The following is a 41,360-nucleotide window of genomic DNA, read 5'->3' as shown; positions in this document are numbered from 1 at the left end:
AGTGAGGGGAGCCCGAGCGCGGCCCTTGGCCGTGTCCGAGAGCCCTCCGCGCTGCGCAGCCAGAAGACAGCTGACCCCGAGCACTGCATGAGCAGCACTCGGGGTCAGTCCGTCTGAATCTCAGGCCGGCGGAAGTTGCTTGATCACGTGCACGGGATTGAAGGTGCCGTCGGTCATGACGAATCCGGAGTCCAGATAACCTGTGTCCCCCATGCCGTCCTCGCTGTTCAAGCGGAGCGCTGTACCGCCGGAGTGGGGGACAAAGTAACCCAAGTAGGGTGTGCGGACAGGGAGATCCGTCAAGGCCGTCACCGCGTCGTAGCGGGTCAGGACGCCGGTGTTGACCGTCTTGCCGTTACCTCGGGAGTACAGTACGCCGGACTCGGGGTCGGCTGCGGGCTTGACGGGGTAGATACCGGGAATGGCTGCGCCCGGCGCACCCGTTACTGCGGCTTTAGTCGGGACGTTGTCCACCGTTGCCTCGATACGGCGGATCGGGCTCGTGTCGAGGTGTGCTGTGATGCCGCTCTGAGGGCTGTCAGGACGCACGGTGGTCGATAGATATGCGACTGGATCGTTCGCCGCCTGAATGGCAGGAAGCGTATTGACGTAGGCGCCCTTCACCGTGGTGACTGTCGTGTAACTACCGTCCTGGAACATGTTGGTGATGAGCTTGTGGTTGCCGTCGAGGAAGTACAGGTGGTCATACAGCCATGCTTCTTGGCTGTCGGGGCTGATCGGCCTACCGTCCGCGCCGGTCAGTTTTACCTTGAGTGGCTCCTGTGCGAGGCCGTTTGCCGTCACAGGTTGCTGCGTCGCTGGCGTGACTTTCAGCCCGTAGCTGAGGAGGAGGTCGTCCGGGGGTAGCTTCGTCGTCGAAAAGTCAACCTCCCTCTCGGCTCGATATGCTCCCGATATGCGAAGCTTGGTGACCTCCGGCTTTCCTGCCTCATTCTGGAAGTAGAAGGATGCGGCGCCGTAAGTGATGCGCTTCGCCGTGCGGTCCACCTTCGGCGCTGAGATCGGCAGCACATCACCCTTCTTGCGCCAGACGCTTCCGGTGCTTCCCTTCTCGAGGCCTTCGACAACGTAGGGGCTAACTGGCATGTCCGTGGGCAATCCGCCGTCGAATACGCGGCTTGTCTCTGGGATGTCTACACGGTAAACGGGCTGCTCCAACGCCTGGCCAGTCAGGCGTGTCACCTTGGCTGACAGTACGGCCGGGCGGAAGGAGCACGTGACGGGACCGAAGGAAGAGGGCGACTCGAAGATGACCTGCCCGCGACTATTGGTCGTCAGCCAGTTCCCACCGGTCCCGGATAGTTGATCCCATGTATATGTCTTGCCGTTGACCATCAACTTCGCCGGGCGTGTATCGGCACCGTTGTAGCTGCGGCACGCGTCCATCTTGTAGTCGGTATCGGGTGAGAGGGAGTTCATGGCTTGCTGGTATGTGCCGGAATTATTCCTGACCTGCGGTTGAAAGATCCAGGAACGTCCCTTGTCGGCAGTCAGAGCGGCGCCTGATGTGACACTCCCTGCAACATCCAGCGCGAGGCCTGTCTTCGAAACGATCTTGTATGTGCTCGGCCCCGTGACGTTTGCTCCCATGTAGTCGAACCTCCACAGCTGGTTCGGCTGGTTTTTTTCATTGGGATCACATTGATACTGGAGGACCGGAGCGCCGGGCTGAGGGTTCATGCCAGTGATATCGAGGCACAGGTCGTTCCCAATATTGCGGATCTGATAATATCCGCCGCCCGCGCCAGTGTCCACCACTTTCCATTGCTGAGCGTCAGTTCCGTTGCGCGAGTACAGCTGGAGTGGCTTTCCTGACTCTTTGGATGACTGAGGGACGTCGATCCTCAGGTCTCCGCCGGCCGAGATGTCGTACGTACTGCCGGCGACTGGGTCCGCGTGTGTCGTCGCGCGTCCAAGTTCAGTGTTGTCGCCTGGACGGCCACTGGCGTTGTCGTAAATTGTTAGCACGTACTTCTTCGCGAAATTTGCTGACGAAGGAGGCAGTGCCTCAAACGTCATCCGCAACTGCCCTCCGTCCTTGCTTTCCAGAGTGCCGGACTGTGATTTTGCTTTCGCCGCTCCATCGGTCACTCCTTTTTCTCGGAATGTTCCAATCGCGGCGCCTGCTGCACCCCTCGATGATTTTGCGGAGACGTTGAAGAAATTGTCAAAGTCGTACTTCTCGGCGATGAGCGGGACTCTCACCTTCTCGTACCTGCCGGTGAGTGCTGCTGAATACTCCTCTCGAGAGTTCGTATCAAGTGCTACCTTTTTTCCAGGCAATGCCGGGGTTCCGAAATGCTCATCGCCCTTCACCCAGCCCCTGTCCGCGGAGTTCTGCGCGGCGAACTGGACGTCGACACTGGCTCCTGCCTTATTGACGACCTCGAATTGCACATACTTCGTGCATTGAAACAGCTTGTTGGAATCGCAGTTTATCGCGTTGTCTGTGGCTGCGGTGGCCGTAGCGGTACTCAGGGGAACGCTGCATACCGCGGCGAGAACGGCGAGGGAGACTGCTCTTGCTGTGCGTTTCGTGATCTTTGCCATGAGTAGTCCAAAATGCGAGGGCCTCAGAAGCCCGTGAGGATGTTGTCTTCGATCTTTGCGCCATGCCTACTCACTACGTTGAGGCTGAGTCGTTGCTGATTTTTGCTCGCGCAACCAATGTCCTTGATGGAATCATCGTCGGCCACAAGCTTGTCGGTATCGACGTTGATGGTGATGGCGGTGGGAGCGCACTGTTGCATGTCATTTCGTGGCAGCTCGGTCGCCGCGGTGATGGCGCGGTAGCGGGTGAGGGCGACACTGAATGGGCGGTCGGAGGCGGAAGTGAACGTCGCCTTCAGGCGGTAGACCGGTGCGACTTGCCCAGCCCCATGGGTCGCCGGATCCGCTGCGTCGAACGTTGCACCGCTCCTCTCGATTTTGAGGCCTGCTTTGAGTGTGTTCGCAAAAGCGTATTCTTTAGTGGTCGGCCTGACGGTCAGATGGTCGGGATCGCTGGATTCCGTCACGTCGAATCCCAGTCGTGGACGGATTTCGACTTCACCGGCTGATCGGTCATTCGTCGAAAGATAGGCCTGCATCGGGCTGTCGGCTGTCCTGGCCTGTGCCGTGTTCCTGGGCATGAGAACGCCGCTGTTCATGGTCGAACCGCGTTCGGGAGTCACGGACCACGAGCCATGAGGGTCATACATGCCGGTGATCAGCCGGTCGTACTCATCCAGGTAGTAGATGCTGTCGTAGACCTCGCCGAGCTTTGGCTCGCTGGGGTCAATGAGGTGGTTGTCCTTTGCGTAAGCCGTGATGTCCAGCTGTTCCTGAACGGCGCCATTGGCTTCCAGGCTTACTGTCCCATTCTTTCCATTGACCGGATTGCTGGTCACGCGCACGTGGACGTCGTCAACGTCGTTGGTTGTGACCGTCGGGGCCGGGACATTCCCCAGGTCGATCACCTGCGAGGCCCATCCCAGGCCCGTGTAACCACCGCTCACGCGGAGATGGGTGATGTTCTGACCGGACTTGTTCTGGAAGTAGAAGGTGGCGCCGCCGTAGGTGACCTTGCGGCCTTCCATGTCGATCACGGGAGCGGATGCTGGAAGCACCGTACCGACCTTCGTCCACTTGCCCGATGCGTCGTGCCCCTCGACCAGATAGGGCGGCATACGTACGGCGTCGGGGACGGCCTGATCGACTCCGGGAGTGGAGCCGTCCAGAGCGTCGTAGAGGCGGGTCCTTGGCTGGACGCTGAGCTTGTAGATCGGGGTGGTGTCGCCGCTGGTGCCGGATTGGGGTCGAGGAGTGATCTGGCGTGCTTTTACCAGGTCCTCCTCCTTGGGAGAAGCTACGCCCACATCACACACGCCTTGGTCAGGCCCTTGTCCATTGCTCCGCAGGGCGACGATCTGGCCCTTGTCGTCACTGGTGCGCCAGAAGCCGACCGGGTTGGCACCCACCTCTTCGGGCCTGGGCTTGCGGCCGTTGAAACGGACATCCTTGTATCGGGGGTCATAGCAGACGAGGCGGTAGTCGGTGTTGGGGAGCAGGCCGCTGAGTGTCGATCGCTTGGTGGTCGGATCCGTGATGGCGGCGCTGCCGTCCGCGTTGTCGAGCCGGTCCTGCCAGCCGCCGTTGCCGGTGCCGAAGTCGAAGTCGCGGTCCCACCGGCCGGGGTGGCCGTCGATCGTGGCGCCGTCCACGTGCGCGGCCGGCTCAGTCACGAAGATCCGCATGCGGCCGGCATTGAAGTCCGGGAAGTTCTGATCTGCTCCGGATGCCTCCGCCGAGATGCGCAGGCTCGTGCCCTTCTGGTCAGTGAGCTCGATGGGATTTGCGGGTTTTCCCGACTTCGATTCGTCCTTGGGCGCGTGCCGGTAGAACTTGGCCACGGTGCGATCCTGCGGATCGTCTCCTCGGGACACCTCAACCCAGTACCCCGAGTCGTGGAAGTCCGGCGGCGTCTGGAGCTTGAACGGTCGGCTCACGCTTCCGGCAGCGATATCCGTCTCGTGCCCGGTGGGGATCTCCTTGCCGCTCGTCTCGAACATGGCCGCACCGCCCATCTTCTCCACCCCGCTGTAGAAGAAGCGGACCTTGATGTTCGATTCGGCGGAGTTCACGACGTCCACCCGGAAATGCTGTGGGGCCTCGGCGAAGGCCGGGGTGGGGAGGAAGCCGAGAACTCCTGTGACGGCCAGCGTGCCGGTCAGTCCCGTCATGACTGCCCTTCGACGCTTCATTTGATCTCCTAACCAAGCCGCTCGACATGACCAGGCCGACGTTACGGACGAGAACCCTTGCGTCAGGCTAAAAGGGGCCTATGGGTGCATAGTCGTTCGAGCGGAACCGGCACGGGCGGCTTCGGGCCGTGACACACGTGAGCCCGGCCACCCCTGGGCCGGGCTCACCTGACATGTCAAGACCGTCGCGCGCGGCACGCGCGTCGGTGGGCAGTCCTCAGCGGTTCAGCGCTCGTAATACCCGCCCGCCAGACGTTCCTCATGCTGCAGCAACCCCCGGAACTCCGCCATCAGCCCCGGCACCGCCAACAGGTCCTCCGGCCACGTGTCCCGGTTCTCCCGGTCCAGGCCCAGCCGCTCCCAGACCTCCGGGTTCTCGGTGAAGTGCGGCTCGTTGTCGTGCCACTCGATCAGGCCGTCGCGGTTGTCCTCCCACGGGTCTATCTGCGACCTGAGTTCGGCCAGACGGCCGTGCAGTACGTCGTCCTCCGGCGGCGGCATGTCATCGGGGAGGAGCGCGGTCCACTGGCATTCGCCGGTGTCCACCACGATCGTCGAGACGAAGAGGCGCTGCTTGTCGCCCTCGCCGAGCGCCACCTCGCCGTCGAAGTACCAGTACTGTCCCTGGTCGACCTTGCTGAAGCGCAGGGTGTCCCAGAGCGGGTGGGCATCCTGGGGTGCACCCCAGTACCGGTGGGGGTCGCGGGCCGCGGTCAGGACCCGGTCGGCCAGGTCGTGGCCGTCGTCGGCGTAGAAGCAGCCCTGCTCGTCCAGCGTTCCGCGGTGGCCGTCGATCGTGACGCGGAAGCTGCGATCGGATTCCACGTATCCGTGGTACTGGCACTCCTGGAAGGGGAGCCCGGTGCCCTTCAGCAGGTCCCAGGCGTTGCCGACCGCGGTCTGGGCCTGGAGGATCCGCTGTCCTTCCATCGTCTGGACGTACTCCCGCGGCACCTCCTCGTACAGGTCGAAGGCCATGCCCGCTTCCTTGATGACGGGGCCGGCCGCTGTGGAGAGGAGTTCGGCGCCCTCGGCGATGTCCTCGGCGAAGGTCAGGGCTCCGGCCGCCGCTCCCACGTTGCCGGCGGCCGCGTTGGCGGGCGTGGCACCGTACGTGTTGATTGAGGCGGCGGTGGCGACATCCTCTTCCTCCTTCGTCCGGCGTACACCCATGCCGACGTGCTTGACGACCGTGTCCCGGTCGTGGACGGCGTCGCTCAGTTCCTTGTGGCGCAGGATGAAGTCGGTGAGTTTGGTGACCGCGGTTCCCAGCAGCGCGGTTCCGGTGCCCACGATGGCGCCTACGGGTCCGCCGGCCATCGTGCCGATGATGGGCGGCAGGAGCGAGATCTTGCTCCAGCCGACCTTCGCGATCAGCAGTCCGTTGGCGACCTCGGGGAATTCGCCCCGGAAGTTCTGCCGCATGTTCTCCTTGGCGTGTTCCTTCGCCCAGTTGACGACGATGTGGGCGGCGTCGTAGAGCAGGTCCATCTGCTCGGCCAGCGCATGCTGGAACGTGCTCCATTCCTTGCTCAGATTCTCCATGCCGCCGCCCGCCTCGGCCGTGTCGAGGCATTCGCGGTAGGAGTCCTTGGCGCTTCTGAAGGTGGTGAGCAGGTGGTTGTAGGCCTTGCTCTTGGTGGTCAACTGGTCGTGGGGGAGGAGGTCGTTGAGTTCCGCCCACTTCAGCAGCGCCTCCTCGGTGTTGTGCTCGAAGAGGGTCGCCTGGCCCAGGAAGTCGCGGTGCGCGGAGAGGAGTTCGGCACGGCCGCCCAGATTGTGCTCAAGGATCCGCTGGCCCGCCGATGGTTCCCGCTCCGCGAACTCGACGGCGTTCGTCATCACCAGGGCGAACGCCCGATAGACGTTCTCAAGCCCGTGCACCTTGAACGCATACTGCTCGAGTTCCTGGTCGAACTCGACGTGCGGGAACTTCTGCTTCAGCGCGTGGAAGCTCTGCCGGAGGGTCTGCAGCAGACGGGGCTTGTCGTGGAGATGCCCACCGGAGAACAGGTGGTTGATCGAGCTCGCCAGGGCTTCGGGGAGCTTGGCGTGGGCGCGCTCATAGGCGCGTACGAACCTGTAGTCCTCCAGCTTCTCGACGAGGTCCAGCTCTTCCAGGTACGCCTCGAAAAGGGCCGGCCAGATCGTTCCGTGCGACTCCAGGTAGCGGCAGCTCTTCGGTACGTGCCGGCCGCGCAGCCGGCTGATGTCGAGGTCCACTCGACGGATGAAGGGGAAATCCGCTTCGGTGATCACTGGGTACTCCGTTCATGGCTTCGGTGGGGCCGCAGCTCCTGCGAGGCGGCGTGCGGGCGACTCGGTTGTCAGGCGCCCTGCTGCGCCAGCTCCAGGCGGAACCGTCGGGCGGGGGACGCGATCTCCGGTGCGTCGTCCGGTACGGCCCCGGCGGTGAGCACGAGCTCCACCGAGGCGCGGGGCGGGCAACCGAGCCGGTCCCACACCTCGTAGGGGCGTACGGGCGAGTCCGCGGGTGCGAGGGCCAGCCGCACCGGCCCGCCTCCGGCCGCCATGGAACCCTGCAGGCAGGTGGTGGGGATCGCGTCCAGGCCGGACAGGGCCGAGATGACCGTCCCCAGCACCCGGTGTTCGACTCCGCTGTCCTGCGGCACCGAGGCCCACAGCAGGTAACGCAGCCGGTAGCGCCGGACGGGGACGCGGCGTGCGATCACCGTGCCGCCGGAGTCGCGGACGTCCTGTGCCTGGGTGGACAAGCCGTCGTCCGACCGGCAGATGTCGAAGAGAAACGCACCCACCGTCGTGTGCGGTGTCTGTCCCCCGCTCTCGCGGGGCCGAGGCGGGGCGAACGAAACGGAAGCTCCGGCACCGACGGCCGACTTGATGAGCGCGTTCAGGGAGGCATTCGCGTCGGGAATCACCGGGTCAGTCTCGATGAGTGCACGGACGGGAGCATTGCCCCTCCGGGCGCTGGGTCGGGCAATTCCCGTCGCCTGTCCGAACGAAGTGCCTCGGCTGCCCGATCGGGTGGGCGAGGCCGCCCCTACGGGGCCCCGAATGGACCTGGCCGCACCCCGTGGCCGAGGGAAGTATCGACGCCGTCAACGCTTTTCCGTCCGGAGGATTCATGCCCACATACCTGTCACCTGGCGTCTATGTGGAGGAAGTTTCGTCAGGGTCGAAACCGATCGAGGGAGTGGGCACGGCCGTTGGCGCGTTCGTCGGCTTCACCGAGCGAGGTCCGCTCAACGAGCCGGTGCTCGTGACGAACTGGACGCAGTTCGCCCAGACTTTCGGCGAGTCCTGCCCTGGGGGATATCTTCCTCAGGCCGTGCACGGCTTTTTCCTCAATGGCGGCGGCAGCGCCTATGTGGTGCGTATCCCCCACCTGGAAGAAGAGGAACCCGACTCCTCCGGCAGTGGCGCACGGCCGCGGTTCGCACGTGCCCTTCTCCCGGCCGGGACGACCGGCGGCCGTCCGGCCCTTTCGGTACGGGCTCGGATGCCGGGGGCACAGGGTGACGTCCTCGGAGTCGAGGTCGTCGACGCCACCGAGCGGGGCGACGGGCTCGTCAAGCTGCTCGTCAAGCAGCACGGCAAGGTCGCCGAGACGTTCGACAACGTCTCCCTGCACAAGGGGCCGACCCATGTGGTGACCGTCGTGAACGAGGGCTCGAAGCTCGTCCGTGTCGAGCAGCTGCCCGAGGCCGCCGCGACCGAGGCGTCCGCGACCGAGGCGTCCGCGGTCGACCGCCATGCCGCCCCGGCCGCGAAGCTGACCGGTGGCACCGCAGCCGCTGACCGTCCCGCCCGGCTCACCGCCCAGGACTTCATCGGGGAGGCGCTGGAGCGCACGGGCATCGCGGGACTGGAGGCCGTGGACGACGTGACGATGCTCGCGGTCCCGGACCTGATGAGCGCGTACGAACGCGGCTGGGTGGACCGGGACGGCGTCAAGGCGGTCCAGGCAGCGGTGATCGCGCACTGCGAACTGATGGCGGACCGCGTGGCGATCCTCGACACGCCTCCGGGGCTGAACGCCCTGCAGGTGAAGAACTGGCGGTCGGACGAGACCGGCTACGACTCCAAGTACGCCACGATGTACTGGCCCTGGCTGAAGGTGACGGACACCGACTCCGGCGAGCCGGTCCTGGTTCCTCCGTCGGGCCACGTGGCCGGAGTATGGGCACGCAGTGACGAAAGCCGCGGCGTGCACAAAGCGCCGGCCAACGAGCCGCTGCGCGGGGTCATCGCCCCCGAGCTGTCCCTCACCAAGGGCGAACACGACCAGCTCAACCCCATCGGGCTCAACTGCATCCGGGCATTCCCCGGTTCCGGCATCAGGATCTGGGGAGCACGCACGCTCAGCAGCGACGCCGCATGGCGCTATCTCAACGTCCGGCGCCTGTTCAACTACGTCGAGGAATCCATCCTGCAGGGCACCAACTGGGTGGTGTTCGAACCGAACGACGCCAAGCTGTGGGACTCCGTGAAGCGGACGATCACCATGTTCCTCCGCGGCGTCTGGCGTGACGGCGCCCTCTTCGGCCGCACCCCCGAGGAGGCGTTCTTCGTCAAGTGCGACGAGGAGAACAACCCGCCGGAGAGCCGGGACCAGGGAATCCTCACGGTCGAGGTGGGAATCGCGGCCGTCAAGCCCGCCGAGTTCGTGGTGTTCCGCATCTCCCAGTTCTCCGACGGCACGGCTCTGGACGAGTGACCGCAAGGCGCAGCCCCCCACAACGCAAACCCAGGAAGGACACCCCTGCATGAGCATGGGACTGGGGCCTCAGCAGGCTCATGACGCGCTCACCGCGGCGCGCTTCTCCATCACCATCGACGGATACGAGATCGCCTCGTTCTCGGAACTCTCCGGCATCACCACGGAAGTGGAGCCGGTCGACTACCTCTCCTCCTCCGACAAGGAGATCATCTTCAAGAAGCTCCCCGGCAAGGCCAAGCCCCCCACCGTCGTGCTCAAGCGGGGCAAGGGCTCGGGCATGGAACTCTGGGGCTGGCACCAGACCGTGCTCGCGGGCAACATCGCCGCCGCCCGGAAGAGCTGCTCCCTCGTCATGTACAACTTCGACGGCCAACCCGTCGCCCGCTACTACCTCTCCAACGCCTGGCCCTCGAAGCTCGAAGTCGGTGCCCTCAAGGCAGGCAACAGCGAAGTGCTGATGGAGACCGTCACCCTCGTGTGCGAGCACATCCAGCGGGTGACCCCGTGACGAACACCCGCACCACGACGGCCCGGCGAGGGCTGTGCACCGAGTTCCCCTTCGTCCTCCCGCGCGGTTACGTCGACGAGTCCGGCGAGGTGCATCGGGAAGGCGTGATGCGGCTCGCCACCGCACGGGACGAGATCGCCCCCCAGTCGGACCCGCGCGTACGGGCCAACCCCGCCTACCTGACCGTGCTGCTGCTGGAGCGCACCGTGGTCTCCCTCGGCTCGCTCCACGAGGTCGGCGGTTACGTCATCGAGAACCTCTTCGCCTCCGACCTGGCGTTCCTGCAGGACCTGTACCGGCGCATCAACCAGGAGGGCCACAGCGAGGCAGCCGTGACCTGCCCGGAGTGCGCCCACGACTTCACGGTGGACGTGTCCGGTGATGCCCCGGGGGAATCCTGACGTACGCCGCCGACCGCCTCTGGGAAGAGGCCGCGTACGTGGCGTACTACCTGCACTGGTCCCTCGACTCGATTCTGGATCTTGAACATCCCGTCCGTCGGCGCGTGGTCGACGAAGTCGGGCGCATTCACCGTCGCATCGCCGAGGGGGAATAGACGCGCAACCAAGCATGAGGAGCAGCACTGATGATCTGGCCGTTCCGCCGCAGGCGCCGCCCAGCACCGGGCGGACCACCGAACACCGGCTCGGGGGTGTCCGGCGCACCCCACCGCCGCCCCGCGTGGGCGGAGGCGGCCCCTCTGCGCCCTGTCGTCGGTGGCCGGCCGACCATCACGGGTGGTGTCCGGTCGATTGATACCGCGCTGCTTCGTGTCGGCACACTGCAGGGCACCCGCGCCGCACGGATGCGCGTAGCGCAGCCGCCTCACGTGGTCACGGGAGGGAACGTGACGCCGTACGGGACGGGGGGCGCGGCGGAGGACGTCGTACGAGTGCCGGGCCCGCGCCATCGGCCGAGCACGCCGCGGGCTTCACTGGCGTACGCCGACGTACCGCTCCAGGCGGCGTCACCGCTCCCGCACCGTCCAGAGCCCCGGCGAGGACGTGTCGTACGGCGGACGGCCGCCGCGGAGCGCCGGACGCTGATCCGCGCCTCGGACGAGTACCTGGGGCAGCCCCGTCCGCCCGCCGAACCCGCGGGTCCTCCGCTGTGGATGAGCGGGACGGTGCCCGGCGCGCCGACGATGCAGGAGCCAACGGTGGTTGCGCCTCCGCCGTTCCCGCCGGGCGACGCCGTGGGCTTTCGGCCGCCCGCAGCCACGCCTCAGCACCGGACGGCGCGCAGAAGCCTGGGGGAGAGCAGGAGGCTGGGCCTCGGAGCGCCCTTCAGCCAGCAGGCGCAGGCACGGGACGAAACGCGCGACGAACCGCACCCTGGTCGAGAAACCTTCGCACACCCTGCGCGTACTCCTGCGGAGCCGCACGACCGGCAGAACGACGTGCCCGGGACCGTCCGCGAGGCCCGCACGGTCCCGATTCCCGGCCCCGCTGCTCCGTACCACCCTCCCCGCGTCGCACGCCCCCGCCCCGCCGACGACGAGGAGGGCGAACCCCCTGCTCCGGAGGGTACGCCGGGCCCGGCTCCCGCACAGGCCGTCCGCAGGGCACCCGTCGTGACCGCACGGCCCATCTGCAGCCCGGAACCCGCACCGGAAGGCGGCCCGGAACACGGTGATCCGCTCCCTCGGGACATCACCTCGGGCCTGACACACGCTCTCGGCATCGACATGTCGACCGTGAGGCTGCGCCGCTGCCACGCGGTCGATCGTGAGGCGGCACGCCTGTCCGCGCGGGCCTTTGCCCGTGACGGTCAGGTCTGGCTGCCCAGCGACGCGGGACCGGCCGATTCCCCCGAGGCGCGGGGGCTGATCGCCCACGAACTGACCCACGTGGCCCAGCAACTCGTGTACGGCGCGTCCCTCCCGCCGGAGGACTCGCCTCGCGGTCGCGCCCTGGAGGTGGAAGCGGTGCTGGCCGAGCGCTGGTACCGCGGCGATCCGGGCACCCCGCCGCCCGGTCGCGAGCCGGATCGCACGCCGCCGCCGGAGCAGCCCGCTCCCGCACCGGGCGTGCCGGGGCCGTCCCCCGACACGGGCGTCGGCCCCGCCGTTCCCGTCGCCTCGTGGACGCCCCAGGGCGGCATGGTGACCGGAGGCACGCAGCGGGCGACCGACGCGCGGGACCGCGTCCTCGCGGAGTACCTGGAGGAGCAGAACCTCCGTGCCCGGCTCGACGGAGCGCGTGAACTGACCGAGGACACCCTCGGCGACGCGGACTTCGAGGTCATCGCACTCCGACTGGCGCGTGCGGAAGGGCGGGACACCGGGATTCCGGGCTTGCCGGGCTCCGGCGAGCCACAGGAGCCCGAGGAGCCGCTCGGCTGGTCGTGGCTGGCCGGTCAGGCCCTCGTACGGCAGGCGGGAACAGAGGCCGAGCGCTTCGGCGTCGACCTTTCGAAGGGGCAGCGGGAAGGCTTGCGGCGGCTGTTCGGCGCCGGACCCGCGCCCCAGCCGTCCGCCACCTCCCCGGCCACCGCCGACCACGTTCCGGCCGCCCCCATGACGCCGCCCACGCCACCGTCGCAGCCGCCCGGCGGCGCCTGGCAACCGGATCAGTCGCCCCCGGGGCCGCCGGGCTGGTCATGGCTCGGGGGCCAGGCCGCGCAGGCACTGAGGGAAACCGTCCTGCCGGTCTTCGGTGTGGACCCGACCGTGCGGCAGTCGAGCGGCCCCTCCCCGTCAGCCCCGCCTCCGCCTCCGGAGCCCGGCCCGCCGGACATCGCTGTGGAGGAACTGGACGACATCACCGTCGAAGCCCTGACGGCGCGGGCCTACGACAGGCTCCGCTCGCGGCTCCGGCACGAGCTGCTGATCGACCGCGAGCGGTCCGGACGGCTCTGCGACATCTGCTGAACGCCCTGCGCCATGCGCCAGCACGCTTTGCGACACCCGCCGAAACACGGAGACACCCATGTCCTTCACGGACAACACCACCCTCGCCCTCGCCAACCGCTTCCAGGTCGTCATCGACGAGGGCACCTACAACCTCGGAAGCTGGGCCCAGGTCGACGGCCTCGACGTGCAGTGGAAGCTCTGCGAATACCGTGCGGGCGATGCGGGCAACGACCGCTGGTACTTCCCCGGGTACACCGAGTACTCGACGCTGAAGCTGACCCGCGCGGCGTGCGAGGACTCCAGCATCGTGCAGGGATGGCTGGCGAGCACCTCGTTCCAGAGCAAACCCCACAGCGGTTCCATCACGCTGCTCGGCCCCTCGAACCAGCCGCTGATCACCTGGGAGATGCGCCGGATCGTCCCCATGAAGTGGTCCATCTCCGGCTTCGAGGCATCCACCAGCAAGGTGGCGCTGGAGAAGCTGGAACTCGCGCATCTGGGCTTCCTCGACGACGGAAGCAAGGCATGAGCCGCGGGGACGCGAGGCGCGACCGGCGGCCGGAGCTGCCGAGCGGGTGTGGCCGTGCGGGATGACGACATGCTCGGGATGGCCATGCGCTTCCACGTCGTCGTCGACGGCGTGGACCTCGGTGGCTGGGCGAGCTGCAAGGGGCTCGGCGTCACCTTCGTGAACGAGGACGTCGAACCGGGTGGCGTCTACGAGTACGCGGTCATCCTCCCCGGCCGCCTCCAGTACAGCACGATCACCCTGGAACGGGCGATGAGCGCGGGTGACTCGGCCCGCCTCCAGGCGTGGCTGCGCCAGGTCGTCACCGCCTGGTACCGCGACGAGAACGCCGACGACTACCCCGGAGTGACGGCCCAGATCGTCCTCCTGGACGCGCGCAACGACCGCCGGTTCCCGGTGGCGTCCTGGTCGTTGCGCAACGTCTATCCGAAGAGCTGGAAAGGACCTGACCTCGATGCCTCAAGTGGCAACGTCGCCGTCGAAACCCTGGAACTGGCCCACCAGGGGTTCCTGTGAGGTCTGACATGATGCCGGCGATCCTGGCATGTACCGCGCCGCCCGCGGTGGGTGCCGTCGTCTTCCGCCTGCCCCCCGACAAGATCTCCGTGGCGCGCACCGTGCTGACGAGGAGTCACGGCAGCGCGTCGCGCTCGGGGGGCACCCCGGCGGGAAGCACCGGTCCCGTGTTCAAGAAGGCGGACCCGGCACGGATCACACTGAGCGATGTCATCTTCACCGGGCGCGAGACGAAGCCCTTCTGCGACCAACTCCTGAACTGGATGAGCCCGGGCGGCGGGATCGCCGGTCAGGTCGCGGCCGGTGCGGCCGCGGTGGCCTTCCACGCGTCGATCGCCAACTCGGTCAACCGGATGCCGGTGCTGACGTTCCAGTGGGGCGTGCCGGACATGGGCTTCTGCTACCAGGCGGTGCTCACGAGCGCGACGATCACGTACACGCGGTTCGACCATCTCGCCATTCCCGTACGGGCGAAGGTGACCATCAACCTCCAGGAGCTGCCCAGCCTGCTGGGCACCCTGCCGACCAATCCCACCTCGGGCGGACCGCCCGGACGTGCCGGGCACACGGTGTGCGCGGGTGAGGACCTGCCGACCGTCGCCCGGGCCGCGTACGGGTCGCCGCACGCGTGGCGCCGCCTGGCGGACGCCAATGGGATCGACGACCCGTTGCGGCTGCGGCCGGGCGCGGTGCTCTACCTGCCCGGTCGCGACGAGCTCACGGAGAACCGCACATGAGCACTCCGACCGGGGAGACTCCGACGGTGCGAGCGACGGTCCGGGCGGGGCGGCAGCGCCCGATCGGCCTCGCGGCAGAGGTGGAGAACCGGATGATCAAGGTGGTCGTCGACACCCATCTCCATCTGCCCGACATGTTCGAGATCACCTTCCTGGACGACGAGGGGACCGTCGCCGATGCCGCGGGCCTGCACATCGGATCCGTCGTGGAGATCCACGGCGGCGCACCGACGAGCAGCGCCGCGCGCAGGCTGATCGTCGGCGACGTCACGGCCGTGGAAGCGGTGTGCGACACCATGACCACGTACACCGTCGTACGCGGCTACGACCGGAGCCACCGGCTGCAACGCGGGCCCCGCACCAGGACGTTCGTCAACATGAAGGACTCCGACATCGCCCGCCGCATCGCACTGGAGGCGGGCCTGGTCCTGGGCGACATCGACGAGTCCCGCATCACGCACGCCCATCTGTCGCAGATGGCCACCACGGACTGGGAGTTCCTCCAGCAGCGTGCGCGGGCGGCGGGATTCGAAGCCGGAACGGCCGACGGGAAGTTCTTCTTCCGCCGACGGGTCGGCGCCACCTCCCCGTCCGTGCCGCCGGGCACCGCCCACCACGGGCAAGGAGGGCCGGTGGAACTGCGGTTCCGCGAGAACCTGCTCACCTTCCTGCCCCGCATCTCCGCGGCGGCGCTGTCGCCGAAGGTGGAAGTGCGCTCGTGGAACCCCGACACCACGTCCGTGGTCGTGGCCCGGGCCACGACCGTCAACGCCGCGGTGCGCACCGGCTCCTCCGATCCCGTGGAGCTGGCCCGCTCCCTCACCGGCGCGGCCGGAGTGCCGGGCGCGTCCGCACTCGCCCGGCAGGTACGCCCCGGGACCGGCCAGGAGCCGGATCCCGAGGCGCATGTCCTGTGCGGGCACCCGTCGGGCGGCGGGCCGACGGCGGCCCTCACCGCCGAAGCCCTCGCGGAGAGCGCCGCGGAGACACTGGGCAGCACATCCGCCGAGGCCGAGGGGCACGCCGTCGGCGACCCGCGGATCACGGCCGGTGCGGTGGTCCGGATCGACGGTGTGCCGCGCCGGTTCACGGGTGACTGGACGGTCACCCAAGCCCGGCACACGTTCGCCGAGGACGAGGGCGGGTACCACACCCGTTTCTACGTGAGCGGCGGCCAGGAGCGCACCCTGCCGGGACTGGCCCCCGCCCGCCCCTCGCAGCCGGGGCCGTCACCCTTCAACGGCCTCGTGTGCGGTGTCGTCACCAACATCAACGACCCGCAGGGCGTCGGCCGGGTGAAGGTCACCCTGCCCTGGCTGTCGCCCGGCTACGAGTCCGACTGGGCCCGCGTCGCCCAGTTCGGTGCCGGACGCCGCAGCGGGGCGCTCTTCCTCCCGGAAGTCGGCGACGAGGTCCTGATCGGGTTCGAAATGGGCGACTCGGCCCGTCCGTTCGTGATCGGCGGGCTCATCAACGGCAGGACGGAGTACGGACTCGGGGGCCCGGCGGTCAAGAGCGCGGGGGCGACGGGAACGCTCGTACGCCGCGGCTTCGTCAGCAGCTCCGGCAACCGGCTCGTCTTCGCGGACGACGTACCGGCCTCCGGCGGACGCGCGTCCGAGTCGCGGCTCGTCCTCGGCACCGGGACCGACAGCCTCTCGCTGTCCATCGACCAGATCGCCGGAACGATCACCCTGACCTGCGATCCCCGCCAGCCCCAGAGCCGGGCCAGGAGCGGAACGGTCACCGTCTCCTGCGGCGACCGCGGCACGGTCAACGTGCGCAGCGGTCCCGGCGGGACGGTCAACGTCGACGGCGGATCCCGGCTGAACCTCACAGCGGACACGGCGATCACCATCGAAAGCGGCGGCGACGTCGCGATCAAGGGCCGCACCGTCCGGGTCAGCGGCAACCCCATCAAGCTCAACTGAAGGACAGGACGTGCACAACGCGGCCACAGACGACTTCATCGGCGCAGGCTGGGCCTTCCCCACCGGCACCGGACCCACGGGCGGCATCGCGCTGGTCAGCCGCGAGCAGGAACTGGAGCAGGCCATCCGGCTCATCCTGGCCACCCAGCCCGGCGAACGGCCGATGAGGCCCGAATTCGGCTGTCCCCTCAGGGACTTCGTCTTCCGCGAGATCGGTCCCCGCACGATCGCCGAGCTCTCCCACGTGGTCCGCAACGCCCTCATACGCTGGGAGCCACGCATCGACGTGCACGCGGTGACCGTCACACCGGACACGGAAGAAGGCTCACTCCTCCACATCGACATCCAGTACACGGTGAAGACGACGAACGACCACCGCAACCTGGTGTTCCCCTTCTACGCCATCCCGGACGAGGGAGGCGACTACTGATGGCACTGCCGGCGCCCGACCTCGACGACCGCCGCTTCCAGGACCTCGTCGACGACGCGAAACGCCTGGTCATGCAGCGATGCCCGGAATGGACCGACCACAACGTGTCCGACCCGGGCGTCACCCTGATCGAGACGTTCGCCTTCATGACGGACCAGCTCCTGTACCGGCTGAACCGCGTCCCCGACCGGTTGTACGTGAAGTTCCTCGACCTCGTCGGGATGAAGCGGTTCCCGCCGACCGCGGCGCGGGTCCCGCTCACCTTCTGGCTCTCCGCGCCCGCGACCGCCCCTCTCCTCGTGCCGGCGGGCACGAGCGCCGCCACACTGCGCACGGACGCCGACCGGGCGGTGGTCTTCTCGACGGTCGAGGACCTGCACGTGGTCCCCTGCGGGCTGGAGCACGTCATGACGCTGTCGGGGGCGGAGGACGAAAGGGTGCCGCGCGACGAACCCCTGCGCCTCGGAATCCCCTTCCCGGCCTTCTCCGACACCGCTCCCCGGCCGGGCGACGCCATGCTGGTGGGCCTGGACGACGCCGCGCCCCGATGCCTCGTCGCCCTGGAGCTGGACTGCCACATCCACGGGATCGGAGTCGACCCGGACCGCCCGCCGCTGCTGTGGGAAGCGTGGACCGGCGACGGCTGGACCCGATGCGAGGTCCGACGGGACGAGACCGGTGGCCTCAACCGTCCCGGGGCGATCGTCGTCCAGCTCCCCGCCGACCATCAGACCAGCATCATCGACGGCTGCCGCGCCGGATGGCTGCGCGCCCGCGTCGTCGAGCCGCAGGCCGGACTTCCGCGCTACAGCTCATCGCCGATCGTCGAAGGACTGGACGTGGCGGTCATCGGTGCCACGACCGAGGCGGTGCACGCCGAGATCGTCGAGAACGATGTGCTCGGAACGTCCGAGGGCGTCGCCCACCAGCGCTTCCGGGCCACCCGTACGCCGGTCCTGACCGGCACGGTGGAATGCGTCCTGGAAGTCGGGAGCGACGGCGACTGGGAACGCTGGACGAGGGTCGACTCCTTCGCCGACAGCGGTCCGGACGACCGCCACTACGTCGTCGACGGGGCCGACGGCACCGTCCAGTTCGGACCTGCCGTCAGACTCCCGGACGGAACGATGCGCCACTACGGCGCCGTGCCCGCCCGGAACGCCACGATCCGGCTCAAGCGCTACGCGAGCGGCGGCGGAAGCCGCGGCAACGTCGGCGTCGGGGCGATCCGCACACTGCGGTCGTCGATTCCCTTCGTCGCGCAGGTCGAGAACACACAGCCCGCCAAAGGCGGCGTCGACGGCGAGACGATGCAGGAGATCAGACAGCGCGCACCCCTGTCGCTGCGCACGCGCGATCGTGCCGTCACCGCCGAGGACTTCGAGTTCCTCACCCGGGAAGCGGCGCCCGAGATCGCCAGGGCCCGGTGTGTGAGCGCGACGGAGCAGGACGCCGCGGGCGCGGTCGTGAAGGTCCTCGTCGTTCCGGCCGCGGAGTCCGAGCGGGGGAGACTGCGCTTCGAGGACTTGGTACCCGCCCCTGCCGCCCTCGCGCGCATCGCCGCCCGCCTGGAGGAGACACGGCTGATCGGCACCCGGGTGCACATCGAGCCCCCGCGGTACCGAGGCGTGACGGCAGTGGTCCGCATGACCGCCTCGCCGGGCAGCGACACCTCACGGGTCGGCGACGACGCGCTGGAGGCCCTGTACGGCTACCTCAACCCCGTCGCGGGCGGCCCGGACGGAACCGGATGGCCGTTCGGCAGGCCGGTGCAGTCCGGTGACCTCTACGCCGTGCTCCAGTCCGTGCCCGGCGTCGAACTCGTCGAGGAGGTCGTGCTGTTCGGGGCGCACCCGGTCACCGGCGAACGTGGCCCGGCCACCGATCGCGTGCACCTCGACCCGCACAGCCTCGTCTTCTCGTACGAGCACCAGGTCCGTGTGGAGGAGTCACGGTGAGGGCTTCCGTTCCCGGGCTGCCGTCTCCGCACCCGATCGGCGCCCTGCTGCCCGCCGTCTATCAGGAGGACGACTTCGTACAGCGCTTCACCGCCGGTCTCGACGAGGTGCTCGCCCCGGTGATCGCGACCCTCGACTGCCTGGAGGCGTACCTCGACCCCCGGCTCGCGCCGCAGGACTTCGTGGCGTGGCTCGCCGGCTGGACCGGACTGCCCTCCTGTGGCGCGCTCGCGCCGGACCGGCGGCGCGCCCTGACACGGCGCGCTCCGGAGCTGCTGCGGACGAGGGGAACAGTGGCAGGTCTGCGGGAACTCCTCACGCACGTCCTGGTGGACGACGCGGACGTGACGGTGGAGGAGACGGGCGGCGGCGTGACGTACTCGTCGGTGCCGGGGAGCGCGCCGGTCCAGGCCGCCCGACCGGTCCTGACGGTGCGGGTCTCCACGGGTGATCCGGCACGGATCGCCGCGGTCGACGCGCTCGTGCAGAGCTTCACACCGGTGCACGTGGCCCATCGCGTGGAGTCCCTCACAGGGGGCGGAGGAGGGCGGGCGTCGCAGGACGAGCGGGAGGGCATGGGCGACGACCGGAGGGCCGAGGGAGACGAGCGGTGATCGTCTGTCGTAAGTGCGGAGCCCACAGCCGGCCGGAGGACACGTTCTGCGGCTCGTGCCGGAGCTACCTGAAGTGGACCGGCGAGAGAGTCACCCTGGCCGTCTCGGACGAGATCCGGGAAGAGGCCGCCCAGGAAGCGGAACATGGGGCGGACCGGCTGAGGGAACGCGCGCAGCGCGTCCTCTACAGCGATGTCGGGAACCGCGACCCCGTCCCGCGCCCGGCGGGACCTCCCGGACGGCCTGGGCCTCCTGGACGGCCTGGGCCTCCCGGGCGGCCGGGGGGAGCGGGAAGTGGAGAGGACCCGCCGCTGCCGGGCCCGCAGGGGCGGGGAAGGCCCACAGCAGTCCCGCAGCCGCGCGACGTGCGAGAAGACCGGCCGTCGTTCCCGACGGCGCCACGGTTCCCCCGGAGTCCGGCCGCGGATGATCCGGGCCCGCGACGACCGCCCGCCCCGCCCACCGGGCCCGGAGCCGGAGCGGACGGGGCGAGTGGGCGGCCACGGTTTCCCGGCACGCCGCCCGGGACTCGTACGGGCGAGGCGGCAGATCGTGCCGCAGACGGTCGCCCGCCCACGGGAGTCGGCCGGAGACCGCAGTTCCCGCGCGTCGCGGGCGTCCCCGCGGCGGAGCGGCGGCTCCGGCGCTCCCCCTCCGACGGGGACAAGCCCGCACAGCCCGAGGAGGTCATGCCTCAACGACCCCGGGAGGACACGGCGGTCAAGGCGCCCCAGCAGGTGCAACGGCGCTCGCGGGACGGGAACCTCCGCTGCCCGGCGTGCACGTCGGGCAATCCGCTGGAGCGGACGTTCTGCCGCCACTGCGGCGAGAAGCTGGAGACCACCCGCGAGGTCCGCCGCCGGCAGCCATGGTGGCGCCGACTGCTCCTGCGTACCCGTGACAGGAGACTGAAGGCCGGGCAGCGCCCCGGTCATCAGGGATCGGGGAACGGCACTTCCGGTGGGGGAACGCCCTCGGTCCTCGGCTTTCTGCGGATGGCGGTCGGGGTGGCGGCGATCACCGCGACCAGCCTGTATGCGCTGCACCCGCCCATGCGGCAGGCCGTCGACCGCGAGGTCCGGGCGATACGGGACAGGATCGGTCTGGTGATCCGGCCCGAATTCCGCCCGGCGGTTCCTGCCGAGGCGGTCGCCAGCAGCGCGGTGAAGGGACACGAGGGGGTCCATGCCGTGGACGGCTTCAGCAACACGTTCTGGGCATTCCACGCGTCGGTACGAGAGCCCGTGCTCACCGTCCGGTTCGACGAACCGGTCTCTCTGGACCACCTGGTGATCTGGAACGGGGACACCGCGGACTTCCGTGCCTACGGGCGGCCGGAGCGGCTGCGGCTCGTCCTCACAGGTCAGGACGGTGTGGACCTCACGATCAAGGACTCTCCCTCGCCACAGCAGATCACCCTGCCGGACCGGGACGACGTCAGTGAGCTGGAGGTGCACATCACCGCCATCGACCCGGCCACGAAGGGGGACCGCCTGGTCGCCCTGTCCGAGATCGAGTTCTTCACGAAGGTGAGCGGGCTCTGAGGGACGCGACAGTCCTCCCCGCGGTCCCGCGATCGACCGATACCCGCGGCCGCACTCCGGGCGGACTGTGGAGTCCCGCACCAACGCAGTCGCGAATCGCGTGCGGGCTGGCTGTCGCTCCCCGAGGTCCCCGAGCCCGGCTCGGCGCACCACGGCAGGAGCGACCGGACATCGAAGAAGGTCCTCTTATGCGCATTTCCGCACTCCACGCAGCGGCCGTCCTCGCCGCCGGAACCCTGGCGTTCGGGTCCGGCACCGCCTTCGCGGACACGCCGTCGACCCCCGCTCCACAGGCCACGGACGCACCGGCCTCACCGGGCAGCGCCGCGCATGTCTCCGTCGACGCACCGACGGTCGCGCCGGGCGGCACCGTCCACATCGACGGCACCTGTGCTGTGCCGGACAGCGGCCCTGCCCCGAAGCTCACGTCCATCACCTCGCCCGGTTTCGTCGGCGGCACGGCCAAGGTGACCAAGGACAGGCCGGACGCGTTCACCGCCACGGCAACGGCGGTGCAGAGGTCAGGCCCGTACCAGGTGACCGTCAAGTGCAGCAACGGAGAGGTGTCGACGTCCTTCACGGTCGACAGCCCCACCCCGTCGCCGACTCCGAAGCCCACTCGGTCCCCGGGCCGGGCGGAGTCGGCACGCGTGTTCGTCTCGTCGACGGAAGTGCGGCCGGGGACCGAGGTGAGCGTTTCGGGAACCGTCGCCACCGACTCGCAGGGCAACCCCATCGGTACGGTCAAGGCGGTGGAGTCCGCGGGCTTCCAGGGCCGCTCGGCCACGCTCGACAAGACCGATCCGCTCGCGTTCACCGGGCATGCCACCGCGGTCCGGAAGCCCGGTAGGTACGTCGTGAAACTGATCGGCAGCGAGGGCACCGCCAGGACGACCTTCCAGGTGCTCGGCGAGCACACGGACAGCGGAGGGTCGGACAGCGGCGGGGGCACCCACCACGACGGCACGCATCCCGCGACCCCGTCGCCGCACGTGACTCCGAACGGCGCCCCCGCGACCGGTGAGTTCGACCCGGCGAGCGATTCCTCGAAGGCCACGGTCAACGTCGGTCAGGCGGTGGGTGCGGCCCTCGGCGGGTTCCTCGCAGGGGCCGGGGGTGCCGGTCTGGTGATGCGCCGCCGGCGCACCGGCACGCAGCGGTGAGGAGTCCGCAGGGAGGGCTGAAAGGAGGGCCGGAAGGATGCCGTCGTCCGTGCGTGCCCGCGGCCTGGCGCTGAGGGCCGCGATCGCGGCGGCTGTGCTCGCCGGCGGACTCTTCCTGGGGGCGACGAGCGGTTCCTGGTGGCCCCATCCGGCGCACACCGTGCCACCGCGGCCCTCGGCCACGACCGGTCCCGAGGCCCGTGTGGTGGCCGCCGCTCCCATGGCGCGCTCACAGCCCGTGAGTATCGACATACCGTCCCTTCATGTCAGATCGCGGCTCGACACCCTCGGTCTGGACCGCAACGGTGAGGTGCAGGTGCCGCCCATCGCAGCCGACGCGCCGGCAGGCTGGTACCAGGGATCGAGCACACCGGGGGAGAAGGGGGCCGCGGTGATCCTGGGACATTCGACCGTCGGGCGTTACGGCACCGGCGTCTTCTACCGGCTGGGCGTGCTCCGGGCGGGTCAGGCCGTCCTCGTCCACCGTGCGGACGGGACGACCGCACACTTCACGGTCGTCCGGCTCGCGGAGTACCCCAAGAGCGACTTCCCGGCGCGCGAGGTCTACGGGGACACCGCGGACGCGGAGCTCCGGCTGATCACCTGCGGCCACTACGACCAAGCGGCTCATGCGTACCAGGACAACGTCGTGGTCTACGCGAAGCTGACCGCCTCCTCCGCCGCGGACTGAACGCCGGTCGACAGCACAGGGCCGGGGGCCTTCCGCTCGGACGGACGGCCCCCGGCCCTGTGCCGTCCACGCCGACCGCGCCCGCTACCGCCATCGTGCGGAGAGACACAGGGCGGTCACGAGGAGGGCGATACCGAATCCGAGGTTCCAGTTCCCCCAGGAGTGGACGGGGAGACGACCCTGGGTCAGGTAGAAGAGGACGATCCAGGTGAGACCGGTGGAAAGGAGAGCGGCCATCGCCAGTGGCGTCCACCGGAACTCCCTCTTCAGGCGTGTGACGGCGGGTGAGGTGCGTGCCTGACCCGCGGCAGCCCTCTTTCGAGCAAGCAGCATGGGCGTGAGAACTCCTGATCGTGAGAAGTGCCGCGGGGGCGGTCAGCCGATGTGGACGTTTCCCGCAGCGGAGATCCTGCAGTTGGGCGCGGGCACCGGGTCGCTGCACGTCACCACGGTGTCGCCGTTGCGAGCCGCGGCTCTGCCGCCGATCAGCACGCGAGGGTCGCCCGTGCTGACGCTCCCGGAGTTCTCCGGGGGCCTGGCGAAGGTGCCCGTGGGGGGCACGTGCGGAGGGACGTTCGTCGCACGGCTCCCGATGGTGGCGGCGGGTCTCCCGCCGATCAGGACCGTGGCGCAGCAGCCCGAGGTGATGGTGCCGCTGAACGGCAGCTGCGTGGGCGTGGGCACCGGCCCGCCCGGCGACGGCACCAGCACGATGTGGGTGTCGGTGCCGGTCACTCGGTCGCCCAGGCGTGCCGCGGGCCGGCTCATGTCAGTGCCTTTCGGGTGGTGCGGGGCGCACGGCCGACGTCTTCGATGCGCGTAGCGGTGGCGGGTGCTCGTACCGCCGGTGGGTACGGTCATGCCTCTCAGATGAGCCCTTCGCGAATGGCGTAGGCGACGGCGTGCGACCGGTTGCGCAACTGGAAGCGGGTCGTGACGTCATGGAGAACGTGCTTGACGGTGCGCTCCGAGTACGCGAGCTGCCGTGCGATCTCGGCCGTGTCGAAGCCCTTGGCGACGAGCCGGAGCACGCTGGCCTCGCGGTCGGTGAGGCCGGTGGGGCTGATGCCGCGCGGCGTGAGCACATGGTTCTGCAGACGCGAGACCTGCTTGAGGAGGCGCCCCAGCAGGTCGGGAGGCATCACTCCGGCGCCTCGGTGCACCGACGTGATCAGCCGCACCAGTTGGTCTGCTGTCGCGTCCTGTCGGCGGATCACACCGCCGACGCCCGCTTCGACCGATGCGAGAAGCCCGTCGTCGTCCACCGCACCGGCCACGACGACGACGCTCTCCGCACCGTTCGCCCGAACCGACCGCAGCAGTTGGACCGTCTGGTCGTTCACGCCCTCGGCCACGACGACGCCGACCGTCCCGTCCTCCGGACCGTCCACCAGGCGGACCTCCGGCCGTGGCCGGAGAGCCGTGAGGACACCCATCTCGGAGATGGGGTCCAAGGCGCGCACCTGCACCGCAATCCTGTCCTGCATGGGGGCTCCTATCTGGTTGTCACCGCGGCATCGGTGAGCTCGCGCCCCGAAGTATGTCCTCGCACGCCTCCACGCAGCCTTAACTCAGGGTTGTCGCACGGCTATCCGTCATTCGGCAGGGGTCATGGAGCGTCCCGAGACGAACGCGGCGGGGGTGCATGCGGTCCGGCCCGGCTTCCGGCAGTCGACGGCCAGTACGAGCCGCTGCCCGGCTTCGAACCTGAGCGGTTCGAGGAAGTGGCGGTCCAGTTGGGGGTGGACGTCGGAGAGCTCGTACTCCATCAGGACGGCGCCGTTCCGGCGAATCTGCAGCGTGCCGGTGTCCCTGTGCGGGTTCTCCAGCATGAAGTCGCTGATGTAAAGCGTCTGTCCCTTCGGGACCTTGTGCTCGAAGGTCTTGAACTCGCCGGGCCTTCCGGGTGCGGCTGTCGTCTCGATGCGGAAGTCCTCGGCCTGGATGCTGACCGGTTCGGGTGCCGCTTCCGTCTCCTCCAGGGCGGCGGTCGGGGAGTTCTTGCCGGTGACCGCCGGTGCTTTCGCTGTTGCGGCGGGGCTGCCGCCCTCCCGTCCGGTGTCCCGCTCGGCCGACGGGCCTGGTGACGGAGGCGGCGGCGTCGACGCCGAGGCCTCGTCCGGCTTCGACTGGGCCGAGGGCCGCCCCGAAGGCGCGGGGGAGGTGCTGTGTGTCGCGTTGTCCGCCCCGGCCCCGGTGTCCTGCGGCGGGGCGGTCACGGCCGCCGAGTGCGCCGACGGTTTGAAGTAGGCGGGCCCGAGGACGCATGCCAGGACGAGGCCGGCCGTGGCGAGGACGAGTGCCTTGGGGAGCCTGGCGGGCAGAAGCGGCAGCTGGACGAGGGCGCCGTCGGCCGTGACGGTGTTGTTCTCCGGCCCGCGGACAAGGAGTTGGTACGGGACGGTCCGCGGCGGTCCCACCAGGAACCTCTCGCCGACGCGCAGGCGCACCGGGACGATCCTGCTGGTGTCGGGATCGACACGGAGGGCGCCTTCCCTCATGACGAAGCGCAGCTTCCCGTCCTCGTCGAGGCCGCTGAGGGTGACGGAGGCCGGGGAGTTGCCACGGTTGTCGACGGCGAGCCGGGTGCGGGCCCGCCACCGTCCCCGGGTCGTCCGGGGAAGCAGTTCCGCGGTGAGGTCGGTGAACGTGCCCACGTTCACCGTGGCCTCCTCGACCGTGGATCCCTCGGTGTCCTCCCACGACATGACCCGCAGGGCGAACCGGACGCTGCCGTTCGGGGTGCTCGCCGCCCGCGGCGGCCGGAACGTCAGTTCGGCGGTCGCGTCGTCGCCGGGGAAGACACTGACCTCTGCCGGAGAGACGGTGATCCATTCCTTGGCTTCCCCCAGCACATCGAGGGTGAAGCGGTCCACCACGGTGCCCGTGTTGCGCAGCCGCACCTCACACCGTGCCTCCTCGCCCGGCTCCACGGTGATATCAGCGGTCTGCAATGAAGCGATGACTCCCATGCCGCGACGCTCTCAGCCGCGGTTTCGGGTGCCAACGGCCGAAGGGGAGGGCGCGGGAGCACCGGTCGCGTCACCTTCGGGCACCGGCGCCGGGATCCGATGAATGGGGGACGCGGCGGCTGCCATCGGTGGACGGCTGTCAGTCGGCTTATGGACCGATCCGGGGATCGGTGTGCGCTGCATAAACCGACACTCTGGGCATATGCGATCAAACAGCCACCGCCTCGGCGGTAAGGAACCGGAGTGGCGCTCATCCACCTCGCGATCCGACAGGCGACGCGCTCGTCGTGCCGCTACCGGGTGGGCGCGGTCCTCGCCATGGGCAACCGTGTCCTGGCCGCCGGTCCCAACGTGCTCCGGAACGCGCCGAGCGTGGACTTCCGGAACGCGACCTTCCACGCCGAGGAGAGGGTGCTGCGCAGAGCGCGCCGTACGACCGGAGCGGTGATCTGCATCGCCCGGGTCGACGCCGCGGGCAGGCCCACGCCGGCCGCACCGTGTCCGCGCTGCCGGACGTCGCTGGCCGCGGCCGGCGTCGTCAAGGCCCTGTACACGACCGCTACCGGACACCTGGGGTGCTTGGTCCTGACCGACAGCGCCCCGTCGGTCACGCATCGCGCATGACCGTGCGCTCTACGGCATGCCACCCCGGGTGGCAGTACGCCCGACCCTCCCCGACCCTCCCCGACCCTCCCCGATCCGAAGGGACAACCGATGACCATCGCACTGACGCGTCCCGTCGCCCGGGCGCCGCACCGTTCCCACTTCGCCGATCCGCGGTTCGCCGCCCGCGACGCCCGCCGCACCGTGCTGGCACGGCTGCGCGACCGTGGCCTGACTGAGGCGGCCGCCCCTGCCATCAGGGAGAAGGCCGACGCCGCTCTGCTCATCGTCTCGGAACTCGTCACCAATGCCTGCCGTCACGCCTGCGGCCCGAGCGAGATGCGGACCTCGTGGGACGGCCCGGAACTCACCGTCGAGATAGACGACGGCGTCGCCGAGGGCCCGGTCATCCGCCCGGAGAGCGAGCGCGGCGAGACCGGAGGCTTCGGGATGGGCCTGGTCGACGTCCTGGCGGACGGCTGGGGCGTACGCCGGCGCCCGGACGCTCAGGAAGGCAAGACGGTCTACGTCCGGATCTGCTTCCCGTCGGGGGATCGGTAGTCCTGCGTGTTCCCCAGGCCGATACCGTGCCGATACCGCTCAGCGCCGGATCTGACCGTACCTGGACAGAGCCGGCGCTGCGTGCTGTAGCGCTACGGCGTGGTGCCCACCGCAGTCATTGCTCAGGTCTCCGGGAATTCGAAGCCGTAGCCTTCGGCCACCAGCCAGGGCAGCAACTGCCTGAGCGCCTGAACCGTCTCGGAGCGGTCGCCGCCGGCATCGTGCATCAGCACGATGCCCCCGGGCCGCAGCTCCCGCTTGACGTTGGACACGATCGCGGCGACACCGGGCCGCTTCCAGTCCTCGGCGTCGACCGTCCAACCCAGCGGACGCAGCCCGTGGCGCGCCGCGATCTGCCGAATGGCGGGGGTGAAGTCACCGCCGGGAGCCCTGAAGTACCGCAGCGGGGCACTCACCCCGGCGGCCCGGGAGATCATGGCCTGGGCTCCGGTGATCTCGTATTCCTGGGCGCCGGGTGGCAGGGCGTGCATGGCCTCGTTGTGGTGGACCGTGTGGTCGCACAGCCGGTGCCCGGCGGCGACGATGTCCCGCACGAGCTCGGGATGGGCTTCCGCCAGCGGACCGATCAGACAGAACGTCGCACGGGCGTGGTACTGGGAGAGCAGGGAAAGGATCTGCGGCGTCCAACGCGGGTCGGGGCCGTCGTCGAAGGTGAGCGCGACGGTGCGGCTGCCCGCGCCGGTGCTGTGGGCGATCGCCGGGTTCACCTGGTTGTGCACGGCGAGCCCGCCCGCCTGAGGGCTGGGGGACGGCGCCGTGGAGGCGCCGGGGGAGGGCCGGCTGTGCGCGGCGCCGCTCTGCGAGGGTGCCACGGCCACCGCTTCGTGCTCCACGGCGCAACCGCCGACGCTCACGAGGCACAGCAACATCGCCGTGAGAACGGATCGTTGACGCCCGTGGGCCATGCTCTGGCTCCGGCGTTCGCGGTGCCTGGGGTGATGGGAGGGGCGACTCATTCTCTCGGCTCCGTCTCTCTCGCACCGTCAGCACCACGCGCACCTGCCACGCGTTCGCGTGCCGGCTGGAACCGCCGGTCGGCGGGACTCCATGCAACCGTCGTGCGGCGCCGTGACTGGTCCGCTGATCGGCTGACGGGCCGGAGGATCGCGGCCTGAGATGTACGCGGAGCAGGGCGTCCTCGCAGGTCGGCAATGCGCAAAGCCTTCGACTGGCTACGTGGAGTGAGGGAGTGGTGGCCTCCCGTGTCGGAGCGTCGGCGTCCTGGTCATACCGGTTGTCGACCGATCGGAGGAAGGTGCTGCCCGCGGCCGCGGGTGACAGTGGATTTCGGTCAGCACACGGCTGCTGTCCTCGACAGCAGAGGCGGAGAGGTGAGTACCGTGACCGGCTACACGGGAATCAAGGACGCATCGGAACTGCGAGAGCTCATCGACCACCCGAGCCCCGCCGTTCGCCGGAAGCAGCTCGACTGCCTTGACGCCCACGCGCGGGCCTGGATCTCCCGCTCTCCCTTCTGCCTGCTCGCCACGGCCGACGCCGAGGGACGCTGTGACGTATCACCCCGGGGCGACGCCGCCGGATTCACGCACGTTCTCGACGACGGGGCCCTGGCGATACCCGACCGCCCCGGCAACCGCCGGCTCGACAGCTTCCGCAACGTCCTCGACAACCCGCACGCCGGGCTGCTGTTCATGATCCCCGGCGTCCAGGAGACCCTGCGAGTCAACGGACGGGCGCGTCTCATCAAGGACGCCCCCTTCACGGACGCGATGGCTGTGCGAGGCAGGCGGCCTGTGCTGGCGCTGCTGCTCGACGTCGAGGAGGTCTACTTCCATTGCGCCAAGGCCTTCAAGAGGTCCGGGTTGTGGGATGTGAGCGGGTGGCCCGACCGGCGCGAGCTGCCGACCTTCGGCAGCATCCTCAAGGACCAGCTCCGCCTCGATCAGCCCGCTGCGGCGCTGGATGAACACATCTCCGCGACGGACGCCCGAGAACGCTACTGACACCTCATACGTTCAAACGTCGGGCCCCGGGGCTTCACACAGCCCCGGGGCCCGACGCATGAGGTGTCGGTCACGTCAGTGCGGTCGTGTCGACCACTTCGTAGAGTCCTTTGAGCACCGTGCGTTCGATCACTTGGTCGATCTGGCTGTGGCGGGCGTACTCCGGCTGCGCCACCTCAGGAATACGAAGCGCCTCCTCCACCCACTCTGAGTGGCGTCGATCAGTGCACAGGAAACGATCTCGCGGTCGTCGCCCATCCGCTGCGCATGAGACACCCGAACCGGTCGGCCGAAGTGATTCGGCTCGGCAACCCATGCCTCCGTGAACTCCGAGAAGCTGACACCCGGCCGCAGCCTCCGTACCGGGTGTGGAAGGGCCGGTCCGGCAACTGGTGGACGAGACGCAGGAAACAGGCGTCGGCCCGGGCTACTCGCCCGACTGTGCCGCTCTGTCGCTGACCCGGATCAGCAGGGCTGCCAGTATCCAGTTGGCAAGGAGAGAGGAACCGCCCTGAGCGAGGAAGGGCAGTGCCTTTCCCGTCAGCGGTATGAGCCCCGTGACACCGCCCGCGACCACAAAGACCTGCAAAGCCAGGGCCGTGGACAGGCCCACGGCAAGCAGCTTGCCGAAAGGGTCCCGCAGACTGAGCGCAGTGCGCATACCACGCTCGATCAACAGGGCGTAGAGAAGAAGGATGGCCATGACGCCGGCCAGGCCCAGTTCTTCTCCCGCGGCGGCCAGAATGAAGTCACTGCGCCCGGCGAAGCCGATGAGTTCGGGGTGCCCCTGTCCCAGGCCGGTCCCGGTCATGCCCCCGCTTCCCATGGCGAAGAGAGCCTGAGCCGCCTGGTCGGACACCAGGCCCGGAGGCCGCTGATCGGGAGGCAGGAAGATGTCGAAGGGATGCTGCCAGGCGACGATCCGCCCCCGCACGTGAGGTTCGAGGGAACCGACGGCGAATGCCCCCACACCGGCCATCAGGAGACCGAACACGATCCAACTGGTGCGTTCGGTCGCCACGTAGAGCATGACGACGAACACGCCGAAGAAGATCAGCGAAGTGCCGAGGTCCCGCTCCACGACCAGGACGAGCAGGCTGAGGACCCACACCGTGACGATCGGGGCGAACTGGCGGCCGGGCGGCAGCCGCAGTCCCCAGAACCGGCGGCCGGTCAGCGCCAGAGCGTCGCGATGGGTGACGAGATACCCGGCGAAGAACACCACGATCATCACCTTGACGAATTCGCCCGGCTGGATGGACACCGGTCCCAGGGAGATCCACCGCTTGGCACCGTAGGTGTCTCCCGGAAAGAACGCGGGCGCCATCAGCAGGACCATGCCCAGAGCCACGGTCAGGTAGATGTAGCGCTGCAACCTGCGGTGGTCTTTGAGGAGTACCAGGACGGCGATGAACGACGCCACACCGAGAACCGTCCACAGCAACTGGTCCGGAGCGGCCGGCGACGCGTGAAAGCGTGCCGCGTAGGCATGATCGAGCCGGTGGATCAGTACCAGCCCGAGGCCGGTGAGCAGGGTGGCCACCGGAAGGATGACGGGGTCCGCGTACGGCGCGCACCGGCGCACGACCACGTGCGCGGCGAGCGGGAGGAGGCACTGGGCGATGGTGAATCCGGTCAGACCGGAGGGCAGCGTCCCCGTCGTGGCGATCGACTCGCAGAAGTAGCCCATGACCGTGACGGCCACCGCGAGCGCGGTCATCAGCGCCTCGATCCGGCGTCGGCGGCGCGCGAGTGCTTCCATGCCGCCCTCCGAGTGCCGGCCGGCACTCGGGGAGAGCCGCGAGGTCGGGGGAGGCGGCCCGTACGACGCCGCCCGTGCTGATGTGCCATCACCCGTTGCCGAAAGCCGCATCGGGCCACCGTCGCACGGCTATGGGCGATGGTCCGTCCACCAGTCGTATGACGATGCGGTTGCTTTTCCGGTGCGATTGCTTTCCGGTGCGGACGCTTCCGAGCGGGGCGACAGCCGTCACCGCCCACCTCCCCTCTCGCCGTCTGCCGCAACTGCCAGACGCTGGTAGAGCAGTTCGCCGATGCGATGGCAGTCGCGGTTCACTGTCGCGGGCGTGCGACCGGTGATCAGGCAGAGCGCGGCCGTGCCGATGGATCCGCCCGCTGGATCGTAGGCGGGCATCGGGCGCCCATCGGGAAGCGATGATTCACGCACCACGGCGATACGGCTGTCGTCGGCGAGAAGATCGCGCCACTCGACGGCGCCGAAGTCCCATACGCGCTGTTCGACCCACGGCGTGCCGTCCCCGTGAGCCGCGTGCACGAGAAGAGAAGCGGACGCCTCGCGGCCCCGGACCGGCATCCGGGACGGGTAGGCCACCGGTAGGCCCAGCAGCTCACGGGTGACCATGCCGATGACGTCGATTCCGAACGCCAGCTCCATCTGCCGGGCGGTCATCGCCCCACCGACCCGTGCGGCGGTTCCGATGACCCACATGGCGCCGCCCGGCCCCAGCTTGATCTTCGTATGGGTGGCGCAGGTCGACAGATTGAGCGCGTCGACCGCTGCTCTCGACAGCGACTCGATACGCCTCTGGGCCGCCTCCGGCAGCGCTGCGGGGATGATGCCGGCCCTGTCGGTGAAGGGCGGAACAACCGGTAGTTTCCCGGTGATGCACAAGGGGTGGTACTCGCCGCCCGCGACGATGCCTTCCACCGTGACGTAGTCGCCCCAGGCATTCGCGTCCGTGTACCAGTCCGCGGCGGCGCCAGGCACGATCTCTTCGAGGATGAAGCCCCCTGATGCCGCGGGGCTGCCCCTGTCCAGGCAGACCAGGTCGGTCGGCGTGGACCTTTCGAGGAAGTCCATTGCGGTGGCGCAGGCTCCGGCCGTTTCGTCAGGGTGGTGGATGATCTGATGTGCCACGGATCCGATGCCCCACGCGGGCTTGAGCACCAGCGGCGGGCTCAACCGAGGTGCTGCGGCGAACGCGTCGACCTCGCTCCGCACAGGGACGAAACGGGGTACGGGTACACCGGCCGCCTGCCATGCGCTGCGCATCGCACATTTGTCGCGCGCCAGCACGGCCCCGTCGCCGGCCCCCGGCAGGCCCAACTCGGTGCACGCCCGGGCCACGGCCACCACGGCGCACTCCGACACGGTCAACACCGCGTCTGCGCGGACAGCTTTGGCCCGGCTGACGATCACGTCCACGAGGCCCGTCTCGTACTCGACGGTCACATGCCGCACCGATGCGACGGACGACTCCCAGAAGGCCGCCCCCGTGCGCGGCAACTCGCTGAAGGCCAGCACGTGTACCCGTGCGTGAGCCGCGATGCGCGGCACGACGTGCTCCAGCGGAGGGCCGCCCTTGGCGTATACGAACAGGAGGTGATCCATGCAGACCTCACGAGCGTCGTCCCTCGGAAAGGGGTGGAGGAGAGAAATGGGTGGAGGAGAGAAATGGGTGGAGGAGAGATGCGCGGGCTGCAGTCTTCCGACGGCCGACGGCCTCAGCCTTTCCCCATCAGCCGCTGAAACAGGCCGAATCCATGTCCCAAAAGGGCAGGGCTTGCGACGAGGAGGTGGACCGCGGGGCCTGTGCCGGACGTCGGTTTCGTCCCGCTCGTCGTCCTATCGGACGACGGCTTCCTGGCCGTATCGGTGCTTGGCTCGATGACTGATCGAACAGCAGTGAGAGCGAGCGGAACGTGCCTGGCTTCGACGAATTCGCCACAGCCCATTCCCCAAGGCTCTTCCGTCGAGCTCTGACCCTGGCCCATGGCGACTGGCACGCAGCGGAGGATCTTCTGCAGGCGACTCTTCTCCGGACGGCGTGTCATTGGTCCGCCATTTCCCATCCCGAGGCCTATGCGCAACGTGTCCTCACCAATCTGGTCAGGGACCGCTACCGCTCGGCTCAACGGACACCCAGGACAGTGAGCTGTGGACTCCCGCAGGATGTGGAGCTGCTCGTCGCGCAGGACTCCATCGCGCAGGCCTGCCTCCCTCCAGGGGAAACGGACAACGGCGAGCTGGAGCAGGCAATCGCCACCCTCACCAAGAGTCAGCGGAAGGTCATCGTGCTCCGCTACTGGTACGGGATGACGGAGGCGGACATCGCCGAAACACTCGGGATCGCCGTCGGGGCCGTGAAGAGTCTCAGCTTCCGTGCCATGCGTTCCCTCCGTTGGCGATTGCTGCACCTGGCGGGGGAGAAACCGGCGTCGTCGCCTCCGAGTCACCCCAACCCTTCGTGAACGCGTCTCAGAACCGAGGACCCACGCCCCATGTCATCGCCGACCGACGACGATTCCACGACCACATGGTCACACGCCGCGCCGAAACGACATCCCGCACGGACATGGATACGCCGTATCACCCTCGGCGTAGTCATCGTGGCGCTCATAGCGGGCGGAATCTGCTGGCACCTTATGCGGGACCTCGAGAGCGGCATCGCGACTTCACATGCCCTCCCTTCCCACGCCCCGAGGCCCAGGGACGGTTCAACGAACATCCTCCTGATGGGCCTGGACAGCAGGAAGGACCAGAACGGGCAGGATCTGCCGCCCGCGATCCTCAAGCAATTGCACGCCGGCCACAGCGACATCGGCGGGTACAACACCAATACCCTGATACTGCTTCACGTTCCCAACGACGGCAGCAAGGCCACCGGCATATCGATCCCGCGAGACGACTACGTGGAAAGACCGGGCTTCGGCCATGGAAAGATCAAGGAAGCGTACGGGCTCGCCAAGGCACGAGAAGAGGAGAAGCTGCGGCAGGCGGGTGAGACCGACGAGATCCGGCTGGAACGGGAGGGACGCGAAGCGGGACGCCGCGCCGAGATACAGACCGTTGAGGACTTCCTCAAGGTCCCGATCGACCACTTCGCCGAGGTCAATCTCGCCGGCTTCTACGACCTGGCGAACGCCCTCGGTGGAGTCGAGGTCTGCTTGAAGCACCCCGTGAAGGACCGCTACTCGGGGGCGGGCTTCCCGGCCGGCCACCAGACGTTGAACGGGGCACAGGCACTGGCCTTCGTGCGACAGCGGCACGGCCTTCCGAACGGCGACCTCGATCGAACGCGACGGCAGCAGGCGTTCCTCTCCTCCGTCATGTACAAACTTCGCAACGAAGGCGTCTTCAGTACGCTTTCCCGGCTGACCGACCTGATCAACGCGTCCAAGAAGGATCTGGTCATCGACGCGGGATGGGATCTTCTGAGCTTCGTCCGCCAGGCCAGTTCCCTGTCCGGTGGGAACGTGGAGTTCCACACGCTGCCCATCGCCGGCTTCGCCACGAGGAACGGACAGTCCGTCAACCTGGTGGACCCGGACGCGGTCCACTCCTTCGTGCAGCGCGCACTGTCAGCAAGCCCGAAGGAGACCGGGCACCGCGAACCCCTGCCGACGGTCGACGTCCGCAACGGCACGGGCAAGGACGGACTGGCCAGGAGCACCGCCGAAGCACTGGGCGCCAAGGGCTACCAGCAGGGCCGGATCGGCAATGCGGAGCACCAGAACGCGACCGTCGTCCACTTCGGACCGAACGGGCGGGCGGAGGCCGAGCAGCTCGCACGCCTTCTCGGAGGTGCGGCCGTCGAATCGGACGGAACGGTGAAGACCGGCCGACTCAGTGTCGTACTCGGCGGTGACTTCACCCTTCCCGCCGCACTGCGTGGCTCAGTCGATAAGGCATCGCCTGCTGCGAAGCCGCTGCCGCAGGGTCTCAGCGGCAAGGGAATTCCCTGTGTGGACTGATGCGTCGAATTTGGCGAAGATCGAACGGCGTCCGGGGGACGGAATCGTGACTCCTGAATTCCTACGGTCGGATCTCCTGGCCTCGGTGAAGTTCCGCCTATGGTGCGAGGACACCGAGCACAACGAGCCCAACGAGGACAACAGTGAACTCACCAAGCCGGCAGGGTTTCATGAGCAATCGAGCCAACGACATGCGCCCGATACGTGTCGCACTCTTCTCAGAAATCAACTCGAAGTTCGGTGCCCCGTTTCTGCGCGCCCTCGACAGTAATCCGTCCGTCTCCCTCGTCGGACTCGTCACGACCAAACCCGGCGCGGTCTGCTCGTACTTCCTCGGAGAGGGCTATCAGGTCGACCTCGTGGCCGAGGCCAGGTCCCGACGGATTCCTGTCCTACGGCCCACGGACGTGAACTCCGACGAATCCGTCCAGGCGATCAGAGAACTGGCTGCCGACTACTTCATCGTGATGAACTACCAGCAGATCCTGCATGAGGAGCTCATCGGCGTCCCGGCTGTCGCGCCCATCAACTTTCACACCAGTCTGCTTCCCAAGTACGCAGGACTGGCGCCCCATTTCTGGATGGCCAAGTACGGTGAACGGGACACGGGCGTCACCGCGCACCTCATCTCACCCCGTATCGACGCCGGCCCTGTGATCGCGCAGCGGGCCATCACCATGACGGGCGACGAGACCGCTCTCGGCATACGCCGGATCCACGAACGCGCCTGCCTGCGGCTGCTGCACGAACTCATCCCTCAGCTGTGCACACGCGAGATCGACGCCACCGACCAGGACCTCAGGTGGCGGCGTTATTTCGGAAGGCCCCAGGAACGGGACTACTGGATCAACTTCACCCACTCGCGGTGTCAGGTACTACGCACCATTCGGGCCGGGTACCGGCACCCCGGGGCCTACGCTCTCACCCGTGACGGGCGCGCCGTGACGGTGCTGTCGGCCGACGAGCTCGGCGTCGTCGTGGACCCGGCGGCCGTGCCGGGCAGAGTCGTCATGACCTCGGGCGAGATGTGCGTCAGGGCACGCGACGGCTGGCTGCGCATCCTCACCGTCGACATGGACGGCCAGGAGCGGCCGCCGCAGGGCGTGCCGTCCGACTTCCTCACGACGTTCAGGCCGCGCGCGACAGGCATCGGGACGCCGTGACGACTTCACCGCGCTGATCCGCCTGGCTCATCACGTCTCACGTGATCGACGATCCGGTCAGTAAGCCGAGTTGACGTTGTCGATGGAGCCGTAGACATGGGCGGCGTAGTTGCAGGCGGCGACGATGTTGGCGACCGGGTCGTAGATGTCATCGGACGTTCCGTCGACGTGGTACTGCTGGAACGTCGGGTCGATCACCTGCATGAGCCCTTTGGAAGGGTGGCCCGCCTGTGCGTTGGAGTCCCACGTGTTGATCGCGCCCGGATCACCGGACGACTCACGCATGAGATTACTGCAAATCCCGTCGTAGCTGCCCGGGATGCCGTTGGCCTGCATGACCTGAAGCGCCTGGTTGATCCACGTGTCCACGGAACCGGGGCACGTGCCCATGGAGCCGGGGTCGGAGTCGGCGGAGGCAAGCGGCGCGGCACCGGCCAATGCGGCCAGCACGGCCGCGGTGGTCACGGCGAGGCGCAGGGAGCACTTGCGGTTCTTGGCCATGCGGCCGAGCTTCGACACAAGGGCAAACGACATGGGTGGATCACTTCCGTAGAACCGATGGGAATGATGAGCCGTACGCTCATATCCCATTCGCGGTGCTTCGGGGCGATCCGTGTATCCACTGCCGCGCCGGTATCGAGGAGGAAGGCTCGTCCCCTCATCGCCCCACGCGTCCGTCCACCGGACGGACAGCCCCGGTCGGGCGGTGACGGCCATCGTCGCGCAGGCCTGGGCCAGTGGGGCCGGCCCGAGACGCGTACAGGGCGGGAAGTGACGCTGATGGGGTGTCAGCCTGCCGAGCCTTTCGACGCCACACTCGGGTCGTCGTCCTCCAAGACCTCGTCAGGGTCGACACCCGCGTATCGGGCCAGTGCCAGTACGTCGTGGCCCTGGAGCAGTGGAAGGGCCTCGGTGATGCGCTCGTCGCTCCAGTTCCACCAGGCGATGCGCCACAGGAGCCTACGCCGGAGCGGGTCGAAGCGGTGCCGGACGGTCTTGTTGTGGCCCACCACAACGCTGTAGGGCGCGACATCCTTGGAAACGACGGCCCGTGCTCCGATGACGGCTCCGGTGCCGATGGTTGGCCCCGGCATGACGAGTGCCTCGTAGCCGATCCACACCTCGTGGCCGACCACAGTGTCGCCCACCGGCTCCCAGGCGTTCCTGGCACGTGATTGCCGCCGAGCAGGAAGGCCGCCCCGGAGGCGAACCGGCAGAAGTTGCCGATCCGTACGCGGTCGGTGGGAATGCCGATGTACTCGTCCCGGTCTGAGAACGCGTAACGGACACGCTGCGCGAAGCTCTCACGGTGGTGGTAGCCGCTGTCGCTGGCAATTCGGCGATGAGTCGTCGGGGAGCACCGAGGCGTCCATCGGAGGATTCGCAGGAGGTCCGATGAGTGGGCTGACCGGTGGATGCTCACCCCTCGCTCCGGTGAGCGATGGTGCGGCCCGTGAAGATCGCAGCATCGATAATGGTGGGCCTCGTCGCCGCACTGCACCTCTACTTCCTTGTCCTGGAGATGTTCCTGTGGCAGAAGCCCAAAGGGCGCGAACTGTCAGGCCTGGACATCCACATGGCCCGAGCGACCGCACCTCTCGCAGCCAACCAAGGCCTGTACAACGGATTCCTGGCGGCAGGGCTCCTGTGGGGGCTGGCCGAGCCGAACCCGGCAGGACTTCATTTCACGGTGTTCTTCCTGCTGTGCGCCATGATCGCCGGACTGTACGGGGCCGTCACCGTCAGCCGACGCATCCTCTGGGTCCAGTTCGCGCCGGCCGCCGTAGCGCTTGCGCTGGCCCTCGCAGTCGACTGACCGCCCCCGCCGACCTGGCCGGTCAGGCCGGAATTCCCGCAAACACCGCGCTGGCGGAGGGCGCGAGCTGGGTGTGACCTCGACTGCCGAGGCGCTCACGCTGCGCCCGGCGCGTGTCACGGCTCTCGTGCCGGCCTGGACGCGTCTGCCGGACGTGTGATCCCGGTCGCCATTGCTGCCGGAGCGGTAGTGACGCGTTCCACCGATCGGGGGAGGTGAGTACGTCCTCGATGGGGGACATACGGATGACCCCCTGCTTCCCGGCCTTCTCGTTCATTGGATCTGTAGGTGTGGATTCGTCCGTAGAAGGCAGGAAACGTGACTTTCCTCCAGTGTGCCCGGGCCGGAAGCCGGAACGGAGGCCGGAACGGGAGGCGGCTCTGGTCGGCGCTCATGCCCACGGGGGACGCGTCCGGCGGCTACCGGCAGCTGCTGCGCACCCCTGGGGCCTGGAGGTTCCTGCTGCCCGGATTCGCCGCCCGGCAGCCCTACGGAATGCTGACGACCAGCATCGTCCTGCTCGTCCAGCACACCGCTGGCTCCTACGGCCGCGCCGGCGCGGCAGCCGCGTTCACCGGTGTCTCCATGGCGCTCTTCGCGCCGCAGAGCGGCAAGCTCGCCGACCGCTTCGGCCAGCGAGCGGTCCTGGTGCCCGGAGTCGTCATACACGCGATGTCCGGCGCCGCGTTGGCCCTGGTCGCACTGGCGCACGCACCCGCGTGGGCGCTGTTCGCCGCCGCCGCTTCGACCGGCGCGTCCCTCCCGCAGATCGGGCCGATGGTGCGGGCCCGCTGGGCGGCGATCCTGAACGGCGGTCCCCGAGGCGCAGGCGTCACTGGCCGTGCGGGCGGAGGGTCCGGCGAGGGTCCGGATCTGATGCCGACGGCCGCCGCCTTCGAGTCCGTCACCGACGAGCTCACGTTCGCCGCAGGGCCGGTCCTGGCCACCGCCCTGTGCATGGCTGTCCACGCGGCCGCCGGCCTGGTCGCCGAGGCGGCCCTGACGCTTGTCGGCGGCCTCCTGTTCGCGGCCCAGGGCCGCACACAGCCCCCGTTCCGCCGCCCCGACGGCGTGCAGGGAGGGACGGAACGCACCAGCGCCCTGTCCGTGCCAGGAGTGCGGGTCCTGGCGGTCGCCTTCCTGGGCATCGGCTGCGTCTTCGGTGGCATGCAGGTCTCCCTGACGGCGTTCACCGAGCAGATCGGCCGACCAGGCCTGGTGGGACCGCTGTACGGGCTCCTCGCCGCGGGCAACATGCTGGCCGGTATCGCCATGGGCGCCACCACCTGGAGGGCCGGGCCGCGACCGCGCATGCTCGTCGGGTACACGGCCCTGACCCTCGCCACCTGCCTGCTGTGGACGGCGCACTCCGTGCTGCTGCTCGGCACGCTCGGCCTGGTCGTCGGCCTGTGTATCGCGCCCGCGCTGATCACCGGCTACACCCTGGTCGAACCGCTGGTGCCGCCCTCGTCCCGGACCGAGGCCTTCACCTTGCTGTCCGGCATGATCGCACTCGGGCACGCGGGTGCCGTCACGATCGCCGGGCAGCTGGCCGACCTGCACGGGCCGGATGCCGGTTTCCTCCTCCCGTCGGCGGGCACCGCACTGGCCCTGGTCACCCTGCTGGCGCTTCGGTCGTGCCTGGTACCCGGCGCGCGCAGCCGTACGGTCGCCCGCGGTACCGGTCCCGCGGTGCCCCTGCCCGCGAACTGACCTCGCCGTCACGGACCGGGCTCGGCCGCGGATGCGGGCCCGGCACCCGCGTTCCGGCCCGCGGCTGAGGCGGCGGCCGCCGCGGCGGCCCGGGCGTAGCGGCGCGGAGGCATGCCCTCCCACCGGTGGAAAGCCCGCACCAGGCTCGTCACATCGCTGTACCCGAGCCTTCGTGCGATCTCACCGAGGGTACGGCCGCCGTCACCCACCCATCGCACGGCGAGCCGGTGGCGGGCCTCGTCCAGCAGGAGCCGCCAGGAGGTGCCGTCCTCCCGCAGGGCCCGGCGCAGGCCGCGTCCGCTCATGTGCAGGGCTCCGGCCAGGTCGTCGGGGCGGACGGTGGCCAGGTCCTGCCTGCTCAGCCACGCGGCGGCACGGTGGCTGACCGGCAGGCGGCGGTGCAGGGGCGGCCCGGCCAGGATCCCGTCGGCGTAGGCCCGGTACATCCCCAGGAGGGCCGGGTCGCCGTAGGGGAGCGGGGCGTCCATCTGTCCGAGCGTCCACTCCATGCGGTTCTCCGAGGCCCCGAAGGTCACCGGTGCGCCCAGCGCCGCCTCCCACGGCCCTGTCCCCTGCTCGGGCGCGGGATGGGTGAAGGTGATGCGCGTGGCCTGCCAGCCGTCGGGGCTCAGCCACCGCGCCGCGGTGACGATTCCGGCGATGACGGCCTCGGTCTGCTGGATGTCGGCATCGCCGGGCGGGGTGAATCTGCGGTACGTCAGGACCGCGCGGTCGGCGTGCCGGGTGAACGACAGCCGGCCGGCGTCGCTGACCATGGGGTGGTAGCGCACGGTCAGCTGCGCGGCGTCCTGGAGGGTGGGGCTTGCCAGCAGGGCGTGACCGAGGACGTGGTACGCGCCCGGGCGCAGTCGGCCGCCGACCTGGAGCCCGAAACAGCGGTCGCCGATCGTGTCGATGGCCAGGTCCCACATGCGGCGGACGGCGCTGGAGGGGATACGTTCCAGCACATCGAGACCGCCGTGCTGAAGCCCCGCACCGCTCAGCAGCCGGACGGGGTCCGCGCCCCGGTCCGCCGCGGCCTCAACCACGGTGCGCACATAGCGCGTCGACACGCTCGTCTCTGGTCGGTCGGACACGGCCGCGAGTGAACCGCCGCCCGACGCGAGATGTCAACGGTCTGGCCACCGCGGCCAATGACAGCGCCCGGCGGCCTCCGTACCGTCGCACCGTGTCACGACGCGACCGTGACGACGACGAAGACGACGAAGACGACACCTGGGGCGGGAGCAGCCGTGGTCAGTGAGGGGCGTCGGCGGAAGTTCTGGGGCTGGGGCTACGAGGACGAACAGCCCGCCCCGGAGGAGACCAGGAAGATCGCTGAACAGGCGCGCGGCGTACTCGGATTCGGCGCCGAGCACATCCACGCACCCGCCCGCCTCGCCGACCTCGAACTGCCCCCCGCCAGACGGCTCGTACCGCCCTCGCGCCTGGCCGGCATCTGCCATGACGACGTCTACGAGCGGGCCACGCACGCCATGGGAAAGTCGTACAAGGACGTGGTGCGCGGATTCCACGGCGAGATACCCCATCCCCCCGACCTCGTCGCCTTCCCCCGTGACGAGGACGACATCGCGCGGCTGCTGGAGTGGTGCTCGCGCGAGAGCGTCGCGGTCATCCCGTTCGGCGGCGGCACCAGTGTGGTGGGCGGCGTGGAGCCACTGGTCGGCGACGCCTACCGGGGCACGCTCTCCCTCGACCTGCGCAGGCTCACCGGCGTCGTCGAGGTAGACCCGGCCTCGCGGGCGGCCCGCATCCGGGCCGGGACGCCGCTGCCCGACGCGGACGCCCCACTGCGCCCGCACGGCCTGAGCCTGCGCCACTTCCCCCAGTCCTACGCCTTCGCCACGGTC

38 protein-coding genes and 1 pseudogene (1 of these 39 running past the window's edge) are annotated in these 41,360 nt (G+C 68.8%); 24 read left to right on the top strand and 15 right to left on the bottom strand.

Translation table 11 applies throughout. The annotated features are described in order from the left end of the window. Nucleotides 1–120: 120 nt before the first annotated feature. From KWI83_RS13210 to KWI83_RS13195, 4 genes are all read right to left on the bottom strand, one after another. Nucleotides 121–2,571 (bottom strand): RICIN domain-containing protein, encoded by a 2,451-nt coding sequence (locus KWI83_RS13210; RefSeq protein ID WP_218514519.1) that lies wholly within the window; start codon nt 2,569–2,571, stop codon nt 121–123. Between the two features lie 23 nt (nt 2,572–2,594). Further along, the gene (locus KWI83_RS13205) at nt 2,595–4,742 is read right to left on the bottom strand and encodes a hypothetical protein (RefSeq protein WP_218514518.1); all 2,148 of its coding nucleotides are present in this window, start codon (nt 4,740–4,742) and stop codon (nt 2,595–2,597) included. 246 nt (nt 4,743–4,988) lie between these two features. Continuing rightward, nucleotides 4,989–7,022: a hypothetical protein gene (locus tag KWI83_RS13200; protein ID WP_218514517.1), complete on the bottom strand. Its 2,034-nt coding sequence runs from the start codon at nt 7,020–7,022 to the stop codon at nt 4,989–4,991. A 68-nt stretch (nt 7,023–7,090) separates the two neighbouring features. Next, on the bottom strand, nt 7,091–7,663 hold the full coding sequence (locus tag KWI83_RS13195; RefSeq protein WP_218514516.1) for a Pvc16 family protein: 573 nt from the start codon (nt 7,661–7,663) through the stop codon (nt 7,091–7,093). A gap of 206 nt (nt 7,664–7,869) precedes the next feature. On the opposite strand from KWI83_RS13195, the gene KWI83_RS13190 reads away from it, so the two are divergent. The 15 genes from KWI83_RS13190 (at nt 7,870) to KWI83_RS13125 (ending at nt 22,940) form a co-directional block, all read left to right on the top strand. After that, entirely contained in the window at nt 7,870–9,462 is a 1,593-nt protein-coding gene (locus tag KWI83_RS13190) for a phage tail sheath subtilisin-like domain-containing protein (protein WP_218514515.1), read from the top strand. Between the two features lie 49 nt (nt 9,463–9,511). Next, nucleotides 9,512–9,973 carry a phage tail protein gene (locus KWI83_RS13185; protein WP_218514514.1) on the top strand — a complete coding sequence of 154 codons (462 nt, stop codon included), beginning with the start codon at nt 9,512–9,514 and terminating at the stop codon, nt 9,971–9,973. Further along, nucleotides 9,970–10,374 (top strand): hypothetical protein, encoded by a 405-nt coding sequence (locus tag KWI83_RS13180; RefSeq protein WP_308122043.1) that lies wholly within the window; start codon nt 9,970–9,972, stop codon nt 10,372–10,374. The genes KWI83_RS13185 and KWI83_RS13180 overlap by 4 nt, the downstream gene beginning before the upstream one ends. Continuing rightward, the gene (locus KWI83_RS39965; protein WP_374106297.1) at nt 10,368–10,529 is read left to right on the top strand and encodes a DUF6760 family protein; all 162 of its coding nucleotides are present in this window, start codon (nt 10,368–10,370) and stop codon (nt 10,527–10,529) included. Before KWI83_RS13180 ends, KWI83_RS39965 begins: the two co-directional genes overlap by 7 nt. Nucleotides 10,530–10,559: 30 nt before the next feature. Next, nucleotides 10,560–12,845 (top strand): DUF4157 domain-containing protein, encoded by a 2,286-nt coding sequence (locus tag KWI83_RS13175; RefSeq protein ID WP_308122042.1) that lies wholly within the window; start codon nt 10,560–10,562, stop codon nt 12,843–12,845. Nucleotides 12,846–12,903: 58 nt separating this feature from the next. Beyond that, nucleotides 12,904–13,356 carry a phage tail protein gene (locus KWI83_RS13170; protein ID WP_218514511.1) on the top strand — a complete coding sequence of 151 codons (453 nt, stop codon included), beginning with the start codon at nt 12,904–12,906 and terminating at the stop codon, nt 13,354–13,356. A gap of 54 nt (nt 13,357–13,410) precedes the next feature. Beyond that, nucleotides 13,411–13,872, top strand: a complete 462-nt coding sequence (locus KWI83_RS13165; RefSeq protein WP_218514510.1) for a phage tail protein — start codon at nt 13,411–13,413, stop codon at nt 13,870–13,872. Further along, entirely contained in the window at nt 13,869–14,609 is a 741-nt protein-coding gene (locus tag KWI83_RS39960) for a LysM peptidoglycan-binding domain-containing protein (protein ID WP_218514509.1), read from the top strand. The genes KWI83_RS13165 and KWI83_RS39960 overlap by 4 nt, the downstream gene beginning before the upstream one ends. Then, nucleotides 14,606–16,540 carry a phage baseplate assembly protein V gene (locus tag KWI83_RS13155; RefSeq protein ID WP_218514508.1) on the top strand — a complete coding sequence of 645 codons (1,935 nt, stop codon included), beginning with the start codon at nt 14,606–14,608 and terminating at the stop codon, nt 16,538–16,540. The genes KWI83_RS39960 and KWI83_RS13155 overlap by 4 nt, the downstream gene beginning before the upstream one ends. A 10-nt stretch (nt 16,541–16,550) precedes the next feature. Further along, nucleotides 16,551–16,970, top strand: a complete 420-nt coding sequence (locus KWI83_RS13150) for a GPW/gp25 family protein (RefSeq protein WP_218514507.1) — start codon at nt 16,551–16,553, stop codon at nt 16,968–16,970. Next, complete coding sequence (locus tag KWI83_RS13145) at nt 16,970–18,928, top strand: putative baseplate assembly protein (protein WP_218514506.1); 1,959 nt, start codon at nt 16,970–16,972, stop codon at nt 18,926–18,928. Before KWI83_RS13150 ends, KWI83_RS13145 begins: the two co-directional genes overlap by 1 nt. Next, complete coding sequence (locus KWI83_RS13140) at nt 18,925–19,542, top strand: phage tail protein (protein ID WP_218514505.1); 618 nt, start codon at nt 18,925–18,927, stop codon at nt 19,540–19,542. Before KWI83_RS13145 ends, KWI83_RS13140 begins: the two co-directional genes overlap by 4 nt. Before the next feature lie 689 nt (nt 19,543–20,231). Continuing rightward, on the top strand, nt 20,232–21,086 hold the full coding sequence (locus tag KWI83_RS13135; protein ID WP_218514504.1) for a zinc ribbon domain-containing protein: 855 nt from the start codon (nt 20,232–20,234) through the stop codon (nt 21,084–21,086). Nucleotides 21,087–21,274: 188 nt separating this feature from the next. Next, a complete protein-coding gene (locus tag KWI83_RS13130; RefSeq protein WP_218514503.1) occupies nt 21,275–22,249 on the top strand; it encodes a hypothetical protein in 975 nt (324 codons plus the stop codon). Between the two features lie 37 nt (nt 22,250–22,286). Continuing rightward, nucleotides 22,287–22,940, top strand: a complete 654-nt coding sequence (locus KWI83_RS13125; RefSeq protein ID WP_256362148.1) for a class F sortase — start codon at nt 22,287–22,289, stop codon at nt 22,938–22,940. Nucleotides 22,941–23,024: 84 nt separating this feature from the next. On the opposite strand, the gene KWI83_RS13120 is transcribed toward KWI83_RS13125, so the two are convergent. From KWI83_RS13120 to KWI83_RS13105, 4 genes are all read right to left on the bottom strand, one after another. Beyond that, complete coding sequence (locus tag KWI83_RS13120) at nt 23,025–23,273, bottom strand: cell division protein CrgA (protein WP_218514502.1); 249 nt, start codon at nt 23,271–23,273, stop codon at nt 23,025–23,027. Nucleotides 23,274–23,315: 42 nt separating this feature from the next. Then, nucleotides 23,316–23,708 (bottom strand): PAAR domain-containing protein, encoded by a 393-nt coding sequence (locus KWI83_RS13115; protein WP_218514501.1) that lies wholly within the window; start codon nt 23,706–23,708, stop codon nt 23,316–23,318. A gap of 98 nt (nt 23,709–23,806) precedes the next feature. Further along, the gene (locus KWI83_RS13110) at nt 23,807–24,427 is read right to left on the bottom strand and encodes a LuxR C-terminal-related transcriptional regulator (protein WP_218514500.1); all 621 of its coding nucleotides are present in this window, start codon (nt 24,425–24,427) and stop codon (nt 23,807–23,809) included. 108 nt (nt 24,428–24,535) lie between these two features. Beyond that, nucleotides 24,536–25,912 carry a hypothetical protein gene (locus KWI83_RS13105; protein ID WP_218514499.1) on the bottom strand — a complete coding sequence of 459 codons (1,377 nt, stop codon included), beginning with the start codon at nt 25,910–25,912 and terminating at the stop codon, nt 24,536–24,538. A 243-nt stretch (nt 25,913–26,155) separates the two neighbouring features. Between KWI83_RS13105 and KWI83_RS13100 the strand changes: the two genes are divergently transcribed. Together KWI83_RS13100 and KWI83_RS13095 are read left to right on the top strand one after the other, a co-directional pair. Further along, nucleotides 26,156–26,536 carry a hypothetical protein gene (locus tag KWI83_RS13100; protein ID WP_218514498.1) on the top strand — a complete coding sequence of 127 codons (381 nt, stop codon included), beginning with the start codon at nt 26,156–26,158 and terminating at the stop codon, nt 26,534–26,536. A gap of 90 nt (nt 26,537–26,626) precedes the next feature. After that, on the top strand, nt 26,627–27,076 hold the full coding sequence (locus KWI83_RS13095; protein WP_218514497.1) for an ATP-binding protein: 450 nt from the start codon (nt 26,627–26,629) through the stop codon (nt 27,074–27,076). Nucleotides 27,077–27,198: 122 nt separating this feature from the next. Here the strand turns inward: KWI83_RS13095 and KWI83_RS13090 are convergent, their stop codons facing one another. Further along, nucleotides 27,199–27,915: a polysaccharide deacetylase family protein gene (locus KWI83_RS13090; protein WP_308122041.1), complete on the bottom strand. Its 717-nt coding sequence runs from the start codon at nt 27,913–27,915 to the stop codon at nt 27,199–27,201. Nucleotides 27,916–28,437: 522 nt separating this feature from the next. Here KWI83_RS13090 and KWI83_RS13085 point away from each other — a divergent pair. After that, the gene (locus KWI83_RS13085) at nt 28,438–29,061 is read left to right on the top strand and encodes a pyridoxamine 5'-phosphate oxidase family protein (RefSeq protein WP_308122040.1); all 624 of its coding nucleotides are present in this window, start codon (nt 28,438–28,440) and stop codon (nt 29,059–29,061) included. Nucleotides 29,062–29,131: 70 nt separating this feature from the next. Here the strand turns inward: KWI83_RS13085 and KWI83_RS38470 are convergent, their stop codons facing one another. From KWI83_RS38470 to KWI83_RS13075, 3 genes are all read right to left on the bottom strand, one after another. Beyond that, nucleotides 29,132–29,263 carry a hypothetical protein gene (locus KWI83_RS38470; protein WP_256362147.1) on the bottom strand — a complete coding sequence of 44 codons (132 nt, stop codon included), beginning with the start codon at nt 29,261–29,263 and terminating at the stop codon, nt 29,132–29,134. 225 nt (nt 29,264–29,488) lie between these two features. Continuing rightward, nucleotides 29,489–30,823 (bottom strand): FtsW/RodA/SpoVE family cell cycle protein, encoded by a 1,335-nt coding sequence (locus KWI83_RS13080; RefSeq protein WP_218514494.1) that lies wholly within the window; start codon nt 30,821–30,823, stop codon nt 29,489–29,491. A 228-nt stretch (nt 30,824–31,051) separates the two neighbouring features. Beyond that, complete coding sequence (locus KWI83_RS13075; RefSeq protein WP_218514493.1) at nt 31,052–32,434, bottom strand: acetyl-CoA carboxylase biotin carboxylase subunit family protein; 1,383 nt, start codon at nt 32,432–32,434, stop codon at nt 31,052–31,054. A 311-nt stretch (nt 32,435–32,745) separates the two neighbouring features. On the opposite strand from KWI83_RS13075, the gene KWI83_RS13070 reads away from it, so the two are divergent. The 3 genes from KWI83_RS13070 to KWI83_RS13060 all read left to right on the top strand — a co-directional run bounded on the left by KWI83_RS13070 (nt 32,746) and on the right by KWI83_RS13060 (nt 35,960). After that, entirely contained in the window at nt 32,746–33,294 is a 549-nt protein-coding gene (locus KWI83_RS13070) for an RNA polymerase sigma factor (protein WP_218514492.1), read from the top strand. A 264-nt stretch (nt 33,295–33,558) separates the two neighbouring features. Next, complete coding sequence (locus KWI83_RS13065; RefSeq protein WP_256362146.1) at nt 33,559–34,797, top strand: LCP family protein; 1,239 nt, start codon at nt 33,559–33,561, stop codon at nt 34,795–34,797. 170 nt (nt 34,798–34,967) lie between these two features. Continuing rightward, complete coding sequence (locus KWI83_RS13060; protein ID WP_218514490.1) at nt 34,968–35,960, top strand: methionyl-tRNA formyltransferase; 993 nt, start codon at nt 34,968–34,970, stop codon at nt 35,958–35,960. A 57-nt stretch (nt 35,961–36,017) separates the two neighbouring features. On the opposite strand, the pseudogene KWI83_RS38465 reads toward KWI83_RS13060, so the two are convergent. After that, a pseudogene (locus tag KWI83_RS38465) lies at nt 36,018–36,326 on the bottom strand (transglycosylase SLT domain-containing protein); the annotation flags it as partial. A gap of 422 nt (nt 36,327–36,748) precedes the next feature. Then, a complete protein-coding gene (locus KWI83_RS13050; protein ID WP_218514488.1) occupies nt 36,749–37,108 on the bottom strand; it encodes a hypothetical protein in 360 nt (119 codons plus the stop codon). A 305-nt stretch (nt 37,109–37,413) separates the two neighbouring features. Between KWI83_RS13050 and KWI83_RS13045 the strand changes: the two genes are divergently transcribed. Then, nucleotides 37,414–37,776 (top strand): DUF1304 domain-containing protein, encoded by a 363-nt coding sequence (locus KWI83_RS13045; RefSeq protein WP_218514487.1) that lies wholly within the window; start codon nt 37,414–37,416, stop codon nt 37,774–37,776. A 393-nt stretch (nt 37,777–38,169) separates the two neighbouring features. Continuing rightward, on the top strand, nt 38,170–39,489 hold the full coding sequence (locus KWI83_RS13040; protein ID WP_218514486.1) for an MFS transporter: 1,320 nt from the start codon (nt 38,170–38,172) through the stop codon (nt 39,487–39,489). An 8-nt stretch (nt 39,490–39,497) separates the two neighbouring features. Here KWI83_RS13040 and KWI83_RS39955 read toward each other — a convergent pair whose 3' ends face one another. Continuing rightward, entirely contained in the window at nt 39,498–40,586 is a 1,089-nt protein-coding gene (locus KWI83_RS39955) for an AraC family transcriptional regulator (protein WP_218514485.1), read from the bottom strand. A 156-nt stretch (nt 40,587–40,742) separates the two neighbouring features. Between KWI83_RS39955 and KWI83_RS13030 the strand changes: the two genes are divergently transcribed. Beyond that, nucleotides 40,743–41,360: the 5' end (the start) of an FAD-binding oxidoreductase gene (locus tag KWI83_RS13030; protein WP_218514542.1), read on the top strand. The gene runs 1,023 nt beyond the window's last position; the window shows 618 of its 1,641 coding nt (coding positions 1–618); it begins with the start codon at nt 40,743–40,745; the stop codon falls past the right edge of the window.

It is taken from the genome of Streptomyces sp. TRM70350 (assembly GCF_019219825.1).
Lineage (GTDB): Bacteria > Actinomycetota > Actinomycetes > Streptomycetales > Streptomycetaceae > Streptomyces.
Note: the sequence above shows the minus strand (reverse complement) of the source record. Positions and strands in the feature narration are given on the sequence as shown.

Bases quoted from the DNA above. Each gene is read 5' to 3' on its own strand.
- KWI83_RS13125 (WP_256362148.1), top strand. From the start codon at position 22,287: ATGCCGTCGTCCGTGCGTGCCCGCGGCCTGGCGCTGAGGGCCGCGATC.
- KWI83_RS13135 (WP_218514504.1), top strand. From the start codon at position 20,232: ATGCCTCAACGACCCCGGGAGGACACGGCGGTCAAGGCGCCCCAGCAG.
- KWI83_RS13105 (WP_218514499.1), bottom strand. From the start codon at position 25,912: ATGGGAGTCATCGCTTCATTGCAGACCGCTGATATCACCGTGGAGCCG.
- KWI83_RS13155 (WP_218514508.1), top strand. From the start codon at position 14,606: ATGAGCACTCCGACCGGGGAGACTCCGACGGTGCGAGCGACGGTCCGG.
- KWI83_RS13080 (WP_218514494.1), bottom strand. From the start codon at position 30,823: ATGGAAGCACTCGCGCGCCGCCGACGCCGGATCGAGGCGCTGATGACC.
- KWI83_RS13065 (WP_256362146.1), top strand. From the start codon at position 33,559: ATGGGCCTGGACAGCAGGAAGGACCAGAACGGGCAGGATCTGCCGCCC.
- KWI83_RS13170 (WP_218514511.1), top strand. From the start codon at position 12,904: ATGTCCTTCACGGACAACACCACCCTCGCCCTCGCCAACCGCTTCCAG.
- KWI83_RS13060 (WP_218514490.1), top strand. From the start codon at position 34,968: ATGAGCAATCGAGCCAACGACATGCGCCCGATACGTGTCGCACTCTTC.
- KWI83_RS13095 (WP_218514497.1), top strand. From the start codon at position 26,627: ATGACCATCGCACTGACGCGTCCCGTCGCCCGGGCGCCGCACCGTTCC.
- KWI83_RS13110 (WP_218514500.1), bottom strand. From the start codon at position 24,427: ATGCAGGACAGGATTGCGGTGCAGGTGCGCGCCTTGGACCCCATCTCC.
- KWI83_RS13075 (WP_218514493.1), bottom strand. From the start codon at position 32,434: ATGGATCACCTCCTGTTCGTATACGCCAAGGGCGGCCCTCCGCTGGAG.
- KWI83_RS13120 (WP_218514502.1), bottom strand. From the start codon at position 23,273: ATGCTGCTTGCTCGAAAGAGGGCTGCCGCGGGTCAGGCACGCACCTCA.
- KWI83_RS13205 (WP_218514518.1), bottom strand. From the start codon at position 4,742: ATGACGGGACTGACCGGCACGCTGGCCGTCACAGGAGTTCTCGGCTTC.
- KWI83_RS13190 (WP_218514515.1), top strand. From the start codon at position 7,870: ATGCCCACATACCTGTCACCTGGCGTCTATGTGGAGGAAGTTTCGTCA.
- KWI83_RS13185 (WP_218514514.1), top strand. From the start codon at position 9,512: ATGAGCATGGGACTGGGGCCTCAGCAGGCTCATGACGCGCTCACCGCG.
- KWI83_RS13175 (WP_308122042.1), top strand. From the start codon at position 10,560: ATGATCTGGCCGTTCCGCCGCAGGCGCCGCCCAGCACCGGGCGGACCA.
- KWI83_RS13115 (WP_218514501.1), bottom strand. From the start codon at position 23,708: ATGAGCCGGCCCGCGGCACGCCTGGGCGACCGAGTGACCGGCACCGAC.
- KWI83_RS13040 (WP_218514486.1), top strand. From the start codon at position 38,170: ATGCCCACGGGGGACGCGTCCGGCGGCTACCGGCAGCTGCTGCGCACC.
- KWI83_RS13210 (WP_218514519.1), bottom strand. From the start codon at position 2,571: ATGGCAAAGATCACGAAACGCACAGCAAGAGCAGTCTCCCTCGCCGTT.
- KWI83_RS13130 (WP_218514503.1), top strand. From the start codon at position 21,275: ATGCGCATTTCCGCACTCCACGCAGCGGCCGTCCTCGCCGCCGGAACC.
- KWI83_RS13145 (WP_218514506.1), top strand. From the start codon at position 16,970: ATGGCACTGCCGGCGCCCGACCTCGACGACCGCCGCTTCCAGGACCTC.